The 57,671-nt window shown below is 23.5% G+C and carries 55 protein-coding genes, 1 tRNA gene and 1 pseudogene (2 of these 57 cut by a window edge); 34 read left to right on the top strand and 23 right to left on the bottom strand.

What is annotated here, in order from left to right:
* A protein-coding gene (locus AACL03_RS08160) for an ATP-binding cassette domain-containing protein (RefSeq protein ID WP_422397987.1) crosses the window boundary here: on the bottom strand, nt 1–943 show its 5' portion. Its footprint begins 137 nt before the window's first position; the window shows 943 of its 1,080 coding nt (coding positions 1–943); it begins with the start codon at nt 941–943; the stop codon falls past the left edge of the window.
* Between the two features lie 100 nt (nt 944–1,043).
* Entirely contained in the window at nt 1,044–1,994 is a 951-nt protein-coding gene (locus AACL03_RS08155) for an IS30 family transposase (protein WP_339038665.1), read from the bottom strand.
* Between the two features lie 291 nt (nt 1,995–2,285).
* On the opposite strand from AACL03_RS08155, the gene AACL03_RS08150 reads away from it, so the two are divergent.
* Together AACL03_RS08150 and AACL03_RS08145 are read left to right on the top strand one after the other, a co-directional pair.
* Nucleotides 2,286–2,663, top strand: coding sequence for a hypothetical protein (locus tag AACL03_RS08150; RefSeq protein WP_338957056.1), 378 nt, complete (start codon nt 2,286–2,288; stop codon nt 2,661–2,663).
* 190 nt (nt 2,664–2,853) lie between these two features.
* The gene (locus AACL03_RS08145) at nt 2,854–3,345 is read left to right on the top strand and encodes a hypothetical protein (RefSeq protein WP_339040036.1); all 492 of its coding nucleotides are present in this window, start codon (nt 2,854–2,856) and stop codon (nt 3,343–3,345) included.
* A gap of 69 nt (nt 3,346–3,414) precedes the next feature.
* Here AACL03_RS08145 and lon read toward each other — a convergent pair whose 3' ends face one another.
* From lon to AACL03_RS08125, 4 genes are all read right to left on the bottom strand, one after another.
* Nucleotides 3,415–5,799: an endopeptidase La gene (gene lon, locus AACL03_RS08140; protein ID WP_339040035.1), complete on the bottom strand. Its 2,385-nt coding sequence runs from the start codon at nt 5,797–5,799 to the stop codon at nt 3,415–3,417.
* A 258-nt stretch (nt 5,800–6,057) separates the two neighbouring features.
* A complete protein-coding gene (gene tig, locus AACL03_RS08135) occupies nt 6,058–7,368 on the bottom strand; it encodes a trigger factor (RefSeq protein WP_338957063.1) in 1,311 nt (436 codons plus the stop codon).
* A gap of 15 nt (nt 7,369–7,383) precedes the next feature.
* Complete coding sequence (locus tag AACL03_RS08130; RefSeq protein ID WP_339040034.1) at nt 7,384–8,145, bottom strand: DUF3196 family protein; 762 nt, start codon at nt 8,143–8,145, stop codon at nt 7,384–7,386.
* Nucleotides 8,146–8,181: 36 nt separating this feature from the next.
* Nucleotides 8,182–8,257, bottom strand: a tRNA-Arg gene (locus tag AACL03_RS08125).
* Between the two features lie 283 nt (nt 8,258–8,540).
* Between AACL03_RS08125 and AACL03_RS08120 the strand changes: the two genes are divergently transcribed.
* From AACL03_RS08120 to AACL03_RS08105, 4 genes are all read left to right on the top strand, one after another.
* Complete coding sequence (locus tag AACL03_RS08120; RefSeq protein ID WP_339040033.1) at nt 8,541–9,011, top strand: hypothetical protein; 471 nt, start codon at nt 8,541–8,543, stop codon at nt 9,009–9,011.
* 195 nt (nt 9,012–9,206) lie between these two features.
* Entirely contained in the window at nt 9,207–9,761 is a 555-nt protein-coding gene (locus AACL03_RS08115; protein ID WP_339040032.1) for a hypothetical protein, read from the top strand.
* A gap of 330 nt (nt 9,762–10,091) precedes the next feature.
* A complete protein-coding gene (locus AACL03_RS08110) occupies nt 10,092–14,441 on the top strand; it encodes a PolC-type DNA polymerase III (RefSeq protein WP_339040031.1) in 4,350 nt (1,449 codons plus the stop codon).
* A 137-nt stretch (nt 14,442–14,578) separates the two neighbouring features.
* Entirely contained in the window at nt 14,579–15,289 is a 711-nt protein-coding gene (locus tag AACL03_RS08105) for a Pr6Pr family membrane protein (RefSeq protein WP_339040030.1), read from the top strand.
* Nucleotides 15,290–15,328: 39 nt separating this feature from the next.
* On the opposite strand, the gene AACL03_RS08100 is transcribed toward AACL03_RS08105, so the two are convergent.
* Nucleotides 15,329–16,279 (bottom strand): IS30 family transposase, encoded by a 951-nt coding sequence (locus AACL03_RS08100; RefSeq protein WP_339039091.1) that lies wholly within the window; start codon nt 16,277–16,279, stop codon nt 15,329–15,331.
* 176 nt (nt 16,280–16,455) lie between these two features.
* Between AACL03_RS08100 and AACL03_RS08095 the strand changes: the two genes are divergently transcribed.
* A complete protein-coding gene (locus AACL03_RS08095) occupies nt 16,456–17,295 on the top strand; it encodes a class II fructose-bisphosphate aldolase (protein WP_339040029.1) in 840 nt (279 codons plus the stop codon).
* 169 nt (nt 17,296–17,464) lie between these two features.
* Here AACL03_RS08095 and AACL03_RS08090 read toward each other — a convergent pair whose 3' ends face one another.
* The 7 genes from AACL03_RS08090 to AACL03_RS08060 all read right to left on the bottom strand — a co-directional run bounded on the left by AACL03_RS08090 (nt 17,465) and on the right by AACL03_RS08060 (nt 24,108).
* Nucleotides 17,465–18,586 (bottom strand): site-2 protease family protein, encoded by a 1,122-nt coding sequence (locus tag AACL03_RS08090; protein WP_339040028.1) that lies wholly within the window; start codon nt 18,584–18,586, stop codon nt 17,465–17,467.
* A 24-nt stretch (nt 18,587–18,610) separates the two neighbouring features.
* A complete protein-coding gene (locus AACL03_RS08085) occupies nt 18,611–19,624 on the bottom strand; it encodes a phosphatidate cytidylyltransferase (protein WP_339040027.1) in 1,014 nt (337 codons plus the stop codon).
* A gap of 34 nt (nt 19,625–19,658) precedes the next feature.
* The gene (locus tag AACL03_RS08080) at nt 19,659–20,168 is read right to left on the bottom strand and encodes a ribosome-recycling factor (RefSeq protein ID WP_339040026.1); all 510 of its coding nucleotides are present in this window, start codon (nt 20,166–20,168) and stop codon (nt 19,659–19,661) included.
* 169 nt (nt 20,169–20,337) lie between these two features.
* Nucleotides 20,338–20,586 (bottom strand): hypothetical protein, encoded by a 249-nt coding sequence (locus AACL03_RS08075; protein ID WP_339040025.1) that lies wholly within the window; start codon nt 20,584–20,586, stop codon nt 20,338–20,340.
* Nucleotides 20,587–20,815: 229 nt separating this feature from the next.
* Complete coding sequence (locus AACL03_RS08070; protein ID WP_339040024.1) at nt 20,816–21,694, bottom strand: hypothetical protein; 879 nt, start codon at nt 21,692–21,694, stop codon at nt 20,816–20,818.
* Between the two features lie 182 nt (nt 21,695–21,876).
* Nucleotides 21,877–22,776 (bottom strand): hypothetical protein, encoded by a 900-nt coding sequence (locus AACL03_RS08065; protein WP_339040023.1) that lies wholly within the window; start codon nt 22,774–22,776, stop codon nt 21,877–21,879.
* A gap of 399 nt (nt 22,777–23,175) precedes the next feature.
* The gene (locus AACL03_RS08060) at nt 23,176–24,108 is read right to left on the bottom strand and encodes a nuclease-related domain-containing protein (RefSeq protein ID WP_339040022.1); all 933 of its coding nucleotides are present in this window, start codon (nt 24,106–24,108) and stop codon (nt 23,176–23,178) included.
* Nucleotides 24,109–24,238: 130 nt separating this feature from the next.
* Between AACL03_RS08060 and AACL03_RS08055 the strand changes: the two genes are divergently transcribed.
* From AACL03_RS08055 to AACL03_RS08025, 7 genes are all read left to right on the top strand, one after another.
* Nucleotides 24,239–25,189, top strand: a complete 951-nt coding sequence (locus AACL03_RS08055) for an IS30 family transposase (RefSeq protein WP_339038665.1) — start codon at nt 24,239–24,241, stop codon at nt 25,187–25,189.
* 561 nt (nt 25,190–25,750) lie between these two features.
* On the top strand, nt 25,751–26,926 hold the full coding sequence (gene nusA / locus AACL03_RS08050; protein ID WP_339040021.1) for a transcription termination factor NusA: 1,176 nt from the start codon (nt 25,751–25,753) through the stop codon (nt 26,924–26,926).
* Nucleotides 26,927–26,944: 18 nt separating this feature from the next.
* Nucleotides 26,945–27,235: an RNase P modulator RnpM gene (gene rnpM, locus AACL03_RS08045; RefSeq protein WP_338957115.1), complete on the top strand. Its 291-nt coding sequence runs from the start codon at nt 26,945–26,947 to the stop codon at nt 27,233–27,235.
* 27 nt (nt 27,236–27,262) lie between these two features.
* Nucleotides 27,263–29,092, top strand: coding sequence for a translation initiation factor IF-2 (gene infB, locus AACL03_RS08040; RefSeq protein ID WP_338957117.1), 1,830 nt, complete (start codon nt 27,263–27,265; stop codon nt 29,090–29,092).
* A 1-nt stretch (nt 29,093) separates the two neighbouring features.
* Complete coding sequence (gene rbfA, locus AACL03_RS08035; RefSeq protein WP_252320089.1) at nt 29,094–29,453, top strand: 30S ribosome-binding factor RbfA; 360 nt, start codon at nt 29,094–29,096, stop codon at nt 29,451–29,453.
* A 191-nt stretch (nt 29,454–29,644) separates the two neighbouring features.
* Nucleotides 29,645–30,763 (top strand): agmatine deiminase family protein, encoded by a 1,119-nt coding sequence (locus AACL03_RS08030; protein WP_339040020.1) that lies wholly within the window; start codon nt 29,645–29,647, stop codon nt 30,761–30,763.
* A 184-nt stretch (nt 30,764–30,947) separates the two neighbouring features.
* Complete coding sequence (locus AACL03_RS08025; protein WP_339038665.1) at nt 30,948–31,898, top strand: IS30 family transposase; 951 nt, start codon at nt 30,948–30,950, stop codon at nt 31,896–31,898.
* 466 nt (nt 31,899–32,364) lie between these two features.
* Here AACL03_RS08025 and AACL03_RS08020 read toward each other — a convergent pair whose 3' ends face one another.
* From AACL03_RS08020 to alaS, 4 genes are all read right to left on the bottom strand, one after another.
* Nucleotides 32,365–34,014, bottom strand: a complete 1,650-nt coding sequence (locus AACL03_RS08020; RefSeq protein WP_339040019.1) for a hypothetical protein — start codon at nt 34,012–34,014, stop codon at nt 32,365–32,367.
* A 327-nt stretch (nt 34,015–34,341) separates the two neighbouring features.
* Entirely contained in the window at nt 34,342–35,037 is a 696-nt protein-coding gene (locus AACL03_RS08015) for a hypothetical protein (RefSeq protein ID WP_339040018.1), read from the bottom strand.
* Nucleotides 35,038–35,119: 82 nt separating this feature from the next.
* Complete coding sequence (locus AACL03_RS08010; protein WP_339040017.1) at nt 35,120–35,842, bottom strand: hypothetical protein; 723 nt, start codon at nt 35,840–35,842, stop codon at nt 35,120–35,122.
* Between the two features lie 329 nt (nt 35,843–36,171).
* Nucleotides 36,172–38,898, bottom strand: a complete 2,727-nt coding sequence (gene alaS / locus AACL03_RS08005; protein WP_339040016.1) for an alanine--tRNA ligase — start codon at nt 38,896–38,898, stop codon at nt 36,172–36,174.
* 724 nt (nt 38,899–39,622) lie between these two features.
* On the opposite strand from alaS, the gene AACL03_RS08000 reads away from it, so the two are divergent.
* The 3 genes from AACL03_RS08000 to AACL03_RS07990 all read left to right on the top strand — a co-directional run bounded on the left by AACL03_RS08000 (nt 39,623) and on the right by AACL03_RS07990 (nt 43,836).
* Nucleotides 39,623–40,573, top strand: a complete 951-nt coding sequence (locus AACL03_RS08000) for an IS30 family transposase (RefSeq protein ID WP_339038665.1) — start codon at nt 39,623–39,625, stop codon at nt 40,571–40,573.
* Nucleotides 40,574–40,873: 300 nt separating this feature from the next.
* Nucleotides 40,874–42,895 carry a hypothetical protein gene (locus AACL03_RS07995; RefSeq protein ID WP_339040015.1) on the top strand — a complete coding sequence of 674 codons (2,022 nt, stop codon included), beginning with the start codon at nt 40,874–40,876 and terminating at the stop codon, nt 42,893–42,895.
* An 83-nt stretch (nt 42,896–42,978) separates the two neighbouring features.
* Nucleotides 42,979–43,836, top strand: coding sequence for a two-component regulator propeller domain-containing protein (locus tag AACL03_RS07990; RefSeq protein ID WP_339040014.1), 858 nt, complete (start codon nt 42,979–42,981; stop codon nt 43,834–43,836).
* 37 nt (nt 43,837–43,873) lie between these two features.
* Here AACL03_RS07990 and AACL03_RS07985 read toward each other — a convergent pair whose 3' ends face one another.
* Nucleotides 43,874–45,172: an ankyrin repeat domain-containing protein gene (locus AACL03_RS07985; RefSeq protein ID WP_339040013.1), complete on the bottom strand. Its 1,299-nt coding sequence runs from the start codon at nt 45,170–45,172 to the stop codon at nt 43,874–43,876.
* A gap of 214 nt (nt 45,173–45,386) precedes the next feature.
* On the opposite strand from AACL03_RS07985, the pseudogene AACL03_RS10045 reads away from it, so the two are divergent.
* A pseudogene (locus tag AACL03_RS10045) lies at nt 45,387–46,631 on the top strand (ISNCY family transposase).
* 141 nt (nt 46,632–46,772) lie between these two features.
* Here the strand turns inward: AACL03_RS10045 and AACL03_RS07965 are convergent.
* From AACL03_RS07965 to AACL03_RS07950, 4 genes are all read right to left on the bottom strand, one after another.
* A complete protein-coding gene (locus AACL03_RS07965) occupies nt 46,773–47,264 on the bottom strand; it encodes a hypothetical protein (protein ID WP_338980346.1) in 492 nt (163 codons plus the stop codon).
* 32 nt (nt 47,265–47,296) lie between these two features.
* Entirely contained in the window at nt 47,297–48,157 is an 861-nt protein-coding gene (locus AACL03_RS07960) for a hypothetical protein (RefSeq protein WP_339038780.1), read from the bottom strand.
* Nucleotides 48,158–48,301: 144 nt separating this feature from the next.
* A complete protein-coding gene (locus tag AACL03_RS07955) occupies nt 48,302–48,652 on the bottom strand; it encodes a DHH family phosphoesterase (RefSeq protein ID WP_339040010.1) in 351 nt (116 codons plus the stop codon).
* Nucleotides 48,653–49,603: an IS30 family transposase gene (locus AACL03_RS07950; protein ID WP_339038665.1), complete on the bottom strand. Its 951-nt coding sequence runs from the start codon at nt 49,601–49,603 to the stop codon at nt 48,653–48,655. It lies immediately after the preceding gene.
* Between the two features lie 40 nt (nt 49,604–49,643).
* On the opposite strand from AACL03_RS07950, the gene AACL03_RS07945 reads away from it, so the two are divergent.
* The 16 genes from AACL03_RS07945 to AACL03_RS07870 all read left to right on the top strand — a co-directional run.
* Nucleotides 49,644–50,075 carry a hypothetical protein gene (locus AACL03_RS07945; RefSeq protein ID WP_339040009.1) on the top strand — a complete coding sequence of 144 codons (432 nt, stop codon included), beginning with the start codon at nt 49,644–49,646 and terminating at the stop codon, nt 50,073–50,075.
* A 134-nt stretch (nt 50,076–50,209) separates the two neighbouring features.
* Nucleotides 50,210–50,365 (top strand): hypothetical protein, encoded by a 156-nt coding sequence (locus tag AACL03_RS07940; protein ID WP_339039586.1) that lies wholly within the window; start codon nt 50,210–50,212, stop codon nt 50,363–50,365.
* Nucleotides 50,366–50,367: 2 nt separating this feature from the next.
* Entirely contained in the window at nt 50,368–50,490 is a 123-nt protein-coding gene (locus AACL03_RS07935) for a hypothetical protein (protein ID WP_339040008.1), read from the top strand.
* Nucleotides 50,491–50,639: 149 nt separating this feature from the next.
* Entirely contained in the window at nt 50,640–50,804 is a 165-nt protein-coding gene (locus AACL03_RS07930) for a hypothetical protein (protein WP_339040007.1), read from the top strand.
* Entirely contained in the window at nt 50,794–51,087 is a 294-nt protein-coding gene (locus tag AACL03_RS07925; protein WP_339039590.1) for a hypothetical protein, read from the top strand. The genes AACL03_RS07930 and AACL03_RS07925 overlap by 11 nt, the downstream gene beginning before the upstream one ends.
* Before the next feature lie 112 nt (nt 51,088–51,199).
* A complete protein-coding gene (locus AACL03_RS07920; RefSeq protein WP_339039592.1) occupies nt 51,200–51,361 on the top strand; it encodes a hypothetical protein in 162 nt (53 codons plus the stop codon).
* Nucleotides 51,354–51,545: a hypothetical protein gene (locus tag AACL03_RS07915; RefSeq protein ID WP_339039594.1), complete on the top strand. Its 192-nt coding sequence runs from the start codon at nt 51,354–51,356 to the stop codon at nt 51,543–51,545. Before AACL03_RS07920 ends, AACL03_RS07915 begins: the two co-directional genes overlap by 8 nt.
* Nucleotides 51,538–51,819, top strand: a complete 282-nt coding sequence (locus AACL03_RS07910) for a hypothetical protein (protein ID WP_339039596.1) — start codon at nt 51,538–51,540, stop codon at nt 51,817–51,819. Before AACL03_RS07915 ends, AACL03_RS07910 begins: the two co-directional genes overlap by 8 nt.
* 117 nt (nt 51,820–51,936) lie before the next feature.
* Entirely contained in the window at nt 51,937–52,617 is a 681-nt protein-coding gene (locus tag AACL03_RS07905; protein WP_339040006.1) for a hypothetical protein, read from the top strand.
* A 23-nt stretch (nt 52,618–52,640) separates the two neighbouring features.
* A complete protein-coding gene (locus AACL03_RS07900) occupies nt 52,641–52,829 on the top strand; it encodes a hypothetical protein (protein WP_339039600.1) in 189 nt (62 codons plus the stop codon).
* 1 nt (nt 52,830) lies between these two features.
* Nucleotides 52,831–53,016: a hypothetical protein gene (locus AACL03_RS07895; protein ID WP_339039602.1), complete on the top strand. Its 186-nt coding sequence runs from the start codon at nt 52,831–52,833 to the stop codon at nt 53,014–53,016.
* Nucleotides 53,017–53,033: 17 nt separating this feature from the next.
* Nucleotides 53,034–53,411, top strand: coding sequence for a hypothetical protein (locus tag AACL03_RS07890; RefSeq protein WP_339040005.1), 378 nt, complete (start codon nt 53,034–53,036; stop codon nt 53,409–53,411).
* Nucleotides 53,412–53,429: 18 nt separating this feature from the next.
* Nucleotides 53,430–54,614 (top strand): hypothetical protein, encoded by a 1,185-nt coding sequence (locus tag AACL03_RS07885; RefSeq protein WP_339040004.1) that lies wholly within the window; start codon nt 53,430–53,432, stop codon nt 54,612–54,614.
* Between the two features lie 14 nt (nt 54,615–54,628).
* On the top strand, nt 54,629–56,023 hold the full coding sequence (locus AACL03_RS07880; protein WP_339040003.1) for a hypothetical protein: 1,395 nt from the start codon (nt 54,629–54,631) through the stop codon (nt 56,021–56,023).
* Nucleotides 55,978–56,325, top strand: a complete 348-nt coding sequence (locus AACL03_RS07875; RefSeq protein WP_339040002.1) for a hypothetical protein — start codon at nt 55,978–55,980, stop codon at nt 56,323–56,325. Before AACL03_RS07880 ends, AACL03_RS07875 begins: the two co-directional genes overlap by 46 nt.
* Before the next feature lie 3 nt (nt 56,326–56,328).
* Nucleotides 56,329–57,671: the 5' portion of a hypothetical protein gene (locus tag AACL03_RS07870; protein ID WP_339040001.1), read on the top strand. The gene runs 517 nt beyond the window's last position; 1,343 of the gene's 1,860 nt are visible here — the first part of the coding sequence; the start codon lies at nt 56,329–56,331; the stop codon falls past the right edge of the window.

Genomic DNA, 57,671 nt, shown 5'->3' with positions numbered 1-57,671 from the left:
TAGCTAAAAAAGTTTGAATTGAAAAGGAAGCAGTTTGTGTCAATCAAATAATCATCAAAATAAATCGTCCAATGTTTTTACCAGCAGGTGATGATAATATTTGATTATTTCCACCAATTGATGCACCAATAAAAATCAATGGTGAAACGAAAACTGAAAAAATAATAATTGAACGATTACGTTTTAAATAACTTCAAAATAAATTAAGAAGAGATCAATCGTTATTTTTGTTTTTTAAGGTGTTTTTTCAAGACTTAGCTCATTTTTCATTATTTTCCCCTCCTAATCTTTTTAATAACGCTTCGCTATCATACATACCTATTTTATATTCTTTAAATTTAGTTTTAACATATTCTTCAATACTTCCATATTCTTTAACAACAGTTTTAACATCATTTATACTAATAATTGAACCTTCAAACATGAAGATAATTTGTTGACAAAAACGTTCAATTTCTTGCATATTATGTGAAACAATTAATACTGAAAGATTAGGTTTAATAAAAACTTCTTTTTCTAGTAATTCATAAATTCGCTCACGTACCTCTAAATCTAATCCCGTAGCTAATTCATCTAAAATTAATAAATCTGATTCAACAATTAATGCTAATAAAATATTTATTTTTTGTTGTTGACCACCCGATAAAGTAATAATAGGTTTATTAATAAATGCTTCGGCGTCCAAATAGTACAATAACTTTTGAATGTCTTCAACAGACTTATTTAAACGATAAGCTCTCATATAATATTGGGCCATATCTCAACCAGTTAAACCACGAGGAAATTTAGTTTCTTGTAATTGCATGCCTATTTTTAAATCAGATTTAATATTAATAGTACCTATTGTTGGTTTACGAAGTTGGGAAATCATTTCACATAATGTTGTTTTTCCAGTACCATTGGGGCCAACAATACCAATTTTGGCACCAAGAGCAATATTCAGACTAACATTTTTAATGACTTCATTACTATCATAGTTTTTACTGACATTAATGATTTCAACATTATTTTTTTTATCTGCTAAATTGTAAAGGTAAGTGCAACTAAATTATTTTTCTATCCAAATATTCGATTGGTGAAAGATAATTTAGTATTTTTCTCGGTTTTTGATTTAAAGACAATATAAATTTATGAACTTCATTTTTATTAGTTTTTGAAAAAATAAATTTTTTAGGAAATTTTTCTCTAATTAAACCATTAGTATTTTCATTAGTACCTCTTTGTCAAGGTGAATATGGATTGGCAAAATAAATTTTTACATCTAAATTTTTTTCAAGTTGTTGTCAATTTGAAAATTCTTTGCCACGATCAAAAGTAATAGTTTTAACAATGTTTTTAGGAAGAATTGATAAATAATAACTGACATTTTTATTAATAACTTTAGTAGTTCTGTTTTTAACTAATATTGCTAAAGTAAATCGTGATACTCTTTCAACTAAAGTTATTAAACATGATTTGCTTTTACCTCGTGATGATACTATAGTATCTCCTTCTCAATGACCAAGTGTTATACGATCATTAACATTTATATCTCGTTCTTTAATTGATTTACCATTAAACTTGCCACGATTTTCTTTAGATTTTCGTTTTTTACCTTTTCTTCTTAAATTTTTACTAGTAACTTTATCAAGCATTCCAAAATAAATTCAAGTATAAATTGTTTTAAAACTAATAACTCATTCTTTATGAAAATTTTTAATTCTGCCATAAATTTGTTCAGGTGATCAACCTAATAGTAATTTTTGTTGTACATATTTTACTAAATTCTTATTTTTAAACTTATGAAAACTAATATGTGATTGTTTTCGATTTTCAGCTTTATTTTGTGCAATTAATGAAAAATAATGATTATTATCTTTATTTCTATTAATTTCTCGAATAATAGTACTAATACTTCGATTAAGATTTTTAGCTATTTCACTAATTTTAAATTTAAATTTCAATTGATTCTCAATATAAATTCTTTCATCTATGCCAAGATGTTTATAACTCATATAAAAACTCCTTACTTTTTTCTAAACTAAATTTAGCATTATGAAATTTTTATATGAGAATTTTTTGCAATTTTATTTACTTGCACTTACAAGTATAACTCAGCATCTTTAATCATAATTACTTCCTTCCTATAACTTTATAATTTTATCATAATTACTACATAAATATTACTTGTTTTTTAAGATATAAAAATTAAAATATTATATAATATAATGTAAACTTTATTAGGTTTTTACTCATTATTTTCATAAAAAGTAAATGAGTTTTTATTTTTAAAAAAGGAGAAAATTATGAAAAAAAATGTACAAAAAAAAGAAATAAAAAAATTAAAAAAAGAGAAAAAAGAATTAGAAAAAAGTTTGAATCCATTTAACAAAAATTTTAGTCTTAATAATAAAGAAAAGGTATTAAAAGAAATTGCTTTAATCAATGAAAAAATTATTAACTTAAAACAAAAATTATTAGTAGATTATGAAGAAGATTTAGATGAAATTGAAAATGGAAATCTAGAATTTAATTTTAATATCCAACAGTTAAATAATGAAGATCAATATTTAAAAGATAGTACTTTTCTAATAACTAATGATGATATAAATAGTATAAATTCAGAAGAATTAATTAATATGCAATATGGTAAAAAATGTTGTCCACCATGCACAATTTTCTAATTTTAAACATTTTTATATAAAAGTTTAAATAATTATTAATAACAACACTTTTATTATTTATAATTTAATTTTTGAATTATAAAATTAAAATAATATATAATATAAAAACAAACTTGATCAAAGTTTTAACCCATTACTTTATTTTAAAAGTAAAGGGTTTTTTATTTTTTAAAAGAGGAGACATTAAAAAATGGATATTAATGACTTAGAAAGAGAAGTTAACTTTATAGCAGATAACTATCATATTATTAATCTTTATTTACATTTTCCAATTGAAACTTATAGTAAAGATTACAATGATATTTTTGACTTTTGAGAAAATAATAAAAAAAATACTCAAAATCATTATCAATTTTTAAATAAAAAAATAAAAACTTTAGAATCTTTAAAAAAATTAGAAAATAATTTTATAAATTCAATAAATAACCTATCAAAAAAATTAAATAATAAAATAATAAATAAAATAATAAAAGTACTTACTATTGGATTATTTAATTGAAATAAAAAAATAAAAACAAAAATAACTATTTTAACAAAAATCAAAGAAATTAAACAACAAAATTTAGTAAAAATAAATGAACTAATATTACGAATTAACAAAAAAAATATAATTAATAATGTAAATTCAGAAATTAATTTTTCTGTAACAAATAAAAGCAAATCAAATTTATCACAAATATAAAAAAAGTAAATACTTGTTTTTAGTATTTACTTTTTTTAAAGTTATAGTTATTAATAATTTAATTAGATTTTAACCTTCATCAATAATACTTGAAGTTGGTTTAATATTATTAATAGGTGAGTGAATTTTTGATTTATGTTTATTAAAAATAAAATCATATACTTCAGAATAAAATTCAACTGAAACAATATTTAATTTTTTCTTTACTTCTTCTGGAATATCTTCTAAGTCTTTTATATTAGCTTTTGGAATTAAAATTGTTTTTAGTCCACTACGATGAGCAGAAATTGATTTTTCTTTTAATCCACCAATTGGTAATACATGACCACGAAGTGTAATTTCACCTGTCATACCAATATCTTTTGATACAGGTCTACTTGTCAGAGCAGAAATAATTGCAGTTGTTAAAGTAATACCAGCACTTGGACCATCCTTTGGCACTGCTCCTTCAGGAACATGAATATGAATACCATGTTCTGCAAAGAAAGTATCAGGAATATTGAAAGTAATAGCATTTGCTTTAATATAATCTAAAGCAATAGTAGCAGATTCTTTCATGACCTCACCTAATTTACCAGTTAATACTAAATTACCTTTTCCTTTAAAGTAGTTTACTTCAATTGGTAAGATATCACCACCATATTGAGTATAAGCAAGACCAGTTACCACTCCAATTTGTGATTCATTTTCTTTTTTAGTATAATCGAAAATTTGTTTTCCTAAATAATCTTTAACATTATCAGCAACAATTTCTTCAGTACTAATTTTTTTATTTAAAAGTTTAACAATAAATTTACGAGCAATTTTATTTAATAATCTTTCTAACTGTCGAACACCTGATTCTCTTGTATAATATTTAATTATTTCTTCAATTGAATTTGGTTTAAATTTTAACATTTTATTATTTAAACCAGTAATTTCAATAACACGAGGAATTAAATATTTTTTTGCAATTTCAAGTTTTTCTAATTCTGTATATGAAGAAAGTTCAATAATTTCCATTCGATCTTTTAATGGTTCAGGGATACCTTCCATATAATTAGCTGTTGCTAGAAACATAACTTGTGATAAATCATAATTTTCTTCAATATAATGATCTGAAAAATTAGCATTTTGTTCAGGATCTAATACTTCTAACATAGCACTAGCTGGATCACCACGATAATCAGATGACATTTTATCAATTTCATCTAATAAAAATAATGGATTAATAACTTTAGCATGTTTCATACCTTGGATAATTCTTCCTGGCATCGCACCAATATAAGTTTTACGATGACCACGAATTTCAGATTCATCTTTAACTCCACCAAGTGAAACTTTAACGAAAGTACGCCCCATCGCTTCAGCAATTGATTTAGCTAAAGAAGTCTTACCAACACCAGGAGGGCCAACTAAACAAATAATTTGTCCTGGCATTGCCTTAGCCATTTTTTTAACAGCAAGATATTCAATAATTCTTTCTTTAACTTTTTCTAAACCATAGTGATATTTATCAAGAATTTTTTTTGCATTAATTAAATCAAATTTTTCTTCACTTTTTTGAAATCAAGGTAAAGTCATCATTCAATCAATGTATGTACGAATTATATTTGATTCACTTGAAGCTTGCGGCATATCTTCATAACGACTAATTTCTTCTTTAACACGCGTTTTGATTGCTTCAGGAAACTCTTCTGTTTCTAAGCGTTCTAAATAACATTTCATTTCATTAGACTTACCATCAATTTCGCCTAATTCTTCTTTAATAGCACGCAATCTTTCTCGTAAATAATATTCACGTTGTTGTTCATCAATACGATCTTTAATTTTAGCTGTTAAATCCTTTTCAATGGCACCAACTTGTTTTTGACCACCAACATCTTTCAATAATAAATCTAAACGTTTATTAATATCAGTTTCTTGTAAAATTTCTTGGCGTTTATTGATAGTTAAAAATGGTAAAAATTGAGCCATTTTATCAATAATTTCACTAGCTTTCATTCCATCGGTGATTTGACTAATTACACCTTGTGGAATTGAACCATGAACATCTAAAATCTGTTGTAAATTATTTACAATTCTTTGAATCAACTCTTCTTCTAATGATTTTGAAACATTAGGACTAACTAAAGTTTCAGCATCTCCTGTATAAAATTTATCATCATAAAACTTAGAAACTTTAACTCTTTGTTGTCCATAAAAAGATACGGTAAGTGTACCATCATTATGACTTTTTTGAATTTGCACTTTACACAAAGTACCATGATTGTAGACTTCACTTAATTGCGGATTATCTACTTTCGGATCCTTTTGCGAAACTAAAATAATTTCTGAATTAAACTTAGCTACCGATTCATTAATTGCCGCTACTGATTTATGTCTGCCAACTTCTAGTTCTATTTCAACTGTTGGGAAAACAAAACTTCCTCTTGTTACTAGTACTGGAATATTAGTAATATTTTTTATCTTCATTGTCTCACCTCAAATAATGTATTAACTGGATTATAATATAAAACATTAGCACTTGCAATAGTTAATTGCTAAAATATCTAATTTTTGATTTATACTATACTATTACAGCAGCACTTATTAATTCATATTTAATTTATACTAGTAGTATTTTATTAAATTTATTTTTTTTGATAATTTTTACTTTTTGAAAAAAATAAACGATAAAATAACCTAATTATTAAATTGGTAATTAGGTTATATAATAATTATCAAATTAAATTAAGCACTTGTTGTTTGCTTTTGGTTTTTACCGTTACTTTCTCATAATAAATCAAAGGCTTTATTACGTTTTAGGGTAGTAGTAACTAAACTTAAATCTTTAATATTTGCTTTAACTTCTTCAATACTTATTTTAAATTGGTCGGCAAATGTTGTTAATTGTTTTTGAACTTCTTCTTCGGTAATTTCTATTTTTTCTTGTTTAATAATTTCTTCAATAACTAAAAAATTCTGAAGTTGCATAATTGCATCCTTTTTTATTTCATTAATAATTTCTTCATGAGATAAACCAGTTGCTGCCATATAGTTTTCAATTGTAAAGTTTTGATTAGCTAATTGTTTTTTAAATTCATTTTCTAAACGTTCAGTTTCATTTTTAACAGCAAAATTTGGAATTATTATTTTTGAATCTTTAACAATTTTAGCAATAAGTTCTTCCATAAATTGTTCCTTAATTGTCATTGTTTTTTGTACTTCAATTTGTTTTTTAATATTTTCTAATAATTGTTCAGTAGTAGTAAGATCTGGAATGTTAACATCTTTTACTAATTCTTCTAAATCTTCATTAATAACTTTTGTTTTTATTTCGTTTAATTCAATTTCAAATTGTACTAATCGACCTTTTAAATTTGGAACATGATAATCTTCTGGGAAAGTTACTTCAATAGTTTTTTTAGATTTAGGTTCCATACCGATCATTCCTTCTTCAAAACCAGGAATAAATTTACCAGAACCAATTTCTAATTCCATGTTTTTAGCTTCACCGCCAGGGAATTTTTTACCGTCTAAAAAACCAGTGAAATTAAAAACTGCAGTATCATCTTTTTCTAATTTTCCTTTTTCTTTTGGATTAAAAATAGCAAAACGATCTTGTAATAGTTTAATTTGAGTATCAATTTCTTCTTGATTAACAGTTGCTACAGGTTTTACTATATCAATACCACGATATTTACCAATAGTAATTTCTGCTGGTAAATCAAATACAAACATTATTTCACACTCTTTAATAGTAGATTTTTCCACATTAACTTCGGGTTGATTAGTAGGCATTAAGTTAGGTTTTTGTTTTAAGGCAAAATCATAAGCAATAGTAATAACTGCTTTAGTTGCTGTTTGTAAAGTTTGTTCTTCAGTTACATGTTTTTTAGCCATTTTAGTAGGAACTTTTCCTTTACGAAATCCAGGAATTTCTACTTGTGCAATCAATTTATTTTCAGCTTTTGCCAATTGATCTTTTCAAGTTTTAGCATCAATGGTAACATGTCATTTTCCAAGACCATTTTTTTCATCTTTTATAATATTTAATGTCATTTTTCAAATCTCTCCTTATGTAATTTGTTGTTGAATCATAATACTTAAGTATTTTTTTATTAAAGTAGTAGTAGTTTTAAATTTTTTAGCACTTTCTACCAATTTTACACTAATAAACTGGAAACTACAAGCACGAATATACAAAGCAGCTGCTAATACTGCTGCTTGATTTTTATTAGGTAATGTTGGAAACAAATTCTCAAAATAACTATCCAATAAAAATAAGCAAATACCATAAATACCTGGATTATCAATATGAACTTCATCTTCAAATATTTTTGTAATTTTTAAATAAACGAGTGATTCTTGTCATTGTGTTATTTTTTTTGGATTAATTTTAAATGTATCATGACCTTTTATTACTTCTATTTCTTCATCAATACCTTGATTATTTAATATAAATAATAGTTGTGTTTTATTTATATTATTTATATTTTTATTTGTAAGATAAATCTTAATTGTTGGCAAAATTAACCTAGCATTATGACTTTGTAAATAATAAAATGCCACCGGATGAAGATCTTCATCAAATGGATTCATTAATACACGACTTATTCTCTCTAAATTTCACTCATGACTTTCATTTTTACTATTTAATCTAATATGAGTAGTAATATTATGATGTAACTCTTGTAATGTAATTTCATGATGAATAGGAATATAAGGCATCTCTAATTCATGTTTGACCAACTTCATTGCTTGATCTCATTTATTTTCACTAATGAGGTGGTTAATTTTACCAATAATGTCTTGATAATAATTGTCATGATTTATCATTATTTAGTTAAACCTTCTTAGTATTTTAAAATTTAATGGCGCCCACGAGAAGATTCGAACTTCTGACCCCCGCCTTAGAAGGGCGGTGCTCTATCCACTGAGCTACGTGGGCATAACATTTACCATAAGTAATCTTAACTTGTTTGATTAAAAAATGCAATTATTAATTGGTTACTTTTCAATAAAAAAATAATATTATTATATTTAATATTATTTTGATATTTCATTATGTACTTTTAAACAATAATTTTTTTTAAAAAAATAAAATATTTTCATTTTTTTATATTATAATAATTTTTGTAATTTAATAATTGTTCATTCCTAATATAGAAATTATTTCTATATTAGGATTTTTATTAAATTAAATATTGAAAAAGAAAAGGAAGAAAAATATTATGTCTAGTGAAATAAGTACAAAAAGAAAAATAATTGCTGGTGTCACAATAACTACAGGAACATTAACAACAACCGCAGGAATAACAGCAGCTTGTGTTGCTGCAGCACCTATGACTGGTGGTGCTTCATTATTACCAGCTGCTATTGGTGGAATTGCTGTTGGTACAACTTTAATAGCTAGTGGAATGGCTACTACTACAAATTTTGAAAGAAAAGAATCAAGAATTAACAAATTTTTAAGAATAAATCCTACTATCCCCACAGTAAGAGTATCAAAAGAAAATGTTAATCCTAATGACATTAAAGAATCACGATTTAACGAATTTTTAAGATTAAGTGGTTTTGTTTCTACAAAAAGAGTATCAAAAGCAAATATTACTCCTGATTACATTAAAGTATCTAATGAACTAGCAAATTCATCAAAAGAACCAGTTATGAGAACCAGAAGTTTAACAGTAACTTCTGTCTAAAAAGAAAACAAATTACATATTCATTTAAAAAACATTAAATTATAATTCATAAAATGCATAATATAACAAAAATAATTAATTTATATTATAATTACTTTATAATTTAATAAATGTTCATACCTAATATAGAAATAATTTCTATATTAGGATTTTTATTAAATTAAATTTAAATGAAAAGGACAAAGATTAAAAGATATGCCTACAAAAAATCAAATATTATTTAGCAAAGCAGAACTTAAAGGGCTTACTAAAACACAAATACAATCATTTACAAACACTGTCAATAAACAAGAAATTGATAAATTTATTTTAAGTATCATTAAAGCAAATGATAATAATGGGTTACCAATTTGAAGACAATTATTGCAACTATTAAGTCCATATCAAGTTTCAACAATTAACACCAACTTAATTCCCTTATTTACAAAAAATAATTTACTGCTTTATGCTTTTTCAAAAAAACAAATTCAAGCATTTACAACAGAACAAATAAAAAATTTCAGTTATAATAAGTTTTCGCTACTAGAAAAAGGAATGAGAAAAGCATTAAAAACAATTAATAATCAATTAACAATAGAATATGATTTTTATGAATTTAAATTTCAAATTGAATCATTAACTCCAAAACAATTAGAATGATTTACTTCTAATCAAAAGGCAGCATTTACCAAAGAACAAATACAAGTTTTTACAAAAGAACAAAAAAAGCTTTTAATAAACCATCTATACAAACAAGAAATCAACAATTAAATTCAAATTTTAATGTGAATAATATAAATGCTATTTTTGAAACTGAACCATTACCTAAAACAAATAATTCAATAATACCTTCATGATAAAAAGTAATGCCTAATATTTAGGCATTACTTTTTATCATGAAGGTATTATTGAATTATTTTGTTTTTATTTTTTATAACTAAAATTTCATACTTTTTTTATATAAGAATAAGAATAAGAATTTTAATTAAGTTATAATTAAAATATGAAATTTGATTAAACATTAGAATAATGATTTAATATATTTTAATTAAAATATAGTTATTATTGTCAATTATTTAGTATTAAGAGAGGGAAAAATATATGAATCAAGATTTACAAAAACTTTTCCATGAAATGGATTTTAATGATGTTAATAATGAATTTAATCATGCTACTATTAAAAAAGTACAATATTTTCATCATAATCAACAAGTAATAATTACCATCAACTTACCTAATTTTCTAACAACTACTACTTTAAAAAGTTTTGAACAACATTTTGAAAAATTACCTGTTTCGAATATTAGTGTCGATTTTAATGTTTCCCTTACTGCTGATGAATCAACTGTATTAACATATTTTCATTATATTAAAACTCATAAATTGCAACTATTAGCTGGCATTTATTATTCTTTACCCGACTCAGCAATTAATTATAAAAATAATATTATTACCATTACCATTCATAATAGTATTGAAGAAAAATTAATAACTAATGAATTTTTACAATTTATTAACTACTTTCAACAATATGGTTTTAAAAAAATTCAATTAAAAACTAAAATAAATAAAGCAGAGCAACCATTTATTAGTTATGAAAATGAATCTAAAGCAGAAATTAGCAAAATTACTAACAATTTAAAAACTAAAATTCCTAACAATAATATAAGTAAAAATTTTAATACAACTACTTATCGCAAAAAAGCAAAAGTTAATTTAGAAATAACAGACCCAACTCATAGCATTAAAGATATCATTGGCGATGAACCCAATATTATTATTAGTGGTAAAGTTTTTAAAATTAATAAATTTTTAACTAAAACTCAAAAATGATTTTATTCATTTTGAATTACTGATTATAGTGATGCAATTACTTGCAAAGCATTTATTAATAGCGATCAACCAGATGAGAAATTTGATAATATTAAAGTTGATGATTGAATAAAAATTAATGCTAATAGTCGTTATGATAATTATAGTAAAGAACAAGTACTATGAATTGATGATTTAATTATTGATTTAAATAATAAAAATACTAACAATAATGATGATGCTAAAACTAAAAGAATTGAATTTCATACTCATACTAAAATGAGTGCTATGGATGGTATTACTTCAGCAAGTGATTATATTAATCAAGTAGCTAAATGAGGACACCAAGCAATTGGTTTTACTGATCACTTAAATGTACAAGCATACCCAGATATTGCTAATGCCGCTAAAAAACATCCAAACTTAAAAGTAATGTATGGTGTTGAAATGGATTTAATCCCCAATAATATTAGTATTACTAAAAATAATATTAATACATCATTATTAGATTTAGAATACATTGTTCTTGACTTAGAAACAACTGGTTTATCAACCAATTACCACGAAATTATTGAATTTGGTTATACAATTGTTAAAGACAATATGATTTTAAAACAAGATACAATTTTAATTAAACCAAATAATCCCGTACCTGAACATATTACTGAACTTACTAGTATTACCAATGTTATGTTAAAAGATAAACAAACATTACAACAAATATTGCCAACAATTATTGAAATAATTGGCAATAAAACAATAGTTGCTCATAATGCTAACTTTGACTTTGGTTTTTTACAAGCAGCAATGAAACAATTGGGTTTCATGCCTTTAAATAATCCTGTCATTGATACTTTGCAATTATCTAGAGCAATTCTACCACAACTAAAATATTATCGATTAGGTACTATTTGTCGTACTTATGGCATTAAATATGATGATGAAATTGCCCACCGTGCTGATTATGATGCTAATGTATTAGCACAAGTATTTTTAAAAATGTTACAACAATTAAAAACAGAATTTAATTGTATTAATTTACAAGAAATTAATAACTTAATTAATGAACAAATTAATTTTAAACTTCGTGGTGAACATATTACTATTTTTGCAAAAAATCAATTAGGATTAAAAGATTTATATCAATTAGTTTCACTATCTCATACAAAGTATTTTTATAAAACACCAAAAATCATATCAGAAGCAATTAATGAAAATAGAAAAGAATTATTAATTGGTAGTAGTTGTATAAATGGTGCTGTTTTTGAAACAGCATTAAATAAAAGTGAAGAAGAACTAATTAAAATAATGAAATGATTTGATTTTATTGAAATCCAACCACCTGCTGTTTATAAACACTTAATACAGTTAGGAAATATTACTAAAGAACAATTACATGATACTATTAAAAAAATTATTAATAATGCTCTTAAATTAAATAAATTAGTAATTGCTACTAGCGATGCCCACTATTTACATCCCCATGAAAAAATGTATCGTGATGTTATTATTAATAGTAAAGCAATTGGTGGTTTGTTACACCCATTATTTGATCGTAAAGGTAAAGTTACATCATATCCCGATCAACATTTAAGAACTACTAATCAAATGTTAACAGAATTTAACTTTTTAGATGACCCTAATTTAATTAATGATATTGTTATTAATAATCCTTTGCAATTAGCAAAACAATTTGAAATGGTTAAACCAATTAAAGATGGCTTATTTACACCAAGTATTGTTAATGTTGATACTAAATTACGTAATCTTTGTTATGAACAAGCATGAAATCGTTACGGTAATCCATTACCAACATATGTAGAAAAACGTTTAACTCGCGAATTAGATGCAATTATTACTCATGGTTTTGCTGTTGTTTATTGAATTGCACACAAATTAGTAGAAAAATCTTTACAAGATGGTTATCTTGTTGGTAGTCGTGGCTCAGTTGGTTCATCTTTAGTAGCTACTTTTGCTAACATTACTGAGGTTAACCCACTACAACCACACTATTTATGTCCACAATGTAAAACTAGTGAATTTATTAGTAATGGTTCTTATAAGTGTGGTTATGATTTACCAAAAAAAATATGTTCACAATGCAATATTGATTTAATTACTGATGGTCATGATATTCCTTTTGAAACATTCTTAGGATTTGATGGTGATAAAACACCTGATATTGATTTAAACTTTTCTGGTGAATATCAAAATAAAGCTCATGATTTTACTAAAGAAATGTTTGGTGAAGAAAATGTTTTTCGTGCTGGAACAATTTCAACAATTGCCAATAAAACAGCTTATGGTTATGTTAAAGCTTATGCAGAAAAAATTGGTCAATCAGATATGCGTGCAGCAAAACTAGAGTTACTAAGTCAAGGATGTGTTGGTATTAAAAGAACAACTGGTCAACATCCTGGTGGTATTATTGTTGTACCAAAAGAATATAATATTAACGATTTTACACCAATTAATTTTCCAGCTGATGATACTAGTTCTACATGAAAAACTACCCACTTTGATTTTAATGCTATTCATGATAATTTATTAAAATTAGATATTCTAGGTCACGTTGATCCAACAGCATTAAAAATGTTAGAAAATTTAACTGGTATTGATCCAAAAACTATTCCTAATCAAGATGAAAAAGTTTTATCATTATTTTCTAATTTAAGTGCCTTAAATATTACTAGTGATGATTTACTTGGCGAAAAAACAGGAGCAATTGGTATCCCTGAATTTGGTACTGGTTTTGTTCGTAAAATGTTAAGTGATACATTACCTACTTCATTTTCTGAATTAGTACAAATATCTGGTTTATCACATGGTACTGATGTTTGATTAAATAATGCTGATGAATTAATTTCACAACAAGGTTTAAAACTAAAAGATGTAATTGGTTGTCGTGATGATATTATGACTTATTTAGTATATCAAGGGTTACCAGCAAAAATTGCCTTTAACATTATGGAAGATGTCCGTAAAGGAAAAGGCATTAAACAAGAATATGAAAAGTTAATGCAAGAAAAGAAAGTTCCTAATTGATACATTAAATCTTGCAAAAAAATTAAATATATGTTTCCTAAAGCACACGCTACTGCTTATGTATTAATGGCATGAAGAGTAGCTTGATTTAAAGTTTATTATCCGCATGAATATTATGCTACTTATTTTACAACAAGATGTGAAATTTTTGATATTAAAACTATGTTACAAGGCATTGGTGCTATTACTAATAAATTAAAAGATATTAATAACAGATTAAGAAAAAATGATGGTCAAAAAAATACAGTTACTACTAAAGAAAAAGATTTAATCCCATTATTAGAAGTAGCATTAGAAATGAATGCTAGAAATATTAAATTTAGCAATATTAGTTTAGAACATTCTGATGCTAAACTTTTTCAAGTTAAAGTAATAAATGGTGAAAAACAAATTTTACCACCTTTTATTACTTTAGATGGATTGGGTGAAATTGTGGCTAATTCAATTGTTAAAGCAAGGAGTGAACAAGCAATTACTTCAAAAAATGATTTACAACTACGAACTAATATTACTAAAACTAATTATCAACTATTAAATGACTTAGGAGTATTAGAACATTTAGAAGAAAATACACAATTAATGTTAGAATTATAATACAAAGAAAAAAGAAAAGATGTGGGATTATTATGTATAAATTAAGTAACAAAGCCAACTTTTATATACGTTTATCTGCATTAATAATGATAATTTTATTTTTAATTATTGATTTAATTAGTGCAATATATTATCCAATGGAAAAATTTGAAGATTTAGGATATGGTGAACGAGTAAGTAACTACTATGCTTTTTTTACTACTGAGAGTAATTATATGGTTGTTATTTATTTTTGTGTTTATTTATTTGATTCTTATTTTCGTGGTACTAAACCAAGTTTTCAAACTCGATTAGCAGTAACTGTTTATATTACTATTACGATGTTAGTATTTTGAATAGGTATTTTCACTGCTGAGCAAGATCCAAAACAATACAGTGCTTATAATTGAATTGCAACATTAATTTTACACTTATTAATGCCAATAATTATGATTACTAGCTTTATTGTTACATCAGGTCATCAATATATTAATATGAAACAACAACATAAAATATATTTATGATTAATTGTTATTTATCCAGCAATTTATTGTATTGTTATTCTAATTAGAGGTCATTTACGTTATTTAGATTTTATAGAAACTGGTCATCCACCAAGAGATACATGATATCCATATTTTTTCTTTGATTATTCAAATGGTGAATATGGATGATTAATCGCTGCTAGTGCCGTTGTTTTTGTTTTTGGTTTAGTTTTCAGTTTACAATATTTTTATATTTGAATTAATAACTTAATGTTCAAACGTTATCAAACTTCTGAACATCGTTTATATGATTTTTATCAAAAAATATTACGTCAACTTAATAAAAAAAAGAAAAGCAAAATTAAAAAGAAAAGCAAAAAGTAAAAATTTAAAATATATGCTAAATTGTAAAGGTAAGTGCAACTAAATTATTTTTCTATCCAAATATTCGATTGGTGAAAGATAATTTAGTATTTTTCTCGGTTTTTGATTTAAAGACAATATAAATTTATGAACTTCATTTTTATTAGTTTTTGAAAAAATAAATTTTTTAGGAAATTTTTCTCTAATTAAACCATTAGTATTTTCATTAGTACCTCTTTGTCAAGGTGAATATGGATTGGCAAAATAAATTTTTACATCTAAATTTTTTTCAAGTTGTTGTCAATTTGAAAATTCTTTGCCACGATCAAAAGTAATAGTTTTAACAATGTTTTTAGGAAGAATTGATAAATAATAACTGACATTTTTATTAATAACTTTAGTAGTTCTGTTTTTAACTAATATTGCTAAAGTAAATCGTGATACTCTTTCAACTAAAGTTATTAAACATGATTTGCTTTTACCTCGTGATGATACTATAGTATCTCCTTCTCAATGACCAAGTGTTATACGATCATTAACATTTATATCTCGTTCTTTAATTGATTTACCATTAAACTTGCCACGATTTTCTTTAGATTTTCGTTTTTTACCTTTTTTTCTTAAATTTTTACTAGTAACTTTATCAAGCATTCCAAAATAAATTCAAGTATAAATTGTTTTAAAACTAATAACTCATTCTTTATGAAAATTTTTAATTCTGCCATAAATTTGTTCAGGTGATCAACCTAATAGTAATTTTTGTTGTACATATTTTACTAAATTCTTATTTTTAAACTTATGAAAACTAATATGTGATTGTTTTCGATTTTCAGCTTTATTTTGTGCAATTAATGAAAAATAATGATTATTATCTTTATTTCTATTAATTTCTCGAATAATAGTACTAATACTTCGATTAAGATTTTTAGCTATTTCACTAATTTTAAATTTAAATTTCAATTGATTCTCAATATAAATTCTTTCATCTATGCCAAGATGTTTATAACTCATATAAAAACTCCTTACTTTTTTCTAAACTAAATTTAGCATTATGAAATTTTTATATGAGAATTTTTTGCAATTTTATTTACTTGCACTTACAAGTATAACTCAGCATATCTTATATTCCTTACATGATAAATATTATTGATATAATTAAATAAAAAAGAAAAGTTAGGTGATTGTAATTGAAAATTAACTTGAAAACAATGTTAAAACATGCACAAATTAACAAATACGCAATCCCAAGTTTTAACTTTGATAATTTAGAAATGTTAATTGCAATTACTAATGCAGCCGAAAAACAAAAAGCACCAATATGTTTAATGATAACACCTAACACTATTAATTGTATTGATTTAAAATATGTACTTGCTATTACTAACAATGTTATTAATCGTGCAAAAGTACCAATTTTTTTACAACTAGACCACTGTCTTGATCCACACTTTATTAAAACTAAAATTACATCTGATTTTAGTTCAGTTATGTTAAATTACAGTAACTATCCAATTAAAGAAAATATTGAAAAAACTAAAGATATTGTTCATTTTGCTGCTCCTTTGGGTATTATTGTTGAATCAGAGATTTTTTACAATAATACAAAAGGAGATATTACTAATGATATTAATTTAATTGAACAAGCAATATTATTTAGAAATAAAACTAATATTAATGGTCTTGTATTTACTGCTATCAATAGTCATCATCAAGATAATAGACAAGATTTAAAAATTTCTCTAATTAAAGAAATTGCTATTAAAATGCCTGAAATTTTTTTAGTATTACATGATAATGTTACTATTAATAATGAACAATTAACTCTAGCAATTAAAGCTGGTATTACTAAAGTTAATATTAGCAGTGATTTAAGAAAGATTTATGTTGAAAGTCTAAAAAAAAGTTTGCAAACTAACTCTAATTTATCTAATATTAATACCTTAATAGAAAATGCAATGATAGCTATTCAGAAATTTGTTGAAGAAAAAATAATTCTCTTAGGAGCAAATAATCGATATAAATTTTAGTTTTTATACTTATAGATTTTATTTCAAAATAAAAAGTGAACAATATTGTTCACTTAAAATAGTTACTATTTTATTTTTTTAAAATATAAATAATTAAGAAAATTGCTCAAAACTTTTTCATTCAAATTTATTATCCTATTTATAATAGGATTTTATTATAAAGTAAAGATTAAAAAAATATATCTTTAATAGTAATAGCAATAAAGATAACTAAAAATAATATAGCTCCAGCAATACTGACAATAATTTTATATTTTTCATTTAATTTTTTTCTTGTTACCGCTTCAACTGCATTTTCAACAAATTTATAACCATCCAATGGCGGAATTGGTAACATATTTAATAAAAATAAATTAGATGATAATAATGCTGCTCAACGAAAATATGTACTTGCTGCTTGTGTTGATGATAAATCAGGATTTAAAAAACTATTAGTTGATTTAACAATACCAACAGGTCCTGATAAATTTTGTCAATGAAAAGTAACTAATTGTCCTAATGCTTGTAAAAGACTGTAACTATCTTTAAAAGTATCAATGATACCATTACTAATAACTTGCCCTGCATTTAAATAATAACTACCTTGACTAACACCAATGAATAATACTCCTTTTTGTTCTACAGGTTTAAAAGTAACAGTTTTATCATCTTTACTATCAAAAGTAATTTTGTAGTCAGCAATAACTGTACCATTAGTAGTCTTTTTATTATATTTACTTAATCATGTTTGTAAATCATAATATGATTTAATTGATTGTTTAGATTCAATATCACCAGTATTATAAATACCAGTAATAGCATCAGTATCTAAAATTGGTAAACTTGGATTATCTTTATTATATTTTTGAACAGCTTCATATAATGGTCCTGTTGTTGCATAGGTTGGTGGCAAGTTAGGATCATATTTATGTGGATAAATTCCATATCCAATCATTAATAAAATAAAAGCTAATAATAAATTCATTAGTGCACCTGCACTAATGAAAGCTGCTTTTTTACCACGTTGCAAGTTTTCCATCATTCGTTTACTATCAATTACTTCATCTTCTCGTCCTTTAGGAGCATCAGCAATTTCTGAAGCAATAGAAACATAACCACCCAATGGTAATAGTCTTAAAGTATAACGTGTTTCTTTTTTACTTCACTGCAAAAGTTTTGGTCCCATACCAATAGCAAATTCATATACATATGCTCCTGATAATTTAGCAATTACAAAATGAGCAAATTCATGCAAGGTAATTAAAAATAATATTGTAAATAAACCAATTAAAATGGCTAAAAATATATACATAACTTCATCCTTAAATTTTATATATTAAGCAATAGTTGCTAGAGTAATTAGAAAACCAAAAATAACTACTGTTGAAAATGAATCTAAACGATCTAATAATCCTCCATGTCCAGGTAGAATATTTGAAAAATCCTTAACATGATAATTACGTTTCAAATAAGAAAATAATAAATCACCCATTTGACTAGCAATTGAAAGAATAAAACTAGTAGCAAAATAAGCAATATAGATTGGTGCTTTACTATTAACTTCTAAAAAAGGTAAGGGATTATAATTACTTGTTTCTAAAAAAACAGTTACTGTTATCATACTTAAAATAATTGCTGTTATTAAACCAGTAATAGCACCTTCTCAAGTTTTATTTGGTGATACACTTGGTGCCATTTTTGTTTTACCATAAATTATACCACCAATAAAAGCACCAACATCATTAGACATAACAATAATGAATAAAAACAATAATGTTGGTCATCCTAGTTTTGAAAGTTTAATTTCTGATAACATTAAAAAATTAACAGCTTTAACAACAAACACTAAATAAATAATTCAAGTAAAAATAAAAATAACATCACTTAATTGAAAATTTTTACTTCGTCAAGCAATTAAAATAAACATACAAATGAAAAGTAATAAAATTAATAAAGTCATTCAAGTTTCAAATCAATAATGATTATAAATATATGGACCAAAAGTTTCTTTACCAAGCGGAACTCATAAAAGTATGATTCCTGTTAAAATTATAGAAATTTTAAGTACAATTGATCAATTTGATTCTTTTTTTAAATTAATAATTTCTCATAAACAACCAATAAAAATTAAAGTATTAATTATCATAAATGTATACGCTGATCACTGTGGTTTATTACCAAAAATTGGTTCTAAATAAACTGCCCCAATAAACATTCATAATACACCACAAGCAATTAACATAAAGCTTGTAAGAATACGATTTCGATAGGTTCTAAAAAAATTACTAAGTTTTGCAAAAAAAGAAACTTTAGATTTTATATTTTCTTTATTTATTATCTTTTTTTTCACAATATTTAACCCCTAACTATTTATTGCTTTATTGCTAAATTTTCATTAAATCGGCTTTTTTATTGTTTTCTATTAATACAAGTTCTTTAATTTTACTATCAGTTAAATCTTGAATTGTAGTTTCTGCATGCTTTTCTTGATCTTCTGGTAATTTTATTTTTTTCAGATTTTGAACAGCATCACGTCGACAATTACGGATTTTAACTTTATATTCTTCAGTTTTTTTACTCAAATCTTTAACTAAAGTTTTACGAACGTCTTCTGTTAATTGTGGGAAAATTAAACGTATATTCTCTGCTTCGCTTTTAATTTGTAATTTCAAATCAGCTTTTGTAACAGCTTCTGTAATGTCTTTAATTAAACTACGATCATATGGTTTAATTAATAATTGATGTGCTTCTGCTACTTTAACTTGGGCAATATTACTTAAACTATCAACACCACCATAACATCTAACATTAATTCCTTCTAAGATATTAGGATTAGCTCTTCCGGTGCGAATTTTGTTAATTTCATTTTTATAACGTAAAATTATTTCATTCATCAGATTTGTGGCTTCTAAAATAATAACTTCCATATTTGTTTTCCTCCTAGTTAATAATTTTAAGTTGTTTTTAAATCAAACTATAAAAATTATATAATAATTTTTATTAAAACCAATGGAAAACTATTTAAAAAAATAAAAAACATCATTAATTAATGATGTTTTTTTATTAATATCTTTGGATTTTATTTTCTTCATTGTTTAAATCAACTAATATAAAAATACCACCAATAATACCTAATGCAGCACCAAAGATAATTCCTAATATTGCTAAAGCAATTTTTTGATCAGTAGTCGCTTCACCTTTACTTACTTTTTTGTATAAAATAAAACCGGGTATTGTTCATAATAAAGGAATTATAAATATTGATTCTAAAATAAAAACAATAAATATTAATATACTTCCTGCTTTTAACATTTTTTTCTCCTTCTTTAATTTTTATAATTAATAATATCACTTAATAAAATTGAAATATACAATTGTGTCCTCATTTAAAGTTTAGTTTTTTAACTTATCAATGTTATCACTTTAATTACTATCGATTTCAAATGTCTAATTATTAATAATTTTCATTTATATTAATAGTAACAAAAAAATATGATAATTAACAACAACTGTCATTATATTTTTTAAAATATTTAATGATTTAAACAGTTGATGGTATACCACAGTCTATTCTAGGTAAAAGATGAACATCACCAAAATATATTGCTAAATAAACTTTTAAATTTCTAAAATTTCCTGTTACTAATGGACCATCAGCAACTCTAGCATGAAACTGGGTACTAACATTTGTATTTAATAGTTGAACTAGAGAATCAAATTGTTTTTGTTTACTTTCTGATTTTATTACTAATTTAAAATCAGTAACAGATTCACCTTGTTTAAATCCTTGCGCAGCAGTTAATTTTAAACCATTTTTATCACTAATAAGTTCAGTAATAACTATTTTTGAAATGTATAACCCATCATTTTTAGCAGTATTGATAGTATAAGATTTTAATACACTATCATCATCTTTACTTATAATATCAATTTTACAAGTACCAACAAGAACTTTAAAATCAGTTCCTGTATTATTTTCTTCAGTTTTACCTGCTTCAGTACTTGTAACTTTTGCAGATAAAGCAGTAATTTTTTTAACATCATCAGGTGAATATTCTTCATTTTCACTACCACTTGTAATTCCTAATTCTTTCAAAAATGCTGCAGCATCAGCATCTTTTGCTTGATTTGGATTTCTAATTTCGTTTGCGTTTAATAAACTGTTTTTAAAATTAGTCATTATAATTTTTGTGTCATCAGCCTCAATTGAATACTTCTCTTTACCAGTAGTATCATCCTTCTTTAATTCTTGATTAATTAAACTTGTATTTTCATCACTATATCATCCTAATAATTTTGCATATTTACCATTTAATATTGGTGCTTTTGTTTCAAAGTCACAGGCAACAATTGAACTTGCTGCAGTTGTAGTTAAAGCAGTAGCAGCCATTAATCGTAATAATGTTTTTATATTTTTCATATAATGTTTTCTCCCCTTTTAGATAATTTTCTAAAAAATATAAATTATTTTCTGCTATTTATTATTATTCTTAAATTGAAACTATTTTTATAATTTTAATAAATTAATAAAATTTTTTAAGTGATAAAAAAGAATATAAATTAAAAAAGATTGCAATTGCAATCTTTTAAAATATTTAATGATTAAGCAGGAGCAATATCGCAATCAATTCTACTTGAAAGTACTACACTACCAAAACTTATTTGTAAATAAACTTTTGAATTTGGAAAATTTCCTGTTACTTCTGTTCCTGCAGAAGCATTATCAAAAAACTTTGTAGTAACATTTATTTTTAATAATTTAACTAAAGAATCAAATTGCTTTTGTTTAACTGCATTTTTTATTTTTAATTTAAAACTAGAAACAGGTTTTGTTCGTTTAAATCCTTGCGCATCAGTTAATTCTAAACTATCTTTATCTGTTATAAGTTTATCAGTACCAATAACTTCAGTTGAAATATTTAATGCATCTTTCTTAAGAGTGTTAATAGTATATTTTTTTACAGATTTGGCATCATCTCCAGTTGCCTTATCCATAATATTAATTTGACAAGTACCAGCTTCAACTTTAAAATCAGTTGTACCAGCAGCTTCAATTTTACCTGCTTCAGTACTTTCAACTTTTGCAGATAAAGCAGTAATCTTTTTAACATCATCAGCTGAATAAAACTTCTTGCTATCAGGTGTAAATCCTAAATCTTTTAAAAAGGCTGCAGCATCATCACTTACTGCTTGACTTTTATCAGAATCAGTACCAGTACCTGCTTTTAATAATTTTTCGTTAAATTTAGTTGCTGTAATTTTTGTATTATCAACAGCACTAACAGCAATTGAATAACTTTCTTTACCAGCAGTATCATCCTTTTTTAATTCTTGATTAATTGTACTTGTATTTTCATCACTATATCATCCTAGTAATGTTGCATATTTGCCATTCAATGCTGGCGCTTTTGTTTGAGTTCCACATGCAACAACTGAACTTGCTGCAACTGTTGTTAAAGCAGCAGCACCCATTAGTCGTAGTAATGTTTTCATGTTTCTCATATTGTTTTTCCCCCTTAGATAATTTTTCTGAAAAATATAAACTATTTTCTGCTCTTAATTATACATTCTTTTTTATTTGGTGCTCTTTTTATAATATTTTTCATTATTAAGTGTTATTTTGATTTTTTTAAGAAAATAATTTCAAAAATGTTAGGATTAAATTGTTCATTAACTGAACATTCTTATTATTTTTTATATATACTCTACAGTACTTCCAAGATTATTGAGTAATATAATGTAAAAAGACCTGAAAATTTTTCAGGTTTTTTTATATTTAAAAATTAAGAACAGAAAATAAAAATACATTTTTTTAATTAAAATTTCAAGGACAGAAAATTATTAGAAAAATTAATTTATTAAATTTGTTCGCTTATAACTGTGTTTTTAATAGTCTAATTGTTATTTATGAATTTGAATGTTTTCTGGATTATTATTATTTAAAATAATTTGATTCATTATATTTCTTTGACTATTAGAAGTAGAAGTACATTTTCCTGAATTTTCTTCAATTTTATTTTTAATATATTCAGATAATTCAAATAAATTTAATGCTTTCTCATTTATTTTTAAGTTACTATTTTCAGTAATTTGTAAATTATTTTGAACAAATACTACAAGGCTAAAAAATTTAAATTGTTTTAAATTAATGTTTTCTTTTTTTAAAAGATACAGAATAGTTCTAACATGACTTCTATTTTGATAAAGAGGTGATGGAATAAATTCTTGTCTTTCACCATGATATTGGATTCAGTTTTTTTTAAAATAATCTCCATAAGTTTTTAAAGATCAATTTTTAGTCTCAATTATAAAAATACAACTATTTAAAATTAATAAATGATCAATTTGATTAATTTTTCCTTCAATAGATGGTAAATATAAATTGTTAAATAATTGTAAATCTTCTTCATTAAACATACTTATTATTTTTTCTTTAACAATTAATTCACCTTTAATACCTAACGTATTATTTAAATTATCATTATATTGATAAGGATGTTCAAAATTTTTTAAATTTGGATAAATTTTTTCATAATTTTTAATTCGATTTTCTAATTCTATCATTTGATAAGAATATTCTATTTCTTTACTTTTTTCTAAATTAAAATAATTTTTTTTATATTTTAAATATTTATTTGTCAATATAATAGTAGTTAAAATTGAAACAATAATTATAGAAAATATAATAATTATAGTTATTCAAACATTATTAACAATTCATTTTTCTAAACCTTTAAATAATGACTTAATCAAAAATATAATAGTGATAATAATTATTAAACAAATAAAAATTATAATACCAATATTTTCATTCTTTTTCTTATTTTTACTCATAATATTTACTCCAAATTTTTATTATTGCTGAGTTATACTTGTAAGTGCAAGTAAATAAAATTGCAAAAAATTCTCATATAAAAATTTCATAATGCTAAATTTAGTTTAGAAAAAAGTAAGGAGTTTTTATATGAGTTATAAACATCTTGGCATAGATGAAAGAATTTATATTGAGAATCAATTGAAATTTAAATTTAAAATTAGTGAAATAGCTAAAAATCTTAATCGAAGTATTAGTACTATTATTCGAGAAATTAATAGAAATAAAGATAATAATCATTATTTTTCATTAATTGCACAAAATAAAGCTGAAAATCGAAAACAATCACATATTAGTTTTCATAAGTTTAAAAATAAGAATTTAGTAAAATATGTACAACAAAAATTACTATTAGGTTGATCACCTGAACAAATTTATGGCAGAATTAAAAATTTTCATAAAGAATGAGTTATTAGTTTTAAAACAATTTATACTTGAATTTATTTTGGAATGCTTGATAAAGTTACTAGTAAAAATTTAAGAAGAAAAGGTAAAAAACGAAAATCTAAAGAAAATCGTGGCAAGTTTAATGGTAAATCAATTAAAGAACGAGATATAAATGTTAATGATCGTATAACACTTGGTCATTGAGAAGGAGATACTATAGTATCATCACGAGGTAAAAGCAAATCATGTTTAATAACTTTAGTTGAAAGAGTATCACGATTTACTTTAGCAATATTAGTTAAAAACAGAACTACTAAAGTTATTAATAAAAATGTCAGTTATTATTTATCAATTCTTCCTAAAAACATTGTTAAAACTATTACTTTTGATCGTGGCAAAGAATTTTCAAATTGACAACAACTTGAAAAAAATTTAGATGTAAAAATTTATTTTGCCAATCCATATTCACCTTGACAAAGAGGTACTAATGAAAATACTAATGGTTTAATTAGAGAAAAATTTCCTAAAAAATTTATTTTTTCAAAAACTAATAAAAATGAAGTTCATAAATTTATATTGTCTTTAAATCAAAAACCGAGAAAAATACTAAATTATCTTTCACCAATCGAATATTTGGATAGAAAAATAATTTAGTTGCACTTACCTTTACAATTTAGCTATTTAATAAAATTTAATAAATAAATCTTAACATTTTTACTAATGTTTGAAAATATTTTAAAAAAATGTCTAATCTTTGATAAGCAGAATATATAGGAGATTAATATCAATATAAGAACAAATTAGTATTGAAAAGCAATTTAGTTCCCATTGATTTTAAAAAATAGAAACTTTAAAATGAATGTTATATCTTTCAATGATAATAGAACAAAAACAATTACTACTATATAAATAATTATATTTAATCAGTTTAAAACTTGAAAATTACCATTAATATAATGAAAGATATTTATACAATATAATCTACGATAATAAAACTCTATCATTTAATAAATTTCTATTGTTTTCAAATTAATAATATTGTATAATGAACAATGAATTAGAATTATAGCAAGACAGCTACCAGCTGTCTTTATTATTTCTAGTGTAATATATTTTATTTTTTTATTTAAGTATATTTTCATTTTGAAATAAATCTATTTCAAATACTATTAAATAATAAACAACAATGTTTATAAAAAACAAGGAGGAGAAAAAGTGGACAAAGAAATTAGTCAAATCATTTTAAATGCCATAAATGAAATTGCTGAAGAAAAACAAATAGCAAAAGAAGATATCATTGAAGCTTTAAAAGAAGGACTAAAAAAAGCATATGAATATCAAAGTTATCGTGATGATAGTACAAATATCAGAATTGAAATTGATCAAAATAAAGGTACTATTAAAATTTTAAAGGATTTAATTGTTGTTCCAAAAGTTGAAGATCCTGAATTAGAAATTGCACTTTCAACTATTAAAACAAAGAATCCCGGCTTAACAATTGGTGATACATATACGCAAATAATTCCTAGTGATCAATTCTCTCGTTTATCAATTTTTAAAGCTATTCAAGTAGTGAAACAATCAATTCGTGAAGCAGAAAAAACATCAATTTATGATGAATTTATTGATAAAAAAGATCACATATTAATTGGTACTATTGAAAGCGTTGAAGAAACTTATATGTTAATTAAAATTGGTAGAGCCTATGCTTTCTTACCAAAACAAAATCAAATCCCTAGTGAGATCTTACCAAAAAATAAACCAATCGCTAATAATACTTACATCAAATTTTATGTTGAAGATATTATTAAAAATAAAAACTATGGTCAAATTTTAGCATCAAGAACTCACGTTAATTTTTTACGTTGTTTACTAGAATTAGAAGTTCCTGAAATAGCACAAGGTGTAATCGAAGTTAAAGATATTGCTCGTATTCCTGGAATTAGAGCTAAGGTTGCAATTGTTAGTCATGATCCAAGCATTGATGGTATTGGTGCATGTATTGGTCCAAAAGGCGAAAGAACAAAATTAATTACGCAAGAATTAAGTGGCGAAAAAATTGACATTATTGCCTGAAATCCTAATATAAAAGAATATATAATTAACGCTTTAACACCAGCTAAAGTTATTTCAATTGATATTAATGAAGAAGAAAAACAAGCAAATATTATTGTTCCTACTGAACAATTATCATTAGCTATTGGTAAAAATGGTATGGCTGCTAAATTAGTTGCCGGTGTAACTCACTGAAATATTAATATTACTTCATTAGAACAAGCAAATGAAAATAATATTAAATTTACTTGAAATGGTAATATTAAAGAAAGTGAATATGAAAAGTTTATATCTGAATTATTAAAAAAAACACAATGAAAAAATAAAAATCAATAAACAATAAAGTAGGTCGTTATGAATAAAATACCTTTAATTCAACGTAAAAAAATACCAATGCGTAAATGTATAGTTACAAATACTATTTTACCTAAACGTGAATTAATTAGAATTGTTATTAATAAAGAAGGACAATTATTCATTGATAAAACTGGCAAACAAAATGGTCGAGGTGCCTACATCCAACCTAAACTTGAATTAATACCTTTGCTTATTAAAAATAAGGCATTAGAACGAGCATTAAAAACAAAAATTCCAAATGAATTTTATGAACAATTAATTAATGAAATTAAAAAAAATTGAGATTAATTTTCCCAAGCGAAAGGCGGGATGCAAATGGCAAAAAAACGAATATCTCAACAAACACAAAATATTAATCAACAACTAAAACAAAAAACATCTCAAATTAATGAAAAAGGAGTATTTTTATATAACGAACCTTTAACTATTTCAGAATTTGCTAAAGCATTGCATCATCCAGTAACTGACATTATTAAATACTTCATGAAACAAGGCAAACTATTTAATCAAAATCAAATATTAACTCAAGAATTAATGCTTGAACTTTGTTTGGAATGAAATATTGATTTTGAAAAAGCTAAAGTGGTAACATATGAAAACTTATTAGAAAATATTAATCTAGAAGATGATAAAAAAAATTTAGTAACTCGACCACCTGTTGTTACAATTATGGGCCATGTTGATCATGGAAAAACAACACTATTAGATACTATCCGTAATTCTAAAGTTACTAATCAAGAACACGGTGGTATTACTCAACATATTGGTGCTTATCAAATTAAAACTAATAATAAATTAATTACTTTTATTGATACCCCAGGTCATGAAGCATTTACTGAAATGCGTTCACGTGGTTCTAAAATTACTGATATTGTTGTTCTAGTAGTTGCTGGTGATGATGGTGTGATGCCACAAACTCGTGAAGCAATTGACCATGCAAAAGTAGCTGGTGTTTCAATTATTGTTTTTGTTAATAAAATGGATAAACGAAATGTTAATACTGATCGCATTATGAATGAACTAGCTAATTGTGATTTAACTAGTGAAGAATGAGGTGGCGATACTATTTTTGTTTATGGTAGTGCTTTAAAAAATCAAGGAATTGATGAATTATTAGAAGCCATATTAGTAATTGCTGAATTAAAAGAACTAAATGCTAATCCAAATCGATTTGCTAATGGAACTGTTATCGAATCTCATCATGATAAAAATGTTGGTTCAATTTGTACTTTATTAATACAAGGTGGAACACTAAAAGTTACTGATATTGTAGTTGCTGGTAGTGTTAAAGGAAAAATTAAACGCCTTATTAATGATACTGGTAAAATAATTACTAAAGCTGGACCTTCAATGCCTGTTCAAGTTTTAGGATTTGAAACAGCCCCTACTCCTGGTGAATCTTTTATTGTTTTTAATGATGATAAATTAGCAAGAAAAGTAGCACTAGTACGACAAACAGAAGAAACAAATAAAATTAGAAATAATCGACAAATTAGTTTAGGTAATTTAACACAAGATGTTGCTACAGGTGAATTAAAACAAATTAATGTTATTTTACGAGCAGATACTCAAGGTTCAGTGCAAGCAATCGTTCAAGCAGTAAATAAAATTAATGTTAATGATATTACTGTTAAGTTTATTAGAGCAACTATTGGTGGTATTAGTGAATCAGATATTAAACTTGCTCAAACTTCAGGAAGTATTATTTATGGTTTCAATGTTCGTCCCAATCATGTTATTCGTGAAGCTGCTAACAATGCCGGTGTTGAAATTAGATTACATAATATCATTTATAAAATAACTGAAGAATTAGAATTGGCTGCTAAAGGTTTATTAGAACCAACTTATGAAGATAAAATTCTTGGTCAAGCACGAGTTATTAAAACTTTTCATTTTTCAAAAGTAGGAACAATTGCTGGTTGTGTTGTCATTAATGGTTTCATTCAACGTAATAGCAAAGTTCATATCATTCGTGATGATGTTGTTATTTATAACGGTGAAATCAGTGGTTTAAAACATGAAAAAAATGATTTAAAAATTGCTAAAAAAGAAACTCAATGCGGTATTACTATTAAAAATTTTAATGACTTAAAAGAAAATGATATTATTGAATCATATTTAGTAGAAGAAGTGGAGACAAAATAGGATGTCTATCATTAAATTTGAACAACAAGAAAGTTTCTTAAAAAAAGAAATTACTAATATATTAAAAAAAGAATCAAAAAATATTCTTTTCAAAGATATCACTATTACTAATGTAAAAATAACAAAAGATAACAGTTATGCTACCATTTATTGAACAGTTTACTTAGATAATTTAGATATTAAAACTATTAGTAATGCTTTAGAAAAAGCGAAAGGTTTTTGTCGAAGCGCACTTGCCAAAACAAGTAATAAATATAAAGTTCCAGAATTACGCTTTAAATATGATAATACCAACACTAGAGTTAAAAACATTGAAGAAATATTAAAAAATATCAAAAATAATAATTCTTCAAATGAATAAAAATAATTAAAATGAGATTTATAATCTCATTTTAATTATTTAAATTTAAAATTTTTTTATAGTAATTATTTAATAATTACTATAAAACACTATTTAAAAAAATAAAATTATTAGTATAATAAAAAAGGAATCATCAATAAAATAAGGGAATTATTCAGTAGCTACTAAGTAAGAAAGGAAAGCTACTATTAATGGCACAAAAAATTTATTCAACACCAAATAGTGATGATTTTTATGTTATTCCTGAATTTTTAGAACATCAACAATGTTGAATGGTATGACCAGAAAGAACTGATAATTGAAGATTAGGCGCTAAACCAGCACAAGAAAAAATAAGTAAACTTGCTAATATTATTAGTGAACATGAACATGTAAATATGATTGTTAGTAAAAATCAATTTAATAATGCTAGAAATTTATTAAATAAAAATATTACAATTATCGAAATGTCTACTAATGATTGCTTTATTCGTGATTATGGTCCAATCTTTCTTCAAAATAAAGAAACAAAGAATATTAGAGGCTTAAAATTTAATTTTAATGCTTGAGGTGGAGAAATAGCAGGTATTTATTCACCTTGAAATTATGATGATATGGTAGCATACAAAATATTTGAACTACAAAAAATTGATTACTATTTTCTACCAATCATTTTAGAATCTAGCATGATTATGTTAGATGGTGAAGGTACTTGTTTTGCTAGTTATGAAGGTATTTTATGCCAAGAACGTAATCCTAATTTATCACAAGAACAAATAGAAATATATTTAAAAGACTATCTAAATGTTGTAAATATTATTTGAATACCTTATGGATTACCATATGATGAAACCAAAGGAAGATTAGATAATATCATGTGTATAGTTGATAGTAATACTATTTTATTAAGTTGAACAGAAAATACTATTGATGATCGTTATCTTGCTGTTAAAAATTGTTGAGATGTATTATCAAAATCAATAAATGCTCATGGCAAAAAATATAAAATTATAAAAATTCCTTTACCAAAAAATGACGTTCGTAATAGTGATGATATTAAAATGATTGATTTTAACATTTATCATAATCGTATCCTAGCAAATCAAAAACTTGTCACTAGTTATCTTAACTTATATATAAGTAACAAAGTTGTTATTATTCCTACTTTCAATGATGAAGAAAGTGAAACTAAACTTCTAGATATTTTATCAAAAACAAATGTATTTAATAATAAACAAATTGTTTTATTTGATGCTCGAGAACTTATTCTTGGTAAAAGTGGTATTCATAGTTTAATTTGTCATCAACCAGCTTTAATATCTACTACATAATTTTATAAACTTTTATCTTATTCTTTATCTTTAAATTAAAAAAAATTTAACTAGTTATTTCTATTTAAAAAATATAAAATGCTGAGTTATACTTGTAAGTGCAAGTAAATAAAATTGCAAAAAATTCTCATATAAAAATTTCATAATGCTAAATTTAGTTTAGAAAAAAGTAAGGAGTTTTTATATGAGTTATAAACATCTTGGCATAGATGAAAGAATTTATATTGAGAATCAATTGAAATTTAAATTTAAAATTAGTGAAATAGCTAAAAATCTTAATCGAAGTATTAGTACTATTATTCGAGAAATTAATAGAAATAAAGATAATAATCATTATTTTTCATTAATTGCACAAAATAAAGCTGAAAATCGAAAACAATCACATATTAGTTTTCATAAGTTTAAAAATAAGAATTTAGTAAAATATGTACAACAAAAATTACTATTAGGTTGATCACCTGAACAAATTTATGGCAGAATTAAAAATTTTCATAAAGAATGAGTTATTAGTTTTAAAACAATTTATACTTGAATTTATTTTGGAATGCTTGATAAAGTTACTAGTAAAAATTTAAGAAGAAAAGGTAAAAAACGAAAATCTAAAGAAAATCGTGGCAAGTTTAATGGTAAATCAATTAAAGAACGAGATATAAATGTTAATGATCGTATAACACTTGGTCATTGAGAAGGAGATACTATAGTATCATCACGAGGTAAAAGCAAATCATGTTTAATAACTTTAGTTGAAAGAGTATCACGATTTACTTTAGCAATATTAGTTAAAAACAGAACTACTAAAGTTATTAATAAAAATGTCAGTTATTATTTATCAATTCTTCCTAAAAACATTGTTAAAACTATTACTTTTGATCGTGGCAAAGAATTTTCAAATTGACAACAACTTGAAAAAAATTTAGATGTAAAAATTTATTTTGCCAATCCATATTCACCTTGACAAAGAGGTACTAATGAAAATACTAATGGTTTAATTAGAGAAAAATTTCCTAAAAAATTTATTTTTTCAAAAACTAATAAAAATGAAGTTCATAAATTTATATTGTCTTTAAATCAAAAACCGAGAAAAATACTAAATTATCTTTCACCAATCGAATATTTGGATAGAAAAATAATTTAGTTGCACTTACCTTTACAATTTAGCAAATTTATTAAATTTAATTTAAATTTTTAAAGATACTAAAACTAGAAAATAAATTTCAATCCTAATATAAATTATGAAAAAATGGTAACAACCATTTTTTCATAATTTATATTAAACTTGTTCATAAATAAAACTCTAGTAAATATTATAAATTCTTTTTAGTTTCATTTTTCTTTCTATACTGTTCTTCTCGCATCTTCATCTCGTTTTCTATTTTTTTACATTCTTCTCTTCATTTCTTTGCTTCTTATCCGTGTTTTTTTTTCTTCTTCTATTCTTTTGTTATCCATAATAATACTCCTTTCAAGTATAAAATTTTAAATTTTTTTTCTAACTCTTAAAAAATATCTAAGAAAAGTATATATTTTTTTAAAAAAATAAAATATATAATCATAAAAAATCACTCTTTTTATAAGAGTGATTAATATTAATTTAAACTAAACTATATCACAGTATATCGTGAATCTGAAAAATGCTCACTTACTGATGGTTGTGTTTCATTGATTTCATTTATATTAAATGAATTAAATTTTTTAAATAAACCATTTAAATTTGTTTTTTTTGCTTCAGTTATTGCTTGTTGTTCTAATAAATCTTTTATATCATTTTTAGGATTATTAATAACAACTCCATCTTCAACATTATCATTATTTATAGAACCATATCCATTATCATTTTCATTATTTATACAACATGATTTTGTTTTAGTTCAAATTCATTTTGCTCCATTTAGAATTGGTTGTAATAGTGGTTTTTTATAATTATCTAACTGTAAATTTAAACCATCTGTTATTGACATTGCTGTAGCTGTTCCCAACATTCCTAAAGTAAAAAATTTATTAGGGAATATCAAACAACCATCTGTAAACCCATTTTCAGCAACAAGTGATGCTAAAGTTTTAAGTGCATTACTACTAAATGTAATTGCACCAAAACTAACAAGTGCAATAAAACCTTTTAAAGGGTAACATAATTCATTAATAAAATTAACCATTTTACTAAAAATATTTAAACAACAATTAAACTTATCAGATAATTGAAACTCATTATTTAATGTACTTAATGATCATTTAAAACCATTATTAATAGTTGTCATAGCATAAAGTCTAGCAATAGTAGATAAGATATTAAATTTATCAATTAATTTTCAACCATAATTTGGTCAAGTAAAACTATCAAGAGTATACATTGCAGCAGCAGTAACAACTACATGATTACTAAATGTTGATCAAAGATGAATTAATGATGTAATAAAGTATGAATTATTAACAGGTGAATTAGCAACACTTCTAGTTTGACAACAAGGACTAATAACCTTACGCGATCATTTAAAAATTTCACCAGTAAGAAGACTAAAAATAATATCAGCACTTGCCATCATAAGATTATGTTGTGTTTTTTCATTAGTAACGTCAAGAATATTAGTTATTCAATCATTAGATGGATGAGGTTTATTATCTGTAATATTAACTGAAAATACTCTTTGTGTAGTTCATGCAAACACAACAATAGGAATAATTCCTAATGCAGCGATAATAAAATATCAATTAATAGGTGTTTTTTGTTTTATTTCTGTAAAAGTAGTTAAATCTAATGATTTTAAATCACTAAGGTATGCATTTTCATTTTCATATATTTTAAATTTTTGTTCAAATTGATTATTTTCATCTAAATTTGATAATTCTAAAATCACTCTACCGTTTTTCAAACGAATAGTTTTCTGTCATTTTAAATCATTAGAAATATCAATAACATTTTCATGAATCATTATACCAGAATATACTACACCAGGTTCAAATCTCGTACGATATTTTCAACGTTCATTAATATCCAATCTTTTTTGTGTTATTCCACCATAACAACTATTAGTATCATCTATTCACTCTTCTTCATCGCTTGTTGAAAATTGATCTTGACTTTCTGTTCTTGTGTAATTAATATTGTCTTTATTTCTAACTTCTAAATTTTCTTGATGATATCCATTAACATGTTCTTGACTTGTTGAAGGTTGATCTTGATTTTTGATTGCATTGTAATTATTGTTATTTTTATTTAATAAAGGTGTTTGTTCTGAATTCTTTTTTGTTTTCATTTTTCCCCCTTTTAATTATAAAAGTCCTGCTTTACTTTTAATAAGTAAAATAGGACTACTTAAACATACATTTCAATTGAATGACATTCTCTTTTAATACTTATAAATAAAAATTATAATTAATAAACTAGATTGTTACTAAATTATTTTTATTTTTTTACAATAAAAGAGTGTAAATAAAAATTAGAAATTTTAAAAAATTTTAATAGTAACTAATACTAACTATGATATATAATTTTTATGATTTAACTTTACCATATTTAATTAAAAAAAATAGAAAAATAATAATATCAGTATGGTTATTAAAATGGTTCAATATATATTTTATTAAAGAAGATTTTGTTGTGAATTTGAACAACTGTTTAAAAAGGGATTATTTAATTCTTCATCATTTGCTGATTGTTTATCAAATTTTTTTTCATCAGTTACTTTTTGATCTTGTAATAATGGCATAGTTTCCGTTGAAATTAATGGTGAATGTGGTGTTTCATTATTTTTTATCTCTAACAACAAATTTTTAATTTCAATATTTTTAGCATTTATTATTTCTTTAATTTCTTTATTTTTATTAATACATCCAAAACTAAAAACTTTAATAACAAAATTTAAAATTGGAGTTATCTTTTTTTTCTCTAACTTGACAATATCACTTTTTAATTTTGTTATTTTTTCTTGTTTTAATAATAATTTATCTTCTAAATGTCTTTCTTCTTGTTTTATTTTATATTCTTCTTCAGTTATGAATATAATAAATGAAGATCCTAAACATGAGTTTATTTCATTTATTTTTTCTAATATTTGTTTTTGTTTATTAGGTGGATGAGTATCAAATTCCGCTTTTGATAAGCAAATTTGTTTTATATCACGTGCAAATAAGATTCTAGAATAAACATGAGCCTCTATATAATTTCCTTCACTTTTACCATAATTACGATGAGGAACAAAATTTTTTCCATTAGCTTTATTAATTAAACTTTCTAAACAATTATATCCAAATAAATCATTTTGACAATATCTTATCAATCTTGGGAAGTGTAAAAAAGTAGATATTTTATCTTTTAATTTCCCACCACTGAACGTAGGTGGTGAATACGTATCATAAGGACTATATGTACAATTTAGCTTTATTTCAATCTGGAAAATCATTTTCTAAATTATCAAGACGATTATTTGGATAATATTTCTCATCTTCTGTTATTATTCTTACTGATTCAAAATCAAATCAATTAAATGGTTTTTCATAAAGTACAATTTCTATACGTTCTTTTCTAGAACTATCTGTATATACTTTTTCAATTTTTGAAAAATTATCTCAAATTGTTTTACCTACTTGTTGTATTTCTTTTCATGTTCATGGAAAAATTGCAGTAATTGAAATATCATTAGAATTATATCGTTGCATCATATCCTCTTTAAATTTTTCGCCAAGTTCTCATGCAGGATTATCTTTTCAATAATGATAATCAGCTATTATTCCTTCAAAAGTTTTTGGTGTAAATGAACAAGTTACTTTACCTCAACTACCCCTTATTTCGTTTTTACCATTTAATGTTCTTTTTAATCGATTTCTGTGTTTTTCATGACGATGTTTATTCATATTTATTTTGCTATTTGTTGTTGGGTTGTTAATAATAAAATCTGTTTGATTATTACTTGCAAAATTTAATTGTTGATTTACTAAATCTAAACTAGTCGTATTTTTTCTAACTCAATTTTTAATATTTGAATTATCAATTGACTTACCATTAATACCTTGTATTTTATTATTTAAAAGTGGAGCAGTTAATACTCACAATTTAAATCAATAACTTGGACTAAAATATTTCATAATTTTGTTCTCCTTTGAAAGTAAATATAAAAATATTTACTTTCAAAACAAAGCAACTTTTATTTGTTAAATTTTACTTCTTTTTTATTTTTTTTGATAAATATTTTTGGGAAATTTTCACTCGATATTGACAGTTATTAATTAAAAAATGTATTTTTTCTAAAATTATTATCACTACTATTTTCTATATTTCATCAATAAGAAATTATAAAAGATTATGCAATTACTGTAATAATGTTATATATGATTGTAAAACATTATTGATGTTGAACATATATTATTGTATATCATATAATATTTATATAAATTAATACATATAAGCATTAAGTTTAATATATAATTTTATTAATTTCTTTTTCTGTAATAAACTTATCAATCTTCCCTTGCGCTAAGATTGGGGTACCGCCACCCTTACCATTATATGTTTTTAATATTTTTTGTAAAATATTATTACTTTGATACTGTTTATTATTATGCAATTCTTTACTTGAAGCAACTAATACTAAATATTCTTGATTATTAATTTTATTAATAAAAATAATAATAATATTTTGATATTGATTACGATAATGTTCAATTATTTCTCTTAATGTTTTAATATCTAAATTTTCAAAATTTGCAATTAATAGTTTATAAATATTTTCATTTTTTGGAACTAAAGTTAAATATTTTTTCACTATCTTCTGACGATTTAATTCTTCAAAATTAATTTGTCATTTTTTAAATAAACCATGTAATTCTAGTAATAACATTTTTCCTTTTCTTCAATCAGCAGCTACCACTTTTAAATTATTAATAGCATCATATATTTTTTCAATTTCTTCTTCTTGCATACAATTATCTTTATTTTTTTGATATTGAATAAATAAACTATTGCTTTGTTCTTTAATCATCATTATTTGTTGTGTTAAGTATTCATTAATAGTTTTTAATGATGTTAAAGCATGAATTCGATAAGAACCAGATCCTTTTGACTCAACATTAGTTATTAATAATTGTTCTACTTCTTGTGAATTATAACAATGAGTACCCCCACAAAGTTCAATTGAAAAATCACCAAACTTAATTACTCGAACTTTTTCTTCATATTTTTCACCAAAAAAAGCTAAAGCTCCAATTTTGATTGCTTCTTCATATGTACAATAAATAATTTCACAAGAATATTTACCTTTAATTCATTTACTTACTTGTTGTTCTATACTTATAATTTGTTCTAAAGTTAACATTTCATAATGACTAAAATCTAATCGTAAATATTGATAATTATTAAAACTTCCAGATTGCATAACATGTAAACCTAATAATTTTCTTAAAGCAGCATGTAATAAATGAGTTCCTGAATGATTTTTTCTTGTATAAAAACGATGTGAACTATTAATTTGTGCTTCAACAATTTCTGTTTGTGTTAATTCACCTTTTACTTCCACTTGATGAATATGCTGTTTTTGTGGTCCTTGTTGTACATCAATAACAGAGGCCGTTCCATTTTCTCCTTTGATAATACCATCATCAGATGCTTGCCCCCCCTTTTCTGCATAAAAAGGTGTTTCATTTAAAATTAAATAACCTTTTTCATTTTTTAAAAATTTTACCTCATGCTCTGATTTAAACATAAAAACAATATTTGTATTTATTTGTTCTTTATCATAACCAACAAAGGTTGAAGGAACTTTTAAATTAGTTAGTAATGAAGATTGAATTGTTAATGCTTGATGATTAATTCTTACCTTTCTTGTATTATCTTTACTGTTATCCAATAACTTTTGAAAACCTTTTAAATCAACAGTCGCATTTTCTTCATTTGCAATCTCTAATGTTAATTCAATAGGATAACCATAGGTATCAAATAATTTAAAAGCCGCAGTTGCATCTACTTTTTTATTATCTTTAATAACTTGTAATAATAATTGTTTTCCTGTTATCAATGTTGTTCAAAATTTTAATTCTTCGATTTTAATAATATTAGTTACTAAATCGACTTTTTTATGTAATTCTTGATAATGTTGACCCATAACTTTGATAATAATTGAAACTAACTTAAACAAAAATGGTTCATTAATATTAAGTTTTTGTCCATATACAACAGCTCTTCTAATCAATCTTCGTAATACATAACCACGATCTTTATTACTAGGAAAAACACCATCACTAATTGCAAAAACTAAGCAACGAATATGATCAGCAATAATTTTAAATGCAGTATTAATAGTTTTTTGTTTAATCTCTTGTGTAAAATAATTATTAATATCATAACGAAAATTTGTCAATTTTTCACATTCATGAATAATATTTTGAAATAAATCAGTATCAAAGTTAGTTGGCACATCTTGTAAAATTGCTACTAGTCTTTCTAATCCTGCACCAGTATCAATATTTTTTCTTGGTAAATCAGTATAATTATTTTTGCCATCATTATTAAATTGTGAAAAAACAATATTTCAAATTTCAATATAACGATCATTTTCAATATCATCTTTTAATAATTTAATACCAATATTTTTAGGATCATATTTAATACCACGATCATAATAAATTTCAGTATTAGGACCACAAGGACCTTGACCCATATCTCAAAAGTTAGTAGATCTTGTACCTTTAATAATACGTTCTTTTGGTAATTTAATAATATTTAATCATAAATTATATGTTTCTTCATCTTCATTAAAAACTGTTACATATAATAAATTAGCATCTAAATTTAATCACTTTTTACTAGTTAAAAATTCTCATCCTCAAACAATAGCTTCTTTTTTAAAATAATCACCAATTGAAAAATTACCTAACATTTCAAAAAAAGTTTGATGTCTTGCTGTAATACCAATATTTTCAATATCATTAATTCTAATTGCTTTTTGTGAATTTGCTAATCTTTTAGCAATTGGGGTTTGTCGTCCATCAAAATATGGTTTTAATGTAGCAACTCCAGAATTAATCCACAATAGTGAAGGATCATCATTTGGAACAAGTGATGCACTTTCTAAAATGTGATGATCATAACTTTTAAAAAAATTTAATCAAGTTGTTCTAACTTTATCTGTTGTTCATTTTATTGACATAATAATTTCTCCTCAAAATAATAAAAATTCCTATCAAAATAGGAACGTTTTTTAACGCGGTACCATCCTAATTCACTTACAAAGTAAATGCACTTAATTAATGATTAAAATTGTTAAATTAGGAGCTTCTAATTAATAATGGTTAAGTGCTTACACTATTCACTCTCGCTGAAAACTAATTATTATTAATTATACTTATCTAATTTAGATTAATATAAATATTAATTTCAATTTTAATATTAACCATAAATATTAGTTATTACAAGCAAAAAGATAAAATTATGAAATATTTTTATAAATTAAAAAGAAAAAAATATTAATTATTAACTTTATAGAATAAAAATTACAAGAAAGATTTTTTCTATTTAATCAAAAATATAATTTAACTGGTATTTTTTTTATTGTATATTCATTTTTTCAGATATAAACTTTAGTTAAGATTTGCTTAGAGTAATTTTTAAAAAATAAAAATTTATTATTAAATTATATAAAATTAATTCATTTAATTCAATATTATTTACTATTTAATATAGTAACTAATTTAATATATTAATGCATTTTTTATATTTTTAAATCTATAATTTTGAACAAAAAAATATTTTAAGTAAATCTTAAATATAGCTGAGTTATACTTGTAAGTGCAAGTAAATAAAATTGCAAAAAATTCTCATATAAAAATTTCATAATGCTAAATTTAGTTTAGAAAAAAGTAAGGAGTTTTTATATGAGTTATAAACATCTTGGCATAGATGAAAGAATTTATATTGAGAATCAATTGAAATTTAAATTTAAAATTAGTGAAATAGCTAAAAATCTTAATCGAAGTATTAGTACTATTATTCGAGAAATTAATAGAAATAAAGATAATAATCATTATTTTTCATTAATTGCACAAAATAAAGCTGAAAATCGAAAACAATCACATATTAGTTTTCATAAGTTTAAAAATAAGAATTTAGTAAAATATGTACAACAAAAATTACTATTAGGTTGATCACCTGAACAAATTTATGGCAGAATTAAAAATTTTCATAAAGAATGAGTTATTAGTTTTAAAACAATTTATACTTGAATTTATTTTGGAATGCTTGATAAAGTTACTAGTAAAAATTTAAGAAGAAAAGGTAAAAAACGAAAATCTAAAGAAAATCGTGGCAAGTTTAATGGTAAATCAATTAAAGAACGAGATATAAATGTTAATGATCGTATAACACTTGGTCATTGAGAAGGAGATACTATAGTATCATCACGAGGTAAAAGCAAATCATGTTTAATAACTTTAGTTGAAAGAGTATCACGATTTACTTTAGCAATATTAGTTAAAAACAGAACTACTAAAGTTATTAATAAAAATGTCAGTTATTATTTATCAATTCTTCCTAAAAACATTGTTAAAACTATTACTTTTGATCGTGGCAAAGAATTTTCAAATTGACAACAACTTGAAAAAAATTTAGATGTAAAAATTTATTTTGCCAATCCATATTCACCTTGACAAAGAGGTACTAATGAAAATACTAATGGTTTAATTAGAGAAAAATTTCCTAAAAAATTTATTTTTTCAAAAACTAATAAAAATGAAGTTCATAAATTTATATTGTCTTTAAATCAAAAACCGAGAAAAATACTAAATTATCTTTCACCAATCGAATATTTGGATAGAAAAATAATTTAGTTGCACTTACCTTTACAATTTAGCTATAAAAAATAAAAATGATAATTAATTGAAATTTTACAATTAAATCTAGCATTAAAAATTTTATTAATTTATTAAAATTAATCTTTGTAAGAACAATAACTATTAAATTACTATTCATTTTTTTAAAATGAAATTTTAAACAACTGAATTTATTTATTATTTCAAAAAACAAAAAAATAATTTAATTTCTACTCTAAATTTGTGTTTTATTAACATATTACTATAAAAGGAGTCCAAAAATAAATCAAATTAATAAATAAAAAGGAGACAAATTTTATGTCAAGTAAACTAAATAATAATGAAATAGATAATACAATAAATGAATTTGAAGAAACTGAAGAGGAAGAAAAAGAAAATGTTGACACAGAATTAGAAAAAATTAAACAAGAAAAAGAAGAAATTCAATCTAAATTAAATGAAACACAAATTAAATTAGAAGAAGCTAACAAAGAAATCGAACAACTATTAGAAGAAATTGAAAACACTACCGATAATGATAAACTACAAGAACTAAAAAATAAACTAGAAGAAACTAACAAAGCAAAAGTAGAAATGCAAACTAAATTAGAAGAAGCTAATAAAGAAGTCCAAAAACTATTAGAAGAAATTGAAAACACTACCGATAATGATAAACTACAAGAACTAAAAAATAAATTAGAAGAATTAGAAAAAAAAGTAGCAGACACAGAAGTTGCTAACAAAGAAATAGAAATTAAATTAGAAGAAACTAATAAAGCAAAAGAAGAAATAGAATCTAAGTTAGAAGAAGCTAACAAAGCTAAAGAAGAAATGCAAACTAAGTTGAATGAAGCCAATAAAGAAATTCAAGCATTATTAAACGAAATTGAAGAAATACAAGAACTAAAAAATAAGTTAGAAGAAGCTAACAAAGAAATCGAACAACTAAAAGAACAGATTAATGGTAAAAAAAGTGATGAAGAACTAAAAAATATTAAAAAGAGAGAAGAATTAGAAAAAAAATTATCAAAAAAAGAACTAGAAATTGAAGAAATAAAAACTAATTCAGACACAATAGAAAATATTGAAGATCATATTGAAGAAAAAGAAGCAATTGAAAAACAAATACAAAATATTAAAGATCAAATAAATAAATTAATTGAAGAAGAAAAAAATAGAGTTCATTTAATCAATTGTCAAGATCTATTAAAACAATTAAATGATATAAAAGATTCAATAAAAAATAATTATGAAATGATAGAAAAACTTAATCAAAAAAATAATAATGATAAATCAAAACAAGAGTTTGATGAAACAATACAACAAGAAATCAAACAATTATTACAAATATTAGTGGAAAATGAAAATACTATTAATGAATATCAAAAGAAAATTGAAGACCTTAAAAATAATAAAAATAATTGTGATAAAGAAAATAAAGGAATTGAATTTTATCAAAATTTAATAAATGCTAAAAATAATGAAATATTAAAAACTCAAGAAAGAATCAATCTATTAAAAAGCACTAAGAATTGTAATCAAGAAAAAAACAATTGTTGCAAAGAAATCAAAGAAAAACTAGCACAATTAGTTACAAATGAAAATGATAAAATGATAAAAATCGATGAAATCTATCAATGACAAAAAAAGATAAAAGAAAATGAAATTTCTAATCAAATTAATAACATAGATAAAATAATTGAAAATCTAAAAAAAGATAAAAATAACATTATTCCTAAAGAAAATAATTGAAATATAAAAATATCAAAAATTGAAGATATTAATAACAAAATGCTTAATAATAATCATCAAATTTGTCTATTAGAAAAAGAACTAAATCAAGATCCAAATAATGAAAAAATAAAAAATAAAATTAAAAACTTAATTGAAGAAATTGAAAAACTTACTGATGAAAAAAATCAAATTATTAATAATAACAACAAAGAAAAAGAAAAAATCATCTCACAATTAAAAGAAATTGAAAAAAAACTAGCACAAGAATTAAAAACAAAACAAGAACTTGAACAACAACTAGAAAATCTAAAAAAAGAAAAAAACGATAGTATAACAATTTATCAAAAAAAACTAGAACAAGAATTAAAAACAAAACAAGAACTTGAACAACAACTAGATAATTGCAAAAACATTAGAAAAGAATTAGAAAATCAATTTAAAGAATGTAAAGTAAAAAGAGAAGAACTTGAACAACAATTAAAAAAGGCAAATGAACAATTAAAAATAAAAGATCAAAAAATTATACAATTAGAAAAAGAGTTAGAAACAATTAAAAAAATAAAAACGATGAGCCGTGTGATAATAATCAAACTACAAATATTATAGTATCAATTCCAGAAATCAAAAATGGGATTTATTCAATCACAGAAGATAATAATGGTAATGTTTATTGTGTTGGAAAAAGTAATATGGTATTTAAAGTGAAAAAAAATAAAAAAGTAGAAACAATCGGCAAAATAGATTCTGATGGTTTTACTATTAAACATGATGGTTTTGATAATATTTTTATTGGTACTACTAATGGAACAATTTATAAATATAATACAAAAGAAGAAGAATTTACTAAAATAAAACAATTTAATGAAATTATTAATGTAATTGAAGTTGATAATGATCATAATATTTATGTTGGAACTTGAAATAGAAGCACTGGAAAAGATTTACCCGGAACTGGTAGAGTTTATAAGTTAGAAATTGGAAATAATGATTTTTCCGAAATAAAAGGAACATCAGGTGCAGTATGATCATTAGCAATAGATGAAAGCAATAATATTTATGCAGGAACAACACAAGGACTATTCAAAATAAATCAAGAAAATATTTTTATTAAATGTCCAGAAAAGATTCCATATGAAAACCCTAATGTTCATACAATACGTGCAATACTAATAGATAAAGAAGAAAATATTTGAATTGGAACAAGAGAAGGAAAACACCTAGGTAATATTTATAGATGTAAAAAAGGAGAAAAACAGTTTATTAGAATTAATGAAAAAAGTAAAGGAGAAGTTTTTACATTAGCTGTTGATAGCAAACAAAATATTTATGCGGGAACATGAAATAATGCAGGAATTGGACATTTCCTTCAATACTATCCTAAAGTTAATTACTTTGGAACTTTAGCAAATATACCTACTAATTTAGGTTCTATTGAAAATATTTTTATTGGAACAAGACTTGGACCTGATAGTGGCAGAGAAGGAGATTATATAAAATGAAAAAATTTTGTATATAAGTACAAACAAAAAAACAGATTCAAAGTATAAAAATAAAAAACACCCTTGAAAGTGTTTTTTATTTAAATTATGCAACTAATTTCTTTTCAGAAGCTGTACTTGATGATGCTAATGGTTCATTTTTATTCACTTTATTTGCGTCAAAAGGACTAACTTCTTCATCTAAATCAATACCAGAATCATCAAAACTTACATTTCTTAGTTTTTTTTCTAAAATTGCATTTTCTCTTATTAAAATACTAATTTTTTCTTTAAAAAAATCAATTTCTTGTTCCTTGACTCTTAGCATATTATCTAAAGTTGTAAACTTACTAACATTTTTTTCATTACGTTCATTTTGAACTTTTTTATATTCGTTATTTTCAAAATCTAATTCTTTAATTCTCTCTTCATTTTTTTCTAAAATTTGTTCCAATTCTTTAATCTTAGTCTTATTTTTATCTATTTTTTGCTTTATTTTTTCATATTTTTCGTTCATATCTTGCAATTTTTTTTCCTTACTTTGTAACTCTTTTTTTAATTGTTTAGTTTCATTTCTTAATACTTCATTTTCTGTTCGTAATTTTTTTTCTTTATCAATCATTCTTGCAAGTTCTTGAATATGATTTTTTATCTTATCTCTTTCTGTTGATAATTGCACAACTTTTTTAAAGTTAATTTCAAAATAATTAATTAATTTTTTAGTAATTTTTCTCTTGTAAAAACCAAATGTTAAAATGTTTAATCATTTTCTACTTTTTCTTGCATTTTCTAATGCTTTACGTTCAATTACTAAAGCATCAATGTCTTTTTCTAATTTTGATAAGTTATCAATACAACTTTTAAATTCATTATTGAATGAATTTCTAACAAAAATTGAATATTCTAATTTTTCAAGTTCCTCTAATTTACTTGTAAATTGCTTATATAATTCTCTATTAGCACTATTTATATTTTCAAAACTAAATAATGATAATAATAAAGAAATTATAAATACTATTTCTTTATGATCCTTCTTTTCGCCAATTTCTAAAGGAGTATCACCATTTTTATTTTTAATATCTATACTAGTATTAATACCCCTTGCTTTAATGAGTAGTTTTACCATTTCAATATCTTGTTTTATAACTGCCAAATGTAAAGGGGTATTACCATCTATATCTTCAATATCTAATTTTGCACCAAGTGAAATCAGCTTTTTAACACTTCTTATTTGCCCTTTTCAAACAGCGATATGTAATAATGTTTCTTTATTTTGATTTTGCATATCTAAGGGAACACCTTTATTAATTAAATAATCAAAATCCCTATCATATCTAATAATATCATTATCAGTATTACTTTGTGAGTTTTTTTCATTTTTTAAAAATTCATTTTTAAGTGCCATTTTATATTTCTCCTAACAAAAAAACTCATTTACCTTAAAATTAAAGTAATGAGTTAAATTAAAACTTATATTAAATAAATATTTTTGTTAATACTAACATATTTTAAAACTTTTGTATATAATTTATTATTGTGTCATTATTTAGTGATAATTTCCTATTAGTTATCGAGCAAAAATTTCACAAAAGTAAAGTTAAATATACTTGGTGATAAATATGGAAAGAAGCATGACTATGAAAGAAAAATATAAGTTTAATATTATAAATGACATTATTATTAATAAATTATCTAAACATCAAGCTAAGAATAAACTTAACCTAACTATTAGAAGAATTAACCAATTAATTCAAATTTTCAATAGAGAAGGTAAAGTTGGTTTTATTCATAAATCCCGAAATAAAATTTCTAATAAAACAACAAATTTTGAAATCAAAATTAAGATTATAAATTTATATAAAACCAAATATTATAATTTTAATTTTCAACATTTCCATGAGAAATTAAACAATGAAGAAAAAATTAAAATTTCATATAGTACACTTTATACTATATTAATTAAAGAAAAAATTACTTCACCAAAAAGACATAAAAATAAGAAAAATAACTTGCATCCTACAAGAAACCGAAGAACAAATTTTGGTGAATTAATTCAAATGGATGCAAGTAATCATCATTGATTTGGTAAGGATAAACCAAAAGCTTTTTTACATGCTGCAATTGATGATGCTACAGGCAATATTGTCGGACTATGATTTGATCATCAAGAAACATTAGATGGTTATTATAATGTTTTTTATCAAATTTTAACTAAATATGGCATACCAAAAACATTTTATACTGATAATAGAACAGTTTTTGGATATAAAAAAACAAATCGATGCTGGCAAAATAAACACGGAAAATGATACTTATACTCAATTCCAAAAGTCTTGTAATGATTTAGGTGTTGAAATTATTAGAACTTCCATTCCACAAGCTAAGGGTAGAATCGAACGCTTATTTGGAACACTTCAAAGTCGCTTAATTAGTGAACTTAGACTTAATAAAATTAAAAATTTAGAAGAAGCTAATCAATTTCTTAAAATATATATAAGTATTTTTAATAAGCAATTTCCTTACCTATTGATAATAATAAATCTGCTATGATTAAAGCTCCAAACCAAGAAGAAATAAATATTTATCTTTCAAGATTTTCTAAAAGAAAAACGGATAGTGGTTCAACTATAACATATTATGGTAAAAAGTATTTTCCTTATAAAAATAGCAAAGTTCAATACATACAACCTAGAACTGATGTAATTGTACTTAAATCGTTTATTAATGAGTTATATCTTAGTTATAATCATCAAATATATGAATTAAAAGAAATAGCACCAAAACCAATTATCAAAGAGGATTTGATAAAAACTAAAAAGGTTTATATACCAAATAAAAACCATCCTTGAAGATATGGATACTAATAATACCAAATTAAAATTAGATAAAATTCTTTTTATAAAAGATTATTTTTGTGAATACTTAACTATATAAAATTTTAAATCGTTTGTCGAGCAGCAAATTTGATGCCTTAAAATTGATTTTAAAGATATAAAAAAATAAAATTATACACCACCAATAGCACAAGCACCAGAAGCCATTGTTGTAATACCACCAACAACATTACCAATTATGGGAATAGTATTTAAAGCACCATTAACAATAGTTAATGTGTTTTCACAATTTAAATTTGATTTATTTTCTAGATTTAGAAGTCTGTTGTCAAGTTCATTAACTTGTTTTTTTAAAGTTTCAAAATCTGCTTTGATTCCTTGAATATTTTTGTTTAATTCATCTAACTTTAATTCATGTTCAATTAAAGTTGAAATATAACTTCAATCTCTTATATAACCTTTTATTATTTCTTTTTCTTGTCTTTTTCAATTATATAATGCTTGAGGATTAAATGTTTTAGAATTATTGATTGCTTGTGGTAAAGTAGAATTTCATTCATTTATATGTGCAAATCATTGTTTAACTTTTGAATCATTTGCTATAATATTTGAAATTTCATTAAATTTATCTTGTGTTACATAGGTAAAAGTTGGTTTTGTCAAACCATAAGAATAGGGACTAAAAGTACCAACAATTATTTTTTTTCAAAATAGCCAATAAAGTGTGAGTAATTAGATTTATCCAATAAATAAACTTCTGATAATTTAAAATTATGATATTTTTTCTTTATGGCACTTTTAATTTCGTTATCAACGTTATGATTAATTTTTCCTAAATTAATTTTTATATCTTTATTTCAATCTGGAAAATCATTTTCTAAATTATCAAGACGATTATTTGGATAATATTTCTCATCTTCTGTTATTATTCTTACTGATTCAAAATCAAATCAATTAAATGGTTTTTCATAAAGTACAATTTCTATACGTTCTTTTCTAGAACTATCTGTATATACTTTTTCAATTTTTGAAAAATTATCTCAAATTGTTTTACCTACTTGTTGTATTTCTTTTCATGTTCATGGAAAAATTGCAGTAATTGAAATATCATTAGAATTATATCGTTGCATCATATCCTCTTTAAATTTTTCGCCAAGTTCTCATGCAGGATTATCTTTTCAATAATGATAATCAGCTATTATTCCTTCAAAAGTTTTTGGTGTAAATGAACAAGTTACTTTACCTCAACTACCCCTTATTTCGTTTTTACCATTTAATGTTCTTTTTAATCGATTTCTGTGTTTTTCATGACGATGTTTATTCATATTTATTTTGCTATTTGTTGTTGGGTTGTTAATAATAAAATCTGTTTGATTATTACTTGCAAAATTTAATTGTTGATTTACTAAATCTAAACTAGTCGTATTTTTTCTAACTCAATTTTTAATATTTGAATTATCAATTGACTTACCATTAATACCTTGTATTTTATTATTTAAAAGTGGAGCAGTTAATACTCACAATTTAAATCAATAACTTGGACTAAAATATTTCATAATTTTGTTCTCCTTTGAAAGTAAATATAAAAATATTTACTTTCAAAACAAAGCAACTTTTATTTGTTAAATTTTACTTCTTTTTTATTTTTTTTGATAAATATTTTTGGGAAATTTTCACTCGATATTGACATATATAATTTATTATTTTACTAACAAATTATACATTTCAATAATTTCATTAACTTGTATTCAATCTTGAAAAGTGGCTCCTGCATAATGATCATGTCCACCACCACCAAATTGTTGAGCAACAGTATTAACTTTTATATAATTACTACGAAAAATACCAATAATTGGCCCATTAATTTCAGTTTGTGAAAACATCATTCAAATTTTACTATCATTAATATTTGCTAATAAATCAACATGTTCATTAGCAGTAAAAGCAGATACTACTAGTGGTTTTAATAGTTCTGCTTTTAAACAACAAGATATTACTTTATTATTTGAAATATAATTTTTAAATATGCTAAATTGTAAAGGTAAGTGCAACTAAATTATTTTTCTATCCAAATATTCGATTGGTGAAAGATAATTTAGTATTTTTCTCGGTTTTTGATTTAAAGACAATATAAATTTATGAACTTCATTTTTATTAGTTTTTGAAAAAATAAATTTTTTAGGAAATTTTTCTCTAATTAAACCATTAGTATTTTCATTAGTACCTCTTTGTCAAGGTGAATATGGATTGGCAAAATAAATTTTTACATCTAAATTTTTTTCAAGTTGTTGTCAATTTGAAAATTCTTTGCCACGATCAAAAGTAATAGTTTTAACAATGTTTTTAGGAAGAATTGATAAATAATAACTGACATTTTTATTAATAACTTTAGTAGTTCTGTTTTTAACTAATATTGCTAAAGTAAATCGTGATACTCTTTCAACTAAAGTTATTAAACATGATTTGCTTTTACCTCGTGATGATACTATAGTATCTCCTTCTCAATGACCAAGTGTTATACGATCATTAACATTTATATCTCGTTCTTTAATTGATTTACCATTAAACTTGCCACGATTTTCTTTAGATTTTCGTTTTTTACCTTTTCTTCTTAAATTTTTACTAGTAACTTTATCAAGCATTCCAAAATAAATTCAAGTATAAATTGTTTTAAAACTAATAACTCATTCTTTATGAAAATTTTTAATTCTGCCATAAATTTGTTCAGGTGATCAACCTAATAGTAATTTTTGTTGTACATATTTTACTAAATTCTTATTTTTAAACTTATGAAAACTAATATGTGATTGTTTTCGATTTTCAGCTTTATTTTGTGCAATTAATGAAAAATAATGATTATTATCTTTATTTCTATTAATTTCTCGAATAATAGTACTAATACTTCGATTAAGATTTTTAGCTATTTCACTAATTTTAAATTTAAATTTCAATTGATTCTCAATATAAATTCTTTCATCTATGCCAAGATGTTTATAACTCATATAAAAACTCCTTACTTTTTTCTAAACTAAATTTAGCATTATGAAATTTTTATATGAGAATTTTTTGCAATTTTATTTACTTGCACTTACAAGTATAACTCAGCATTTAGAAAATATTAAAAGAGAATTAAGTGGTAATGAATTAATAAAATTATTAGAACCATATATTAAAGACCAAAAAATAACTGTTAATAAACCAACCGCTCCAAAAGAATATTATCTTAATGATATAAAACTTGAACCATTAACATTTTATGAACAGCATAATAGTTGATTTATGGGTGAAATAACTGATAGTAAAACAAACATTACTAATCCTTGTTTTAAATATAACATTACGTGAGAAGAAAACAGAAAAGGTTTTAAAATAAATAATCCATATAAACATGATGATTTACCAATTAATTATATAGTTACTTCTTATAAGGAAATTTCAACTCATAATGAAAAAGTATTTTTGTTGAACATGTAAACAAAATAAATTAGATTATTTATTCTTTAATACTAATGATATAAAAACAAGAAAATATTTTTTAAGAGATAAAAATAGTAAAGCAATTTGTTATGACTGTATTTTAAATATTAGGTTAAGTAGGAGGTCTAAATATGGATAAAGAAAAATTAATTTATTATCTTGATAATGAATTTATGGAATTACTTAAAGATGATATTAGTGATGAAATTAAAATTAATATTAGTAATTGAAAAATGAAATTAATAATGAGATTACAAGAAAAAATTCAAAATGGTGAATTTGATTAATAATGGAATATGAATTAATTATTGGAATTGACCCTGCTGGAATTGGCAATAATGGAATTGTTATATATTCAAATGAAACTAATAATATTTTTTTAATGAAACATTTAAAACTAAAACAGTTTTAGAAACTAAAAATTTATATAAAGAATACTTTTTATTAATTAAAAAACAGTTTGATAATAAAAAAATACTAGTTATTGTAGAAAATTTCTTTTTAAGTTCAAAACAATTATTAACTAATCCATTAGCAACTCCTAAAATTATTGGTTCATTAATGGTATTAGTAGAAGATGTTATGAATTGAGATTATTTAGAAAGTGAACCAAAAAATAAAACTAAAATAGAAAATTATAAAGGAAATATAAAATTTACAAAACATGAACAAGATGCATATAAACATATTCAATATTATTTAAGGAATTATAAAAATGAAAGATAAAGCAAATTATGTCAAATTAACAGTAAAACTGAGTAACACTATTGAAGCAAAGCATTATGAAAAAGGTGACAAAGAATTATATTATAGTGTTCGAGGTCAATGAAATGGTTTAAACTATGTTACTTTAATTTTTAATAAACCAAAATTTTATAACCGATGTATTTTATTAAACAAAAATGATGAAATTATAGTAACTGGTGAAATATTTAATACTTTAAATATTTCTAAAAATCGTGCATTTTGTTCAATCAATGTTAAATGATTTAAAAAATGAAAAGAGTAAAAATGAATAAATGTAAATATTGTAATAAAAGAATTTGATTAACTAATTATTGATGTATGAATTGTTTAGAAATATTAGTTATGAATTTAAATAAAAATAAGGAGAAATAAATATGAATAAAGAAAAATTACTTGACTATTACCATGATAAATTAAAACAACATGAAAGAAATTTAAATGAACTTAGACTTAATGAAGGTATAGTAAAAAATCTTTTAATGGAAATCAGTTCTATGATTGAAAGAATTAATAAAGGTGAATTTGATAATGACTAATGAGTATGATTGACTATGATATTGTGATACTTATGGTTGTAAAAATAACAATAGTAAACAAGAGATATATGTATGTTCAATTAAAAAAGATACAAAATTAGGATTATGTAAAACTCATTTTAATAATTATAGAAATATAACAATTGATTATGTTATTGACATAAAGGAGAAAAATAATGATTAAATTAAAAGATTTATTTGGTCAAGATAAAATAGAAATATTTTCACCAAATCCAAACGATTTAACAGATAGTAAAGATATAAAAGCATTGATTTTATGAAAATATCCTAATGTAATTGCTGAATATTTAGTTGTTTCTCAACCCCATGCAAATACTGCTATTTTAGTAGGAGATAATATTAATTACACAGGTTGAGTAGAAGTATTTATTAAAAAAAGAACAAGTTTAGAAGGAGTAAATGAAAATGCCAAATGATACCATTGTACAATCAAATAATTATACATTAACGAAATTAATAAGAACTGGAATAAGTCCATTATCAGCAATGATTGGTAAAGTGCTTATTATGGTCAATTATTAGAAAGTCCAGTATTAGGAAGTATTAATGCTTTATTGTTTAGTAAGAAATTAGGAATTGATATATGAAACTTAAATCAAATACCTAGTACTAAAACTAAATTACTTAACAGTTCTAAAAAAATATTGTTAGGATTAGGAACAATTGGATTAGCAAATTATAGTAAATTTATAAATGAAATAATTGAACCAATTACTCCAACAACACCAAGTACTACAACAACAGATACTCCACCATGACCACCAAATTTATTATTAAATGCAAATAATAATCCTAATAATTTAATGGATTGAGATACATATTTATCTTTAAATAGTTATGGTATTGCTAATGTAATTGCAGGAGTTACTGAATTAATACCTAGTAAATTTGAAAATATAAGAAAAATTGCAAATATGATTACTGGTGGAGCATTAATTTCAAGTGGTGTTGCTATGGGTATTAATAATGATTTTAATAATGCTTATGCTATTCCGACAATAGTAGCAGGAGCAACTGAAATTATTCATAATTTATTACCTATGGAAACTAATCATATTAATACTGAAATGCAAGAAACAGCATTTACTAATGAACATGCTAATTTAATTAATAATACTGAACAAGAATATGAAAGACAAAGACAAACTTATGGTTCAAATGATAGTATTGATAGTTTAACTAGTAATGTTATATATGAAAGACCTGTGTATTGTTCAACAACAGTACCATTATAAATAATTGAAAGGAAAATATTCAAATGAAAGAATTTATACATGAATTAATAATTATAGGAACAAGTGTAGGAACATTAATTTGCAGAGAATTAATTGTTTGATTTAAACGATTTATTACAACTCCAAAACATGTTCGAGCAAATAATAAAGTAATAAAACATCAAAAAAAATTAGCAAAATTAAATGAAAAGATTAATAAAGGAGAAAAATAATATGACAAAAATCGAATTTAATGAAAAATATAGAAAAAAAGATATCAGTATTGATAGAGATTTTGATTTACATATTGATAATTGTTTTAAATTTTCTGATATTGATATATTAGAAAATGCAGTTAATGATTATAAAAAACTAATAAGTGAAATGCCACAATTAGTTAAAGATTGATTATTGGGATAAGATTAGGAGAATGTTAAATGTTAGAAAATGAAACTAATGTTCAAGAAACAACTGAACCTTTAACTGAAAATAATGATTTACAACAAGAACAAGAAACCAAAATTGTTGAATTAGAAAATAAGTTAAATAAACTTAATCAAGAAATTAAAGAAAAAGAAATGATTAATATATTTAAAAAATATCAAGTTAAAACTGAATTTTATGATTTTTTAAAATTTAAAACAAGTAATATAGAAAATTCAAAAATAGAAGAACCAATTAAAAAAATGATTAAAGAACAACCACTATTTAAAGAACCAATTAATACAGGTGGTAAACAAGAAACAATATTAACAAATCAACAAACTTCAATAAAAAGTAGTTTATTAGATTATAAAAAGAAAAATAATTTATAAAAGAAAGGAAAATTTAAAATGCCAAATCCAGTACCATTTAAACAAAATTTAGATAATACTACAAAATTAGTAGAAGCACCTGAATTTATAGAATTTTATAAACAATCAAATAGTCCATGAGCAAGTTTTTTCCCAATTGAAATGGTTAATTCTACAAACATTGAATTTATAGTTAAAAAACCAAAAGACCCAACATTCAAAATACTTCATTGAAATGATAAAAGTAAAGGATTAGAAGTTGGTTATGTTGATACTGATAAAATTAATAAAGAAATTACAAAAGAAGCTAGTACAGGAGAAATGATTGGTGAAGTTGATTTATTTGCAGATAATGGGCAAAATTTACTAGAAAGTATGCAATATGAAGTTGCTAATGATTTAGCAGATTATTTAGCAAATAATGATACAAATACAATTGCTCAATCTGCCAAAAAAGTATTCATTACTGATACAACACCAGTAGGATATTTAAAATCAATGTTATCAGCATGAAATACTTTATTTCAATTAAGAAATAGTAATAATTGTAAATTTTTTATAACAAATAGTCTTTATGATAGTTTAGTTTATTTAGCAGATAATAAAGGTTTAATTACTGATAATCAATTAGCACAACAATTAAGATTAAATGGAACAAATTTATATATTAAAGGTGTATTATGTCAAATTGTTATGGATGATTATATGACATTTAAAAATACTGAAAATAAAAATCAAATTATGAACTTTGTTTTAGCAACACCAAAAGCAATGAAAAGATATATGTTACAACAAACTAGTATATATGTTGAAGATATTAAAGATGGTAAAGTTCCTAAAAGATATTTAGTTGGTGGACAAGTAACAGGAGAATCTATTCCTTATATGTCAAACTCAGAAACAGAATCAAGATGAATGTTATGTGGTATTGTTAATAAAAAATATTTAAGTGCAGAAATTACAACATTAACAACTAATATTAATGCTGATACTACTAAAAAGTATAAATTATTAGACACAACAATTAAAAATACAACTGAACTAAATAATTTAAATCCAAATTTAGTAAGTCCGATTATTAATTATTTTAGTGATGCACAAGGTCAAACTGATGTAAGTAATCAAAACCAAAAAGCAGGTGATTTATATGTAGTAATCACTGCTAATGATACTGATAAAAATTATCAAGGTTCAACAAATCCAATTAAAATAAATCTTAAATAACAAGGAAATTAATTATGCCAATTGGTACAACTAATACAGCAATATTCTTAAAAATAAATAAACCAAAACATACTAGAATAAGTCAACAACAAGAACATAAAAGTTTATGATGAGAAATTTTAGAAATGATTGGTGTACAAGTTATAGCAGTAGCACTTGCTCCTTTTACTGGTGGTTTAAGTGAAGATTTAGCACTTGGATTAGGTGCAAGTGATTTAATTGCAAGTATTAGTGCTACTGGTGTTGAGTTTGCAACTGATTTTACTATTAATCAAGTTTATGATTATTTAAAAGGAAATGTAACATCATTAAATACTTTCTTTAATTTATTACCAGCATTCTCAGGTCTTAATAGAATTACTCGTGGTTATCGGACTACAAAATTTATTAAATTAGTACAAAAAACTAAAACCTTAGAACAAATTGGTGTTAAAGAAGTTAAAAACTTACAAGAAATAATTAATCAAGTAACTGGAAAAAGATTTTTAACAGATAAAATTATTGGTAATAATCGTTACTTATTTAATTATAGTTTTGCTCCTAATCGTGAAACAATAATTCAAAATTTAGGATTTGTTGCAGAAAGACAATTTAAAAATAATTTTCAAAAACTAGAAGAACAAGAATTAAAAGATTATTTATTATTACAAAATACATTAATAAAATTAAGTCCACAATTAACTCCAAAGTTTAAAATTAAAGATATTGAAAAAGCAAATAACTTTTTAAAAAAATATAATAGTGATTTAAAAGAAGTATTATCGATGAACCAACATGATTGATTAAATTTAGTTCATACAATACATGCTGATAATAGATATGGAAAAACTTTAATTTTAGATTTACAAAAAATTCGTGCTAATGCTATTAAATTTAATTTTAAAAATAGTTCAATTCATAAATTGGTATTAAAAGCAAATCAAACTTTTAAATATTTTGATATTCGATTTTACTTAAAAAAGAGTTTTAATAAATTTTGAAAAGATACACCATATTTTGAAAAATTACGAGAAAGTATATATAAATTACAAGAAAAATTTGAACAATTAGAAGAAAAAGCAATTGAAAAAATTAACAAATTAAAAGAAAAAGTAACTGATTTATTTAGTAATGCTGAGAAAAAAGCAATTAGACATGCACAATTAATTCCATTAAATTCACCAGTATTTATGGGTTGTAAAATTCAACCTTTGTCATTAGATAAATGTGCTATTAGTATTTATCATCGTAATCCTAAATATAAACTAATTGTAGTAGTTGATAGTATTGTTAAAGCAGAAACCTTTGTTACTCAAATACATCCATTTCATTGATATAGATGATATAGTGGCTGATACATTGGTTATGGAGTAAATCATAATAAGTGATTAAAATCAATAGCATTTGCACGCCAGTTGTTCAACAAGTAATTAGAGATAGTTTTAAAGTTTATAGAGAAATATTTAGAACAATTAGAACTTATCATAAAGTAGTAAATGTTATTAATAATCCTATTGAAAATATTGATAAATCATTTAAAACCGTTGGTTTAAAATTTTCAGTAAATACTTTATTTGGTACAGGACTACTACATCATTTAGAAAAATTTGCATATAGTCAAGTTGTAGAAAAAGGTAAAAAGAAATTACAAAAAGAAATTATTCATATAGCACATAGAAAAACAAAAACACGTACTAAACATTATAAAAAAGCATTTTTTAAGGAATGATAAAATATGATTAATAAACTTTGAACTGGTGTCAGTTTAGAAAATTATAATAACTGATACCCTTTAACTGGAAAAATTACAGAAACCCCACAAAAATATATAAAAACATGGCCAAATGTTAATGATTGATTTAAAACATTTGCTATTCGTGCTCAAAATGATATTAATGCTTATCTTGATTTTATTTTATCTAAATTTCCTTTTGATAGTTTTAAAGATGAATTAATTAAAGAAACATTAAGAGATATGGTTTATGTATGTGCTGAACATTGAGTATTTAATCGTACACCAATTGAATTTAATGTTGATGCTACTATTCAATTTAATAATGGTAGTCAATTTAGTGCAAGTAGTATTCCTACAATTAATGTTTTAGATTTAGCACCCAGTAGAATGAAAATATTAGCAAGATTAACGGAATTAAAACAAATATTTTCAAGTTATAATGATGATGAAATAGATGTTGAAAAAATTGACTTAAAAGCATTTTATACTAGAAATCAAGTTGATGAATTGATTGAACAACAAAAAGAATTTACATTATCAAAACAAATTAAACTATATGATGATGTTGTTAATAATAATGAACATGAAGTTTTTCGTGGTGCTGTAACTAATTTTATCAATAAAGGATATGTAGCAACAGAATATAATAAAGAAACTGAAACTATGATTTTAAATTGACCAAATGAAATTGGGACATTACCACCCGAAGCATTACAAAATAATCCACAAATTGGTGACTTTACCCATGCTGCAACTGCTGACTTTTCTGCTAAACAACAAAAAAGAATTACTACAAATGAAAATAATATAACTAAATTTAATGATAAATTAACTAAAACTAATGAAAGTATTGATGATATTAAAAATAATTGATTTAATATTGAAACTAGTCCATTATGAAAGAAAATTGATAATAATGACTTATATACAAACCAATGATATATTGTTCCTTGAACTTATGTTTATTTTGATAGTAAGCAATTAAGTAGTTCTGTTTCAAAATTAACAAAAGTTATTATTGAATATAATTTGACAAAAGAGCAAATGTTCATTGTTGTTGAAAAAATTATTGTTGAAGATAATATTAACATTACACTTTCTTTTGATTTTAATACTAGAAATTTTATAGTACAAACTTCATCTACAAAATATAAAGGTTGATTAGATAATAATAAATTATATCAATATATTGGTAAAGGAAAACCAATTGAATTTATTGCAACAGAAAGTACTGAACGTGATTATTATACAAAAATAGAAACTAATGACTTATTAGATAAGAAACAAAATATAGAAGATAATAATTTAAAAACTACTAATAAAAATGTTGTAAGTGCTATTAA

Origin of the sequence: Spiroplasma endosymbiont of Andrena trimmerana (assembly GCF_964019575.1) — a bacterium.
Lineage (GTDB): Bacteria > Bacillota_I > Bacilli_A > Mycoplasmatales > VBWQ01 > Spiroplasma_E.
Note: the sequence above shows the minus strand (reverse complement) of the source record. Positions and strands in the feature narration are given on the sequence as shown.